Origin of the sequence: Mesorhizobium sp. L48C026A00 (assembly GCF_000502375.1) — a bacterium.
In the GTDB taxonomy this organism is placed as follows: domain Bacteria; phylum Pseudomonadota; class Alphaproteobacteria; order Rhizobiales; family Rhizobiaceae; genus Mesorhizobium; species Mesorhizobium muleiense.
This window is the reverse complement of the sequence record NZ_AYWU01000006.1, coordinates 342,200-399,715: the sequence shown is the minus strand read 5'-3', so window position 1 is coordinate 399,715 and position 57,516 is coordinate 342,200. Positions and strand designations below refer to the sequence as shown.

Below are 57,516 nucleotides of genomic sequence, written 5' to 3'. Positions count from 1 at the left end.
ACGTGCTGGTGCGCCTGATCGACCATGAAGGCGTCGATTGGGCCGATGTGTCGGACGAAACGCTTGAACAGGGCACGGCCCATGCCGTGGAGCATGTCGGCCGCTGCGCTGCGCTCGGCGAGCCGAACTGGGTACCCAGCGCGCAGAGCTTGCTGCCTGCTTCCTCATCCGTCGAGCTCAGGCATTTCGAGGCAGAGGACGAAGCATCCGCCTGGGAATGGCTCGGCGCCACACCGCTGGCCCCACGCTGACGCAGGTCGACCCCGTGCCAGTCCCGGATTCCTGGTCCATGGGAGCAGCTCGACCGGCCTATCTGACGATCGTCAGCCGTTCCGCCGCGCGCGTGATTGCCGTGTAGAGCCAGCGCTGGCGGGTTTCCTTGAACGCCCAGCTTTCGTCGAAAAGCACGATCTCGTTCCACTGAGAGCCTTGCGCCTTGTGCACGGTCAGCGCGTAGCCATAGTCAAAATCGTCGAAGCGTTTTTTCTGCTGCCAGGGAATGTCGGCGTCCGGGTTCTCGAACGCCGCTTTGAGCAGCTTGATCTTGGCGACGCCGCGGTCCGGATCGTCCTCCTCCGGGGAGACCAGCAGATTGATGCCGGGTTTCACCGTCTCGCGCGACGAGGTCATCACCTTCCACAGCGAACCGTTGAGCAGTCCCTTGGCTGGGTCGTTGCGCAGGCAGACGAGCTTGTCGCCGGCCTGTGGATAGTCGGCATTGAACCCCTTCAGCTCGCGCAGCCGCTGATTATAGCGACGCCGCGTCCTGTTGGTGCCGACCAGCACCTGGTCCGCCTTCAGCACCAGTTCCTGGGTGACGTCTTCCTTGCCGATCACCTGCGCCGCGCCATAGTCGCCGCGCATGAACTCGCGGCCCTCGCGCACGTCGAGCGCCAGCCGAATGATCGGGTTGTCGCGCGCCTGCCGGTGGATCTCGGTGAGCAGAATATCCGGTTCATGCTCGGTGAAGAAGCCGCCGCCCGAGATCGGCGGCAACTGGCCGGGATCGCCTAGAACCAGGATCGGCGTGCCGAAACTCAAGAGGTCGCGGCCAAGCTGCTCGTCGACCATCGAACATTCGTCGATGACGACGAGCTTGGCCCGCGAGATCGGGCTTTGCCGGTTGAGCGAAAAGGTCGGCGACATCGACGTCTTGCCGGTCACCTCGTCCGCCACCGATTCCTCCCCCTTCGGCCGATAGATCAGCGAATGGATGGTGCGGGCATTGACCGCGCCCTTGGAACGCAGCACCTGCGCCGCCTTGCCGGTGAAGGCGGCGAACTGCACCTGGCCGTCGACATGCTCGGCGAAATAGCGCGCCAGCGTCGTCTTGCCGGTGCCGGCATAGCCGAACAGCCGGAACAGCTGCGGCTTTCCGGTCTTGAGCCAGGTGGCGACCGCCTTCAGCGCATCGTCCTGTTGAGGAGAGAATTCCATCAGCGCGAGAGACCGGATTCGCGAGGGAAAGACAAGGCGCAACGATCATCGGCGGCGGGCCGCACCGCTTCCGATGGCGCAAGTCAGGCAGAAGACGGAACCTAAAGAGAACGAAGTCGAGCCGCCACGACCTTGTGGTGAAAACCTGACGCTTAGTACCCGATACAGACTTCGGTTTTAGGTGGAAAGCGGAAGCTGGCCGACAGAGCGGCGAAAGTCTGCTTGGTGCTGCCACGAGCTGCCCTTAATCCGAAGGTAACTCGTGACGTTTCATCATGCCCTCTCCGCGATTTTGGGGTAGATTGAAGACCTTAGCGTTCTGGTCGCCACGAACCCGGGAGAGGGCCATGGACATTGGCGCGTGGCTGCGCGATCTGGGGCTGGGACAGTACGAACAGGCGTTCCGCGAGAACGACATCGATGGCGGCGTCCTAGCCGACCTCACCGCCGATGATCTGAGCGGACTTGGCGTCGTCTCGATCGGCCACCGCCGCAAGTTGCTCGCCGCCATCGCCGCCGTGCGCGCGGGCTCGCCTCCAGCCATGTCCCCATCCATCCAGCCACAGAGCACGATCTCCGGGACAGTGGCCCTGCCGTCCCCTGAGGCGGAGCGGCGCCAACTTAGTGTGATGTTCGTCGACCTCGTCGGCTCCACGGCGCTCGCCGCGCACCTGGACCCCGAGGACATGCGCGAGGTGATCGGGACCTACCACCGCCGCATTGCCGAGACGGTTGGTCGCTTCGGCGGCTTCGTCGCGAAGTACATGGGCGATGGAGTCCTGGTCTATTTCGGCTGGCCCCAGGCCGACGAGGCCGATGCCGAGCGCGCAGTACGCGCCGCCTTGGCCACGCTGGAAGCGGTTGGCCAGATTGCGCCCGCCGATGAGCGGTTGTCCGCACGCGTCGGCATCGCCAGTGGCCTCGCCGTCGTGGGCGACCTGCTGGGGGCCGGGGCCGCACAGGAGCAGGCTGTAATCGGCGAGACCCCGAACGTTGCCGCGCGGCTACAATCCCTTGCTGATCCTGGATGCGCAGTGATCGACGCAGAAACACGGCGGCGCATCGGCGGCCTGTTCGAGTGCCGCGAGCTTGGTTCGGTTCACCTCAAAGGGCTAACCGGCCCTGTCCGCACCTGGCAGGTGCTTGGCGAGGCCATGGTTCAGAGCCGCTTCGACGCGATGCATCCGGCCGCCCTCACGCCGCTGGTCGGGCGCGATGACGAGCTCGATCTGCTGCTGCGCCGCTGGCGGCAGGCGAAGGGCGGCGAAGGGCAGGTCGTGCTCATCGCCGGCGAGCCCGGCATCGGCAAGTCCCGCCTGATCGCTGCGCTTGAGGAGCACGTAGCTGGAAAGGTGCATCTCAAACTCAAGTACTTCTGCTCGCCCCATCACCGTGAGAGCGCCCTCCAACCGATCATCGCACGCTGGAAGAACGAGGTAGGCTTCGTGGACGGCGAGCCTGCGGAGGCTCGGCTCGTCAAGCTGGAAACCCTGCTACACCCACTCGCCGCCTCGCATGAGCTGGCGCTCATTGCCGAGATGCTCGGCGTGCCGGGTGGCGAGCGGTACCCGCCACTGGCTCTCAGCCCGGAGCGCAAGAAGGAGCAGACCTTCGGGGCACTGCTTCACATCCTCGATGAACGGGCCCGCCGATCCCCCGTGCTGATGCTGTTCGAGGACGTGCATTGGGCCGATCCAAGCTCGCTGGAGCTGTTGGACAGGTTGATCATGCGCTTGGCCTCGCTGCCAGTGCTGGTGGTCATCTCCTTCCGGCCGGAGTTTGAGGCGCCCTGGGTCGGTCTGGCGGGCGTGACCTTGATGGCGCTGAGCCGTCTCAGTCCGCGTCAAGCCGCGACGCTCGCCTCTCAGGTGGTCGTGGGCCAAGCATTACCGGCCGGAATGCTGGATCGGATCGTGGCGCAGACCGACGGTGTGCCCCTGTTCATCGAGGAATTGACCAAAGCCGTGCTGGAGAGTGCCAGCCAGCCCGATGCTGCTGTCTCGGCGCTTCCGATCCCGAGCACTTTGCAGGCTTCACTGACCGCTCGGCTGGATCGGCTGCCGGCCGCCAAGCAGGTGGCGCAGATCGGCGCGGCACTCGGCCGGGAGTTCAACCATGAGCTGCTGGCTGCCGTGGCGGGACTACCCGAGGCAGCGTTGGCGCAGGGACTGGACGAGCTCGTCAATTCTGGTCTCGCGTTCCGGCGCGGCACGCCGCCCGAGGCGACCTACACGTTCAAGCACGCGCTCGTGCAGGACACCGCCTACGTGAGCCTCCTGCGTGGCACACGCCAGAAGTTGCACGCCCGGATCGCCCAGGTACTGGAAGAGCGCTGGCCGGAGGTGGTCGAAACCCAACCTGAGCTGCTGGCCCATCACTTTACCCAGGCGGAACTGACCGAGCGGGCTGCGGACTACTGGCAGCGGGCCGGGGAACGCACCTTCCGGCGCTCGGCCGTTGCGGAAGCCATCGGCCATCTCACCCGGAGCATTGACCTCGTGCGGACCTTGCCCGAGAGCCGCGCCCGGGCAGAGCGCGAACTTCATCTTCAGAATATGCTTGGTCAGGCGTGCATTGCCCGGTACGGCCACGCAGCACCTGAGACCGCCTCCGCTTTCGCCCGGGCGCAGGAGTTGGTAGAGGCCGTAGGCGACGCATCACAACAGTTTCCTGTGCTGTATGGGTTCTGGGCTGTCCAATTCGTACGCATGGCGCTTCCCGAGCAGCAGAAGCTGGCCAGGCAAATTCTCGCCTTGGCCGAGCTGCACCCAGACCCGGAGCGGCTGTGCTTGGCGCACCGAATGTGCGGCGCGACAGATGAGGTGGGAGGCGAGCTGCTCGCCGCCCGCGAGCACCTCGAGTGTGCCGTTGCGCTGTACGACCCGGAACGGCATGGTTCGACGGCCTTTGTTTTTGGCCAGGACCTTGGCGTGTCCGCGCTCGCCCACCTGACCTGGGTGCTGTGGCTGCTGGGCTACCCGGATCAGGCATCCCGCCGACAAGCCGAGGGATTGGCCGTAGCCCACCGGGTCGGCCATAAGAACACCCTCGGGTTTGCCCTGATGTACAGCGCGCTGGTGGGGGCTTTCGGCCGCGACGACAGCGCGGCCGCGGGGCATGCGGCGGCGTTGCTGGAGCTGGCCCGGGAACACAAGTTGGATCTATGGGCCGCCAGCGCGACGGTGGTCCAGGGCTGGGCCATGGCTCGTCACGGTCAGGAGGCCGCCGGGATAGAAGCGATCCAGCGCGGGCTTGCGGATTGGGGGAAGAGCGGCGCGGCGTGGATGCGTCCGTTCTTCCTGGGCCTGCTGGCCGAGGCTTGTGCCCTCTCGGGGGACATGCAACGGGGGCTCGGTGCACTGGATGAGGCTCTGGCAGTGGTCGAGGGGACAGGGGAGCGTTGGCCGGAGGCCGAACTGTATTGCTTGCGCGGGCAGCTTCTGGCAGCCCTACCGGACGGAAGACCAGATGAGGCGAGCGCCGCATTTGAGCACGCGATCGAAATCGCCCGGCGTCAATCCGCGAAGTCCTGGGAGTTGCGTGCGGCCACCGGTCTTGCCCGGCTGTGGCGCGACCAAGGCAAGCCTGCCGATGCCCACACCCTGCTCGTGCCCGTGAATGAGTGGTTCTCCGAGGGCTTCGAGACCCCCGACCTGAGAGAAGCCAAGGCGTTTCTCGACACCCTGAGGTGACTCAAGTCAGCTCGATGTCACTAGGGGTGGAGGCAAACTGACTAAATGCCCGCATCGGGCTCAAACCTGTTAAGAGGGGTCGAAACCGGAATTTCGGCTCCGGTGCCAAGCGTCATGTGTGGATGCCCCCGTTGATGCAAGGGGATTTTGAACGTCGAAGGCATGTGATCGGGTGCGGTCATGTGTCAGGCCTCGCAGTTGCGGCGTGCTTCACATGCCGCGGGCCGGTATGGAGATGCGCGGACCGGGTGCGGATCAGATTTGCGAGCTCGTGGCTCCATACACTTGACTGCTTTCCCTGGTCCCGATCGTGTCGATCATTTGCCCTTACTGTTCACTGCCCTCCTCACATCCCGACGGACCGGCGAGCGACGGCTCGATCGTCGATCAAGCTGATGCCACCGCCGGATCCCGGTAGTTCTCCCTCTTCGTCAGCATGGCCCATGCCGACCGCGCCATCTTGTTGGCCAGTGCGATGGCAACCAGCATAGGCGGTTTGCGCGCCAGCATGCGCGCCAGCCACGATCCTTCAGGCGGGCCCTTCCGAGCCGCCCATCGGACAACCGCCATCGCCCCGACGATTAGTAGGCGCCGAATGTCACGCTGCCCCATCTTCGAGGTTCGACCCAGCTTCTGTTTTCCACCCGTAGATTTCTGCAGAGGCACGAGCCCAAGCCAGGCGGCGAAGTCGCGGCCACGTCGAAAGGTCTCGAGCGGCGGCGCATACGTCTCGATCGCTATGGCGGTGATGGGTCCGATCCCAGGCATGGTTTGCAAGCGCGCCGTCGTCTCGCTCCGCGTGGCCTCGCGATGGAGGGTCTTCTCGAGCTCGGCGATCTTCTCGCTGTAGATGGCGATCTGCTGGAGGTAGAGACGGCCTACGGCGCGGACTAGCGGCTGGATGAGGCTTTCCGCGTCTGCGANGGCCTCGCGATGGAGGGTCTTCTCGAGCTCGGCGATCTTCTCGCTGTAGATGGCGATCTGCTGGAGGTAGAGACGACCAACGTCGCGGACGATCGGCTGGATGAGGCTTTCCTCGTCTTCGATTGCATCCGCAAGGCGCTTCACGTGGGCCGGGCCCTGTGGGGCGACGACCCCGTGCTCGGCGAGGTGGCCGCGCAGGGCGTTTATCAGCTGCGTGCGCTGGCGCACCAGGAGGTCGCGCGTGCGGAAGATCATCGACCGCGCCTGTTGCTCCTCGGTTTTGACAGCCACGAAGCGCATTGTCGGCCTGGAGGCCGCTTCCGCGATCGCCTCCGCGTCAGCCGCGTCGTTCTTCTGCCGCTTTACAAAGGGCTTCACATAGACCGGCGGCAGGAGCCGGACGGCATGCCCGAGCGTGCCGATCGCACGCCCCCATTCGTGGGCTGTCGCGCACGCCTCCATCGCCACCGTGCACCGGGGTTGTCCGGCGAGAAACGGCAGCAACTGCGAGCGCGACAGCTTCTTGCGAAATACAACCTTCCCGTCACTCGCCGCCCCGTGAATCTGGAAGACGCGCTTTGCGAGATCGATTCCAATGATGGTAACTTGCTCCATGGATGCCCTCTCTGTCTTGGTCGATTCTGGCAATCACCAAACTGGCACATCGCGATGCCGTCGGGAGGGGGCATCCACTCCATCAGATTTCACCACGTGGATGGACTCTAACACTTGATGCCCNCGCCCAACAGCGTCATCAGCACGACTTATGGATGCCCTCTCTGTCTTGGTCGATTCTGGCAATCACCAAACTGGCACATCGCGATGCCGTCGGGAGGGGGCATCCACTCCATCAGATTTTCACCACGTGGATGGAATCTAACACTTGATGCCCACGTTTGACGGCGGCGATGATTTTGTCGGGGTCGGCGGTCCAAGTGAACGGTTTGGGTTGCTGATTGTGTTCTGCGAGGTAGCGGTTGATGGCAGCCCGGAGGTCGACGACAGAGTGGAAGACGCCGCGCTTGAGGCGCCGCTTCGACAGTTTAGCGAAGAAGCCCTCGACCGCGTTGAGCCACGAGCACGAGGTTGGCGTGAAGTGGAAGGTGAAACGCAGATGGCGGTCGAGCCAGGCACGCACCTTAGGATGCTTGTGGGCGGCATAGTTGTCGATGACGACGTGGATGGCCTTGCTGGCCGGCACCTCGGCATCGATGGCGTTGAGGAAGCGGATGAACTCCTGGTGACGATGTCGCTGCATGTTCCTGCCGATGACGGTGCCGTCGAGCACGTTGAGGGCGGCAACAGAGTGGTTGTCGTGGGTCATGGTGCCGAGCCTTCCTTCTTCATGGGCAGGGCGGGCTGCGTACGGTAGAGTGCCTGGATCTGGCTCTTCTCGTCGACAGACAGCACGATGGCGTGGGCTGGCGGGTCGACATAGAGGCCGACGACGTCACGCAGCTTGTCGACGAACTGTGGATCGTTGGACAGCTTGAACTGCCGCCAGCGGTGCGGCTGAAGGCCGTGCGCCTTCCAGATGCGGCGTACCGCGCTGGCGCTGATGCCGGCGGCTTCGGCCATCATATCGGCGGTCCAGTGCGTGGTTTCGCCAAGTGGGTCCTGCAACGTCAGCGCCGCCACGCGCTCCGCCACTTCGGGACTGAGAGGCGGAATGCGCGATGGCCGCGTCTTGTCGCGCAACAGTCCTTCGAAGCCTGCCGCGGCGAAGCGCTCCTGCCAGCGCCACACGCAGGTCTTCGACTTGCCGGTCTGCCGCATGATCTCGACGGTACCGGCGCTGTCGGCACTCAGTAGCATGATCTCGGCGCGCCAGACGTGCTTCTGCGGCGCATTGCGGTCTTTGACGACAGCCATCAGTCGCTAGCGATCGGTCGGCGAAACGGTGAAGGATACTCCTGTGCGCATGCGCCAGACTCGCATGCGCTTTCGCCAAAGGGAATCCAAGCCGGACTCTTATGTTAGGCCGATACCACTAGCCGGTCGGGCCGCCACCACCTTCGGTCGGGCTGGGATCGTTCTCGAGCAGGATCGGCTTGCCATGCGGCGTCGCATGCGCTGCGCGTTCCCAGGCGGCAGCGAGCGCATCGACGTCGCCTTTGTCGGCAACGCCTTTGGCCGACAGCAGATTCTCCAGCGCCGCCAGCCAGTGCTTGTAATAATCGTGGCCATCGCTGGTGGCACCCGGCTTCCTGACCTCGGCGGACAAGGCGTCCGCCCATTCGCTCCAGGAAAACAGGCCGCTGTCGTGCAGCGCGACCGTCATGGCGAAGGCTTCCGCTTGCCATGGCTCGGCGAAAACCGGCGCCTCGACGCCCGCCGGCAGCGTGGCGGTGGCTGACTTCGCCTCACGCCGGCTCAAGATAGCTCTCCCAGGCATCGATCGACACGGTCAGCGTCGGGTCGGCGCCCTCGCCCCAAATCTCGGCGCCGTCAAAAACCACCGTATAGACCCATTGCGGGTTTTCGCCTTGGCCATGTGCATTGGTGTCAGGGAAGACAAAACCAGCGCGCACCGCCTCGACGGCGCCTTGCTTGCCGCGTGCGTAGCGTGGCAACCTTGTGTGGCCGGTCGGATGGAAATTCTTCGTGCGCACCATATCGCCTGCCTTGAACCGGGCCGGCGCGGCGATCGGCCGGTCGCATGGGCCGCCCTTGGCCAACACTGCCGGCACGTTTTCGGCCTTCAGCACCCGCTTTGGCGTCGCGGCAGGGTCGACCGCCTTGCCCGCGGCCAGATCGCGGTCGCTGACAAAACCATGTCGCTTCAGCAAGGTTTCGAGCGCCTTGATCCAGATCTCGTAGTAGCTGGAGCCATAATAGTCGGCGGGATGCAGCAATTCCCGCGCATGCCGGCTCTCGTCGATGGTCCAGGCGCCCATGGCGCCCGCGCACAAGGTCACGCCAAGCGCCCGCCTTTCCCAGGCGGCATGGAAACAGGGCTCGTCCTTTTCGGGTGCGACCGGCCCGAACCCCATCTGCCCGCCGAGATCCTGCGGCCCGTTCATGCCGGCTCCCGCGCCAGTCCGGTGCCGATCATCGCGTCGCGCGTCACCAGATCCGCCAGCCGCTCCTCGCTCCAGCTGTCGGTGCCCTTCGGCCGCATCGGCACGACCAGGTAACGCAGCTCGGCGGTAGAATCCCACACCCGGATCTTTGTCGTTGCCGGCAAGGTCAGCCCGAATTCGCCGAGCACGCCGCGCGGATCGATGACCGCGCGCGAACGATAGGGCGGCGCCTTGTACCAGACCGGCGGCAGGCCGAGCACCGACCACGGGTAGCAGGAGCACAGCGTGCAGACGACGAGGTTGTGCGTGTCCGCCGTGTTGAACACGGCCTGCATGTGCTCGCCCTGCCGGCCGGTGTAGCCGAGCGAGCCGATCGCCGCCGTCGCGTCGCGTTTCAGCAAAACGGCAAAGTCCGGCTCGACCCACGCCTTCGCCACCACCTTGGCGCCGTTGCGCGGACCGATCTTTGTCTCATAGGTGTCGACGATCACGTCGATCGCGGCCGGATCGATCAGCCCTTTCTGGGTGAGGATCGTCTCCAGTGCGCGCACCCGGGCGGCAAAAGGATCAAGCTCGTTGTCGTGATTATGATCGTGGGACATGGCCGTAAATTACGGCTGCAAGCGTTCCACCGCAAGCGCCGCGGTTTGGGCCAGCCCGTCGGCTTCTATTCGGCCGCCGCCTTGTGCGGCTCGCGCTGCAACGCTTCTCCGTTCTCGAACAGCAACGGCTGGTCGACGGCCTCGACAGATCGCGGCTCGTGCCGGCGCTTCGGCCACAGCCCGACAAGCCAGCCCGAAAAATGCTCCATGTAGACATAGATGACCGGCGTGACGAACAGCGTCAGCGCTTGGGAAGCGACGAGGCCGCCGACCACCGCCACGCCGAGCGGCTGGCGCAGTTCGGCGCTGGCGCCGGTGCCGAGCGCGATCGGGATCGTGCCCATCAGTGCCGCCAGCGTCGTCATCATGATCGGCCGGAAGCGCATCAGGCAGGCCTTGTGAATGGACTCGAGCGGCGACATCCCCTCGCGCCTGAGTTCGAGCGCGACGTCGATCATCATGATGCCGTTCTTCTTGACGATGCCGATCAGCATCAGGACACCGATGACCGCGATCACCGACAGGTCCATCCCCGCAAGCCGCAGTGCAACAAGCGCGCCGAGCACCGCCGACGGCAGTCCAGTCAGGATGGTGAGCGGATGGATAAAACTCTCGTAGAGGATGCCGAGGACGATATAGATGGTCAGGATCGCGCCGGCGATCAGCAGGCCCTGGTTCGCAAGCGAATCCTGAAAAGTTTTCGCCGTGCCCGAAAAAGTGGTCGAGATCGTCGCCGGCATGCCGATCTTCTCCTTCAGCGCATCGATGCGGCTCACGCTGTCGCCGAGCGCGACGCCCTGCGGCAGGTTGTAGGAAATGGTCACCGCCGGAAGCTGGCCGAGCTGATTGATGGTCAAGGCGCCGGCGGTCCGATCGACGCGGGCAAAGGCGCCGAGCGGCACCAGGCTGCCGCTGGCCGTCCTTACCTTGATCGCCAGCATCCTTTCTGGCGACCACTCGATCCTCGGGTCGAGCTCCATGATCACCTCGTAGCTGTCGGCCGAACCGAAGATGGTCGAGACCTGCTCGGTGCCGAAACCGCCATAGAGGCTGGAGCGCAACGTATCGGTGTCGACGCCGAGCGTCGCCGCCTTGTCGCGGTCGACCACCAGCGACGCCTGCAGGGCGTTGTTCTGCAAGTCATTGGTAACGTCGGTGAAGGCGCTACGGTCGGCGGCCATCGCGTCGGTGAGCTTCTGCGCCCAGTGGTCCGCCGCGCCGATGTCGAGGCCCTGCACGACGAGTTGATAGGCGCTGGCCGAAGCGCGCGCGCCGAGCCGCAGGTTCTGCACCGGCTGCATGAAGGTCTCGATGCCGGGGACATTGGCCAGCTGCCGCCGCAGATCCGAGAGCACCTTGTCGATATCGGGGCGCTGGTCCTTGTCCTTCAATTGCACATAGAGCCGGCCCTGGTTGAGTGCGTTGTCGCCGCTGCCCACCGACCACCCGACATGCGAGACATAGGGTGAATGGGTAAAGACATCAGCCACTTGCCCCTGCAGCTTCACCATGGCGTCGAACGAGATGTCCTGGCGCGCGGTGGTCGTCACCGAAATCTGGCCGATATCCTCCTGCGGAAAGAAGCCCTTCGGCGAGGTCTGGATCAGCCAGGCCGACAGTGCGGCCGTCCCAATGAAGACGAGAAGAACCAGGAACCTGTGAAGCAGGCAAACTGTCAGCAGCCAGTCATAACCCCGCATGAAGAAATTGTGCCTGTGACCTTCGCCCTGCGCTGCTTCGCGCTCAGCCCTCGAAACCGACAAGAGCCGCGAGCACAGCATCGGCGTCAGCGTCAGCGACACGAACATCGAGGCCAGGATGGCGACCGTCACCACCACCGCGAACTCGTTGAAGATGCGCCCGATCACGCCGCCCATCAAAAGCACGGGGATGAACACAGCGACCAGCGAGATCGAGATCGAAATAATGGTGAAGCCGATTTCGCGCGCACCCTTGAGTGCCGCGTCGAAGGCCGAGAGTCCCTCCTCCTCCATGTGGCGAAAAATGTTCTCCAGCATGACGATCGCGTCGTCGACGACAAGGCCGACCGCCAGCGTCAGCCTCATCAGCGAGATGTTGTCGATGGAAAAGCCGAACAGGAACATGGCGCCGAGCGTGGCGATCAGCGAGATCGGCACCGCCACCGCCGGGATGATCGTCGCCGTTACCCGGCGCAGGAACAGGAAGATCACCATCACCACCAGCGCGATGGTGAGCAGCAGCGTGAACTGCACGTCGTCGACCGCCTCGCGGATCGACGTCGAGCGGTCGTTGAGCAACCGGATGCTGGACGCCGCCGGCATCTGATCCTGGAAGGACGGCAGCATCGCCTTGACCCGGTCGACAACGTCGACGGTGTTGGCATCGGGCTGACGCTGCACCGCCATGATGATCGCGCGGGTGCCGTCGTACCAGCTTGCCGTCGTCGTGGTCTCGACCGAATCGATGACGCGGGTCACCTCGCCGAGCCGCACCGGACGGCCGTTCCTGGTGGCTATGATGATGTTGGAAAATCCCGCCGCGTTGTTCAGTTGGGTATTGGCGGTGATCGTCAGCTGCTGCTTGTCGTCCTGCAGCACGCCGAGCGGCGTGTTGCTGTTGGCCGAGGCGATCGCCGTCTGCAGCTGGTCGATCGAAATGCCTCGTGCGGCGAGTGCCGTCGGATCGATCTGGACGCGCACCGCGTATTTCTGCTGGCCGAAGATCGAGACCTGCGCCACGCCTTCGATCGTCGACAGCGACGGCGAGATCACATTCTCGGCAAAAGCATCGAGATCGGTCAGCGGAACCGTGTCGCTGACCAGCGACATCAGCAGGATCGGCGCATCGGCCGGATTGACCTTGCGGTAGCTCGGCGGGCTGGTCATCTCGGGCGGCAATTGCCGCTGCGTTCGCGCGATCGCCGCCTGCACGTCGGCGGCGGCCGCATCGATATCGCGGTTAAGCACGAACTGGATGGCAATCGAGGTCGAGCCGAGCGCGTTGGTGGTCGAGATCGAATCGATGCCGGCGATGGTGGTGAACTGCTTGATCAGCGGCGTTGCCACCGAGGTGGCCATGGTTTCCGGCGAGGCGCCGGGCAGCGAGGCCGAGACATTGACCACCGGAAACTCGGCGCTCGGCAGAGCGGCCACCGGCAGGAACCTGTAAGCGAACAGCCCGCCCAGCACGAGCGCAAACGACATGAGCAGGGTGGCGACAGGTCTGCGGATGCAGAATTCGGAGATCATGGCCGCGTCCCGCCCGCCTTGCCAGCCTCGGCAACCCTGGGAGGCGCCCGATCAACGGCATCGCCTTCGCGGACCGGCGCGCCGTCCTTCAGCTTTGCCTGGCCCTCGACGACGACATTTTCGCCGCTTTTCAGCCCCTCGCCGATAGCGCTGTTGTCGCCTTCGGTCAGTGCGACCTGCACGGGCCGCACCTCCACCGTGTTGTCGGGCTTGATCACATAGACGAACGGCCCCTTCTGGCTTGGCTGGACCGCAACCGTGGGAACCGACGTCATTTGCGGCATGATGCCGGCATCGAGCACGACATTGACTTACTGGCCCGGCCACAGCGAAAGATCGGGGTTGGGCACGCTGGCCCGCGCTGCAATCGTGCCGGAGGCGGTGTCGACGCTGGAATCGACGAAATCGAGGGTCCCCTTGCCGATCGGTGTCGGGTCGCCGTCCCTGGTCAGCGTGACTGCGCCTTGCCCTGGCGCCGCCAGCGCCTTGTGCAAAAGGGCAAGATCGCTTTCCGGAAGATTGAAGTTCACCCGCAGCGGGTCCATCTGGGTGATGGTCACCAGCGGGGTCGACGTGCTGCTGCCGCTGTTGGTGGTGACGAGATCGCCTATCGCGATGCTGACCGCACCCAGCCTGCCGGAAATCGGCGCCGTGATCGTGGCAAAGTCGAGTTGGACCTCGTCCGCTTCGATCGTTGCTCTGTCGGCATCGACCGTGGCCGCAGCGGACTTCTGCGCGGCGATCACCTGGTCATAGGTCTGCTGCGTGCCGGCCTGCCTGGCGACAAGAGCCTTGGCACGCTCAAGATCGGCCGTCGCACTGGCAAGCAGCGCCTGGTCCTTGGCGAGCGTCGCCTGGTCACGGGCCAGTTGCGCCCTCAGCGCGCGATCGTCCAGCGAGAACAGAAGGTCGCCGGCCTTCACCATCTGCCCGTCCTTGACGGCGATCGATGTGATCTGGCTCGAGATCCGCGCATTCACGCTGACCACGGCGGGCGAGGATACAAAGCCGATAGCGTAGCGCCGGATCGGGAAATCGGCCGTCGAAGCGGTGGCGGCAACCACCGCGGTCGCACGTGCGGCATTCGCGGCGGCCGCCGGTTTGTCAGGCGCCTGACCCGCTGACAGCATCTGCCGGGCCTTGTCCGTTGCCGCGGGCGAAAGATAGAGCCCAGCCGTGACAAGGCAGGCGACCGCAAGCATCGGAAGCACGATCTTTCCACGCATCGTCAAAGACCTTCCCTCCGACACGCCGTGGTTCGGTGGTCATGTCTGGGTATAACTGGCAGCCTCGTGCCGCGGTTTCACCAAATAGATAGAGGGTGCCGAGGGCAAAAAAGGGCCAAAACCCGGGATTACGAAGATTTAATGTGCATTGCACAGTAAAACGGCAGCTACCGCAGCATCGGCCAGAACGTCGCTGCCAGCAGCACGCCCATTGCGATGTTGAACCATTTCAGCCGCACCGGGTCCGACAGAAAACCGCGCAGCGCCGTGCCGAAACCTGCCCACACCGAAACGCTCGGCAGGTTGACGACGGTGAAGGCTATCGAAACCAGCGCCACCGACAGAAACGGATGCTCCGGAACGGCATAGACGGCCATGGCGGTGATCGCCATCACCCACGCCTTGGGATTGACCCACTGGAACGCTGCCGCATCGATGAAGCGCATCGGTCGCGCCTTGGTCTCGCCCTTGCTGCTGAGCGAACGCGACATGGCGATCTTCCAGGCGAGATAGAGCAGATAAACGCCGCCAGCGATCTTCAATGCGGTGTGGAGAACCGGAAACGCAGTCAGCACCGCGCCAAGACCAAAGCCGACGGCAAGCAACAGCACGAGGAAGCCGATGCTGATGCCCAGCATGTGCGGAATGGTTTTGGCAAAACCGAAATTCACGCCGGAGGCCAGAAGCAAGAAGTTGTTCGGACCCGGTGTGATCGAAGTCACGAAGGCATAGACCAGCAGGGCAAGGAACGCATCGAGGGTCATTGGCTTCTCCCAAGCAGGTCAGCAATATTGTCCTTTTACCTCAGACGCACAAAGGCCAGCTTACGGCGGCAGCCGGGCCAGAAGGTCAGGATCAAGCCGACAGAACAAATACAGGCGGTGCCAGAGCACTGGACCCAAAGCGCCGGATGATCACATCCCTTGCGGGCCGCGATTCATCGCCGCCACGCCGGTGCGGCAGATCTCGACCAGCCCGAGCGGCTTCATGATGGCGATGAACTGGTCGATCTTGGAGCCCTTGCCGGTGATCTCGAAAATGAAATGCTCGGTGTTGGCGTCGATGACGCTGGCGCGGAAGGCATCGGCCAGCCTCAGCGCCTCGACGCGGCCCTCGCCGGTGCCGGCCACTTTCACCAGCGCGAGTTCCCGCTCCAGCGGCCGTTCCTGGCCGAGCTCATGCGAGCGCACGGTAAGGTCGACGACACGGTGCACCGGCACGATGCGCTCGAGCTGGTGCTTGATCTGCTCCAGCACATGCGGCGTGCCGCGCGTCACGATGGTGATGCGCGACAGATGCTTCTCGTGCTCGGTTTCGGAAACGGTCAGGCTCTCGATATTGTAGCCGCGTCCGGAAAACAGGCCGATGACCCGGGCAAGCACGCCCGGCTCATTGTCGACCAGCACGGAAAGCGTGTGGATTTCCGGTCTTTCCGTCTCCTTGGCGATGAAGTAGGCGGAACCGGTGGGTTGAAGGTGCTGTGGCATCATCTTGTCCTGTGTCTGGCCGGTCCGTCGCCGGTGTTTGTCAATGTTCGAAGAGAATGTAGGCGCTGGTCAGCGCGGCCGGGAAACCGCCGATCTTGCCGGCCCAGGCCTCACGTTTGGTTTTGATGAAGGCATCGGCATAACTGATGCCAGCATCGAAGAGGTTTCCGTAGAAGCGCGCCATGAGCTGCATCGTCGCTGCGTCGTCGACTCTTTCGACGGTCCACAGCGTGCGCCGCGCGCCGGCCACGGACAGTGCAAGCGGCAAGCCGCGCACAGTCGAGGTGACGCCGATGTCACCGAGGGCGGTATCGCACGCCGACACCACGACGAGCTGCGAGGACCGCAGGTTCCAACTCAGCAGTTCTCGGGCATATACGATGTTATCGCCGTCGCCTTCCTTCGGCTCGTCCGACGGCCTGGCGTCGAGGCCGCGCTGGAAGACGCGCTGCGCCGCCTCAAAGCCGGCGAAACGGTTGAAATGATCGCCGGCCTGCCCGACCGTCTTGAAGAACTGGTCGGCATCGCCATTCAACTCCATCGCGTTGAGCGCCGAGAACAGGCGTTTCTCGGCGATGTCAGCGCGCTTGGCGGTAAGTTGCGAATAGGCAGCGTCGACGCGCGCGTTGAGCGTTTGCTCCGAGCCCGGTCCTGAGCGCCGCGCGATCGCCTCGACATGGAGGTCGAGCAGCTTGTCCTGTTCGTCAGGTCGCCCGGTGCGACCCGCCGCGTCGGCCAGAAGCAGCGCGAATTCGTCCGCACGCCTCTGGTCGAGGTCGCGGATCACACTGTCCGCCCGCCCGATCAGCGTGTCGTAAAGATCCTGCCAGTGCCCGGCATACATATCAGCCTGCGCCAACAGGTAGGCCGCGTAGGCGGCTGCTTTCGGGTCGCGCTTCGCGAAATCCCCGTCGATCAGCGCGAGCGTCTTCTGGCGCGCATCGGCAAAATCCGATTTGCGGATAGCCGTCTCGACCGCCTGGATTTCCGGCAGCCGCGACGTCGCCTGGCCGGACGTTTGCCCGCCGATCGCCGGCGCCTGCTCGGCCAGGACGGCTGTGCCGAGCGTGAGGACGAGCACTCCCGCCAGGCCGAGAGCCACCATCCGTGCGCGCGGCGAACGGATGGCGGCAAAGCCCGGGCGCGCCATTTTGCTCATGCCGCGCTCCAAATCCTTGTCATCGTCAGGCCTACACCAGTTCCCTGCCCTTGGCGTCGATGGCGTTGGCTACCGCCTCGTCGGTCGCCTCGTCCGGCAGCAGCATCTCGTTATGCGCCTTGCCCGACGGGATCATCGGGAAGCAGTTGGCAAGTGTGGCGACCCGACAGTCGAAGATCACCGGCTTCTTCACCGAGATCATTTCCCTGATCGCGTCGTCCAGCTCGTCCGGCTTCTCGCAGCGGATGCCATGGCCGCCATAGGCTTCGGCAAGCTTGACGAAATCCGGCATCGCCTCGGTGTAGGAATGCGACAGCCGGTTGCCGTGCAGAAGCTGCTGCCACTGCCGCACCATGCCCATATATTGGTTGTTGAGGATGAAGATCTTGATCGGCGCCTCGTGCTGCACCGCGGCGCTCATCTCCTGCATCGTCATCTGCACCGAGGCGTCGCCGGCAATGTCGATGACCAGCGCATCCGGGTGCGCAATCTGCACGCCGAGCGCCGCCGGCAGGCCGTAGCCCATCGTGCCGAGCCCGCCGGAGGTCATCCAGCGGTTCGGTTTCTCGAAATGATAGTGCTGCGCCGCCCACATCTGGTGCTGGCCGACCTCGGTGGTGATGTAGGTGTCCATGTCCTTGGTCAGCGCATAGAGCCGCTGCACGGCATATTGCGGCATGATGACGTCGTGGTTCATCTTGTAGGCGAGCGAATCCCGCGCCCGCCATTTCGCGATCTGCTCCCACCAAGGGTGCAGCGCCTTCTTGTCGGCCCTGGCGGTGGCCCGCCACAGCCGCACCAGATCCTCCAGAACCCGGCCGACATCGCCGATAATGGGCACATCGGTGTGGACGTTCTTGTTGATCGAAGACGGATCGATGTCGATATGGATTTTTTTCGAGTTCGGCGAGAACGCGGTGAGCCGGCCGGTGATGCGGTCGTCGAAGCGCGCGCCGATGCAGACCATGACGTCGCAATCATGCATCGCCATGTTGGCTTCATAGGTGCCGTGCATGCCGAGCATGCCCATCCAGTTCCTGCCCGATGCCGGATAGGCGCCAAGGCCCATCAGCGTCGAGGTTATCGGGAAGCCGGTCAGGTCGACCAGTTCGCGCAGCAAATGGCTGGCTTCCGGGCCGGAATTGATGACACCGCCGCCGGTATAGAGGATCGGCCTTTTCGCGGCGGCCATCAGCTCGACCGCCGCCTTGATCTTTTCCAGGTCACCCTGGACCTTAGGCTGATAGCTGGTGCGCGGCGCCGTCTGCGGCGGCACATAGATGCCCTTGGCGAACTGCACGTCCTTCGGGATATCGACAACGACCGGGCCGGGGCGACCTGTCGTCGCGACGTGAAAGGCCTCATGGATAATCGCCGCGAGATCGTTGACGTCCTTCACCAGCCAATTGTGCTTCGTGCAGGGCCGCGTGATGCCGATCGTGTCGCACTCCTGGAACGCATCCGAGCCGATCAGCGAGGTCGGCACCTGACCGGTCAGGCAGACCAGCGGGATCGAATCCATCAACGCATCCTGCAGCGGCGTGACCGCGTTGGTGGCGCCCGGCCCCGATGTCACCAGCATGACGCCAGCCTTGCCGGTCGAGCGCGCATAGCCCTCCGCCGCATGACCGGCGCCCTGCTCGTGACGGACGAGGATGTGCTCGACCTCGTCCTGTTGGAAGATTTCATCATAGATCGGGAGAACCGCGCCGCCCGGATAGCCGAAAACATGCTTGACGCCATTGTCCTTCAGCGCCTGCACCACCATTTCGGCACCGGTCATTTCGCGCCGTTCGTTCTGTCCACTGCTCATCGGTCTGGTCCCGTATTGTCCGCCATCGGGCGATTGCTGGTCGTTTAGTCGTGTTTCGGGCAATAAAAAAGGCCCCCGAGGGAGCCTGTATCTGCGCATGGGGGGTTTTCGCCCGGCGGTTACACCGCCTTGCCCACACGCTTTCCTACTACGAGAATGAGTGCCGTTTTCATGGTGGCGGACAATAGAATTGGTTTTGCGCCGCTGTCAACGGCGAATATAAAAGACGCCAGACGGTTCGGGCCAGGCAGCCCGGTTGCCACCCATCGCGTTGAACCACCGTTCCGCATGATCACCGGCAGGATCAGTGTCCGCGATGATCCAGATAAGCCATTGAAACCGCGCCAAACTATTTGACGACGTGACGCAGCGCACAGTTTGCCGCGATACTCCGGTCAACGGGCCTGGGAGGGTCCGGCAAGCCGCGATGACGACCAGCACTTCACGGGAGGAATTTGATGCTCGACAAGGCCCCAGCCAAGAAACTATCCGACGTGCTCGACCAATTCAGCGCAGCGCTCGCCGCCGGCGACATCGACGGAGCGGTCGGGTGCTTTCAGGAAGACTGCTACTGGCGCGACCTGGTGACCTTCACCTGGAACATCAAGACCATGGAAGGTCGCGACCAGGTGCGCGAAATGCTGATGAGCCAGTTGGCGAAGATAAAGCCATCGAACTGGGCGCTTGCGAAAGGCGAAGACGCCACGGAGAGCGACGGGCTGCTCGAAGGCTGGATCAGTTTCGAAACGGAGGTTGCGCGCGGCTTCGGCCATATCAGGCTGAGGAACGGCAAGATCTGGACGCTGCTCACCACCATGGTCGAGTTGAAGGGCCATGAGGAACCCGCCGGCTTCGCCCGGCCGATGGGTGCCAAGCACGGTCACGGCAAAAACCGGCCGACCTGGAAGGAGGAGCGCGAGAAGGAAGCGACCGAACTCGGCTTTGTCAATCAGCCCAACACGCTGATCATCGGCGGCGGCCAGGGCGGCATCGCGCTCGGTGCCCGGCTGAGGCAGCTCGGCGTGCCGACCATTATCGTCGAGAAGAACGAGCGTGCCGGCGATTCATGGCGCAAGCGTTACAAGTCGCTCTGCCTGCACGATCCGGTCTGGTATGACCATCTGCCCTATATCGACTTTCCTCGGAACTGGCCGGTCTTCTCGCCCAAGGACAAGATCGGCGACTGGCTGGAAATGTACACCAAGGTCATGGAGCTGAACTATTGGTCCTCCACGCAGGCCAAGAGCGCCACCTATGACGATCAGAAGAAGGAATGGACGGTCGTCGTCCGTCGCGACGGCAAGGACATCACGCTGAAGCCGAAGCAGCTGGTGCTGGCCACCGGCATGTCGGGCCGGCCCAACATCCCGCAGTTCAAAGGCATGGAGAATTTCAAGGGCGATCAGCACCATTCCTCGAAACATCCCGGTCCAGACAGCTACGCTGGCAAGAAAGTCGTCGTCATCGGGTCGAACAATTCCGCGCATGATATCTGCGCCGCACTCTGGGAAGCCGGCGTCGACGTCACCATGGTGCAGCGATCGACCACGCACATCGTCAGATCCGACACGCTGATGGATATCGGGCTCGGAGCCCTCTATTCGGAGCAGGCCGTGCAAAACGGCATGACCACGGCCAAGGCCGATCTCATCTTCGCCTCGCTGCCCTACAAGATCCTGCACGAATTCCAGATCCCGCTCTACGAGAAGATGAAGGAGCGTGATGCCGCCTTCTACGAGGGCCTGGAAAGAGCTGGCTTCATGCTCGACTGGGGCGACGACGGTTCGGGCCTGTTCATGAAATATCTCAGGCGCGGTTCCGGCTACTATATCGATATCGGCGCCTCCCAGCTGATCATCGACGGCGCCATCAAGCTGAAGAGCGGCGTCGACGTGACCGAGATCAAGGAACATTCGGTCCTGCTCAGCGACGGCACCGAGCTGCCGGCCGATGTCGTCGTCTATGCCACCGGCTACGGCTCGATGAACGGCTGGGCGGCAGAGCTGATCTCGAAAGAGGTCGCCGACAAAGTCGGGAAATGCTGGGGGCTCGGCTCGAACACCACCAAGGATGCCGGTCCCTGGGAGGGCGAGCAGCGCAACATGTGGAAGCCGACGCAACAGGAAGCGCTCTGGTTCCACGGCGGCAATCTGCACCAGTCACGCCACTATTCGCAGTTCCTGTCGCTGCAGTTGAAAGCGCGGCACGAGGGCATCGCGACGCCGGTCTACGGGCTGCAGCAGGTCCATCACACAGGATAGACGATCGAGGCTGTCGCCGGGACTCGCCGCCGGTCGGTTCAATTTTCGCGACCGGCTTAATCGTCCCTACACCATCCGACCTCACCCCCCCTTAACCGCGTCGGCGTAAGGTCGATCGCCTTGGGGAAAATGGAAAAGGGAAATGGGGAACAGCCTGTCCATGTTCGTCGACCGCGACGCCTCCGTTGGAGAGCCGACATTGCAGGAGCGCCGCAAGGCGGAGCAGAGCGACAAGCGCGTTCTGGGCAATGTCGTCCAGTGCGACGGCGCGCGCGCCACCATCAGCGCCCATGCCGCCGATATCCTAGGCACGGTCACCGGCCATTGGAGCGTCGGCAAGATGATCTCCATCAACCTTGGCAACACGCGAACCGTCGGGCTGGTCTACGCGGTCGGCAAGTCGGATCGCGCCTGGCACGATGAGGGCCAGAACCCGATCGAGGTCAGTATCGAGCTCATCGGCGAGGTGCGCGACGGCGCCGAGCCTGGCGCCAAACCGGTTTTCGACCGCGGTATCACCACCTATCCACATATCGGCGCCATTGCCCACCGCATCCGCAGCCGCGACCTGCAGGCGGTCTATGACCTGGCCGGGCGTCACTCGATCACCATCGGCACGCTGTCACAGGATGAGGAGATCGACGCCAACATCGCTATCGACGACACGCTGGCGCGCCATTTCGCCATTGTCGGCACCACCGGCGTCGGCAAATCCACCGCCGTCTCGCTGCTTTTGCGCAAGTCGATCGCCGCTCGACCCGACCTGCGCGTTCTCATCCTCGATCCGCACAACGAGTTCGCCGCGTCCTTGCCAGAGCACTGCGTCAGGGTCGATTCGGCGACGCTGGACCTGCCCTTCTGGATGTTCAAGCTCGAGGAGTTTGCCGAAGTGCTGTTTCGCGGTCGAGAGATCGTGCCGGAAGAGGTGGACGCCTTGCGCGATCTTATTCCCGCGGCCAAAAACCTTTATCGCAACCCGAATTCGGGCACGTATCTCAGGCGCGGCAGCGATGCGCTGACCGCGGACACGCCGGTGCCCTATCGCATTGTCGATCTCATCAAGCAGATCGACGAGCGCATGGGACTGCTGGAAAGCAAGAACGACCGCCCCACCCTCAAATCGCTGAAGACGCGCATCGAATCGGCAGCCTCCGATCCGCGCTACCGCTTCATGTTCAACTCGCGGCTGATCGAGGACACCATCCACGAGACGATCGGCAACATCTTCCGCGTGCCGCATCACGGCCGCCCGGTGACCTGCTTCGAGATGGCAGGCATGCCTTCGGAAGTGGTCAATTCCGTCTGCTCGGTGCTGGCGCGTCTGGCCTTCGACCTGGCGCTGTGGAGCGAAGGCCGGCTGCGGCTGCTTTTGCTGTGCGAGGAAGCGCACCGCTACATGCCGGCCGATCCGCGCCTTGGTTTCGCGCCGACCCGGCACGCGCTGTCGCGCATCGCCAAGGAAGGCCGCAAATATGGTTGTTATCTCGGCATCGTCACACAGCGCCCGGGCGAACTCGACCCCACCATCCTGTCGCAGTGCTCGACCTTTTTTGCGATGCGGCTCGCCAACGAGCAGGACCAGGCGATCATCCGCTCGGCGATCGCCGATTCCTCGGCCTCGACACTGGCATTCCTGTCTTCGATGGGCCAGCGCGAAGCCATCGCCTTTGGTGAAGGCGTGGCGACGACCATGCGAATGAAATTCGAAAAACTGTCCGAGGGCCTGATCCCGGGCACGGCCAAGCGCGAGGAAGCCTTGCCGTCCAAGCTTGGCAATGATGTCGATCTGGTGGCGATCGTCGAAAGGCTTCGCAACGTGCCAAAACCGCAGCAGGCGATGGCCTTCGCCGAAGTCGTGGATTCGAGCCGGCAGGCCGGCGATCCCGACTATCGCAAGCCGCCCGCCCCGACTGTCGCACGCGCCCAGCCGGACGACGATTTCGACATGCGTTATGGCCTGAAACCCGCAACCTTCGGCCTGCGCTCGCAGAACGATTGAGCCGGGCGGCTTTAGCCTGTGAGGCTAAGGCGCTTCCAAAGTTAAAACTATGTCACCCTAGGAAACCAGGGCAAATCCCGGAAGGGAATTCATCAGGCCGGATCGAATGACGTGGCTTTCGAGAACCCGGCGCGGAGTGGACATTTGAGTCCATGAGCACGGGAAGTCGAGAAAGCTGCGTCAGTCGGCCGGCCTCATGAATTCTTCTCCGGGATTTCAGGCGCAGACGCGGTTGCGGCCTTGCCTCTTGGCTTCGTAGAGTTGGCGGTCGGCGCGGCGATAGAACTCTTCGGCGGTTTCCTTGCGGTCCCAGATGGCAAGGCCGACGCTGGTGGTGATCTTCAGCCGGACATTGCCCGATAGTATCGACATGTTGGCGATCGCCTTGCGGATGCGCTCGGCGAACCTGGACAGCAGTTCGGCATCCATGTTGGGCGTGACCACCGCGAACTCCTCACCACCCAGGCGCGCCACCACGTCGTGATAGCGTGTCATGTCCTTGAGACAACTGGCGACCGCCCGCAACACCTGGTCACCGACATCATGGCCGTGGGTGTCGTTGACCTGCTTGAAATGGTCGAGATCAAGGATCATCAGCCCGACCGGCTTGTCGATGCGACGGAATTCCTCGAGATATTCCTTCAGTGCATCGTCGAAATAACGCCGGTTCTGCATGCCGGTCAGGCCGTCGGTCAGCGCCGCATGCTCCAGCGTTTCCGAACGGGCGCTGAGCGAAACCGTCATGGCGCGCAGCTTGCCTTCTTCCGTCGCCTGCTTGCGGATCAGCGGGTAGATGAAGAAAATCCCGAAGAACAGGGCAGTCGCCAAAAGGACGCCGGTCCCAAACAACAGCTTGTTGAGATAAGTGGTCTTCTCAATCGCGGCAGGCGTAGTGATCTCCGCCGCGAGCGCCTGCAGAAGCCCATAGGCGTGAAGCGTCACCAGGCCGGCGGCCAGGATTACGAAGATGAAGACGAAAAAGGCTGATTCCGCCTTGTGAAAACGCATCTGCTCCCCGTTGCAAAACCCTAAAGACGTTATGGCATCGACGGCCTTACGGAGGGTTAATTAGGACAACTTCAACGGGAGGTCTTCCCTTAAAGTCAACTTTTCAGGTTGCACTCGAAAAGGTATCCAAGATCGTGGATTCCACACGATCACCAGGGCGCAATCTCAGCCATTCCGGACCCAACTGATGCCTGAACCAGGTCGCCTGGCGCTTGGCATACTGTCGCGTCGCGATCTTCGCGCGCTCGATCGCTTCGGGAAAACTCAGCTCGCCGGCCATTGCGGCCTGGAGTTCGCGAACGCCGATGGCTTTCATCGCAGGCAAGTCGGGATCGAGGCCAAGATCGGTGATCTGCGTGACCTCGTCGAGGGCGCCCTTCTCCAGCATGCGGTCGAACCGCGCCTCGATCCGCTCCACCAGCTCCGCTCGGTCCGGCTCGATCACAAGGAAGCGCGTGCTGGCTCTGTCGATCAGTGGACGGCCGCGCGCCGCCTGCCATTCCAGGATGGAACGGCCCGATGCGTCGAGCACCTCCAGCGCCCGCACGATGCGCTGGCCGTCGGTCGGCTTCAGCATCATGCCGGCTGCAGAATCCCTGCGCAGCAGGATACGGTGCAGCTTGGCTGCGCCCTGCTCCTGGAGTTCGTAGCGCCAGCGATCACGGATCGACTGCGGAATGTCGGGCATTTCCGAAATGCCCTCCGCAAGCGCCCGGAAATAAAGCCCGGTGCCGCCGACGAAAATCACCGGCCGTTCGAAGAACGTGCCGACCGGACGTTCGACGAACGCGCCGTCGTCGATGAGATTCATCACGTCGCGCAGCCAGGCGCCAGTGGAATAGACGGTGGAGGGATGGACATGTCCGTAGAGGAAATGCGGGACGCGAGCGAGTTCGGCAGCAGTCGGCCGCGCCGTCAGCACGTCGAGCACCGAATAGACCTGCATCGAATCGGTGTTGACGATGACGCCGCCGTTGCGCTCGGCGAGGGCGAGCGCAAGGGCGGACTTGCCGCTGGCGGTCGGCCCGGCTATCAGGATCGCGTTCTTAACGCGGCCCTCGCCCGCCTGCCCGCCGGAATTTTTTATGCCGCTGATCGCCACGCTTGTATCCCATCCCGCCGGTCGCGCATTGTCGCCGGCGCTTGCGAATATGGCGTCGCGGTCGGTCGGCGCAAGCACTGTTCGCTGGCTGGCCGAAGGCATCGCTTGTGAAATCGCCCTGCCCGAGACGGCCGAAGCCGCTGAAACGACCGCCAGCCTGCGCGCCGTGCTTGCACCCGAACCGGTTGACGTGATCGTTCAGCGGCCCGAGGGCAGGCGAAAGAAAATCCTTATCGCCGATATGGATTCGACTGTCATCGACCAGGAGTGCATCGACGAACTCGCCGACGAGATCGGCGTCAAGGATTACGTCGCCGCCATCACGGCGCGATCGATGAATGGCGAGATCGCTTTCGAGCCGGCCTTGCGCGAGCGGGTGGCGCTGCTGAAAGGCCTCGATACTGCCGTGGTCGACCGCATCATCGCCAATCGCCTGACGCTGGCTTCCGGTGGCCGCGCGCTTGTCCAGACCATGCGGGCCAACGGCGCTTGGACTGCACTCGTGTCGGGTGGCTTCAACGTCTTCACCTCACGCATCGGCGGCATGCTCGGCTTTCAGGAGAATCGCGCCAACCGCCTGATCGAGCAGGATGGCCGCTTCACCGGGCTGGTCGCCGAGCCGATCCTGGGGCGCGCCGCCAAGGCCGATGCGCTGCTCGAGATTTCGGCGCGCCTCGGGCTGACGACCGCCGACGCCATTGCTGTCGGCGATGGCGCCAACGACCTCGACATGATCCGCCTTGCCGGCACCGGTGTCGCGCTTCATGCCAAGCATGTCGTGGCGGCGGAGGCAAAATTCCGCATCGACCATGGCGACCTGACCGCGCTTCTCTATCTGCAGGGCTACCGGCGGGAGGAGTTTGTGGAGTGACGCCAATCCGCACCGAGCGCCTGATCCTGCGCAACTGGGAGGATCGCGACCGCGACCTCTTCTACCGCATCAACTCCGACGAGCGCGTCATGGAGTTCTTTCCGTTTCGCCGCGACCGCGCGCAGGCCGACGCCAAGATGGACGAGTTCCGCGCCTGGATTGCCGAGGATGGCTACGGTTTCGCTGCCGCCGAGATAATTGAAACGCGCCAATGGATCGGCTTCGTCGGCCTCCTCGACACCGATCATTTGCCGTTCCTGCCGGCCGGCACCGTCGAGATCGGCTGGCGGCTGGCGCCCGAATTCTGGGGCCATGGCTATGTCACCGAGGCAGCCGAAGCCTGGCTCGCCTATGGCTTCGAAACGCTTGGCCTCAAGGAAATCGTTTCTTTCGCCGTCAGGGATAACAGCCGGTCCACTGCCGTCATGGAACGCCTGGGCATGACCGCCGACCCGACCAGCGATTTCGACCACCCCGGCATTCCGGACAGCCACGCCAGGCTCAAGCGGCATGTGTTCTACAGGCTGACAGCCAAGGATTGGCAGAAAAATCGGCGCTGATCAGTGCCGACCCTGATCAGCGCTTGTCAAACGGAAGCTCGTCGCCGGGCTGCGGCGCTTTTGCGCCGACCCGATCGAGCACTTTCGCGAAATCGTCGCCCGATGCATCACCAGCCCGTCGGCGCAGGAAATCAGCCGCTGTCTCCATGGCTCCAACCTTTTGCGACACGGCCGACGCGATCCACTGGTTCAGCGACACACCATCAGCACGCGCCTCCGGGACTCAGTCCATCCGGATCGTCACAAACCGCAATTCGCCGCTCTTCGACGCCAGCATCAGCAGCGCATTCTTGCGTCCCTGCTCCTTCAACGCAGCAATCCGGTCCATGACATCCTTGGGCGTGGCGACCGATTCCTGCGCGATCTCGGTGATCACCTCGCCGGCCTGGATGCCGCGTTCGGCAGCGGCTGAATCCTTGGCGACTTCAGTGATGACGACGCCGGAGACTTCGGCGGCAATACCGAATTTCGTCCGCGTCTCGTCGTTGAGGTCGCCAACGGTCATGCCGAGCACGGACGCCGTCGAAACGGCAGGCGCCTCGTCGCCGGTGTCCTTGTCGGTATTGCCGTTCTCGCCGCTGGCAAGCTTTTCGCCATCTTCGAGCCGGCCAAGCGTCACCTTCACGGTCTGCTCGACGCCCTTGCGCACGATGACCACGTCGACAGCCTTGCCGACCGTGCTCTCCGCGACGACGCGTGGCAGGTCGCGCATTTCATTGACGTCCCTGCCGTCGAACTTGATGATGACGTCGCCCGCCAGGATGGTGCCGTTGTCGACAGGCCCGCCCTTGATGACGCCGGCGACCAGCGCGCCCTTGGCGGTCGCCATGCCGAGGCTCTCGGCAATGTCGTCCGTCACCGGCTGGATGCGCACACCGAGCCAGCCGCGCCGCGTCTCGCCGAACTGACGGAGCTGGTCGACGACTCCCAACGCCAGCTGCGAGGGGATGGAAAAGCCGATGCCGATCGAGCCGCCGGACGGCGATATGATCGCCGTGTTGATGCCGATCACCTCGCCGGCGCTGTTGAACAGCGGCCCGCCGGAATTGCCGCGGTTGATCGCGGCATCGGTCTGGATGAAATCGTCATAGGGGCCGGAATTGATGTCGCGGTTGCGGGCCGAGACGATGCCGACCGTCACGGTGCCGCCGAGGCCGAACGGATTGCCGATCGCCATCACCCAGTCACCGACGCGCATCTTGCTGGAATCGCCGAATTTCACCGCCGTCAGCTTGTGCCCTTTCGGATCGACCTTCAGCACCGCCACGTCGGTCTTGGTGTCGGTGCCGACCAGCGTCGCCTTCAGCGTCACGCCGTCGGAGAAATTCACCTCGATGTCGTCGGCATCGGCGATTACGTGGTTATTCGTCACCACGATGCCCTGCTCGGCGTCGACCACGAAGCCTGAGCCCAGCGACTGCACCTTTTGCGAGGGGTTGCCCTGTTCGCCGGGACGGTTCTTGAAGAAATCGTCGAAGAAGTCCTGGAAGGGCGAGCCCTCTGGAAGCTGCGGCATCGGCACCGCGCCGGGGCCTTCCGTGCCCTTGACCCTCTGCGAGGTCGATATATTGACCACGGCGCCGAGCAGGCCCTGCGCCAGATCGGCGACCGAAGCCGGGCCGTCGTCGGCGGCCGCGGGCGCCACCAGCGACGGGACGGTAGCGACGCCGATAAGAAGTGCTGCAGCACCCGCGGTGAATGTCCGCCTCGCCGCGCGCAAAAAGCTGTTGGATGTCATCGAGAAGTCTCCCGGTGTCTCTGAGAAGAAAAGCGCTCGCCGAAAACGCTGCGTCGAGCCATGTTGGCAAGAAATACGGCACGTTTGCGGCTATGGCTATCGGCGGAGGATAAATCCTCCGTTATCCCGAAATCATCGTCATCCACCCCGCACCAGCCAGACCAGGCCGACACCAACGGCGATTGCAATCAGCCCGGCGACCCGCAGCGTATTTTCCGGCATCGACAGAACTTCGCCGGCAAGTTTCTTGGCGAGGCCGGGAAAGCCGCCATAGACCAGGCCCTCGACACTACAGCGCCGTGCGTCCTTTGGACGCGCAAAGGACGCTGTACCACTTTGATTTGGCGCATGATCCTTTCCGAAAATCGATTCCGATTTTCGGGTCATGCGCGAGAACCAGGCCTATTGCCGCCAGAAAGTCCTGCACCGGCCGTTACTGACCGGTGCCTGGCTGGGCTGTCGGTGCAGCGGGTGCACGGGGCACAGCTGCTGGCCCAGGCGCTGCCGGTGCAGCCGGCGCTGCCGGCGTGTCCGCGCCGGCGGGATTGCGGAAGAAACGGAAGAAGTCCGAATTCGGCGACAGCACCATCGTCGTCCCGGTACTGTTCAGCGCCGTGCCGTAGGCATTCATCGACCGGTAAAAGTCGAAGAAGGCTGGATCGCGCTGGTAGGCGTTCGCGAAGGTGGCGCTGCGTTGAGCTTCACCTTCACCGCGCAGGATTTCAGACTCTCTCCGTGCCTCGGCGACGATCTCCACCACTTCGCGGTCGGCGCGCGCCCTGATGCGCTGCGCCGCCTCGTTGCCGCGCGCCCGCAGCCGCTCGGCTTCGGCCAGACGCTCAGCCTTCATGCGGTCATATGTCTGTTGCGAGACTTCCGCCGTCAAATCGGTCCGGCGAATGCGGACATCCTCGATCTGCAGGCCGAGCGACGTGGCGTCGGGCCTCAGCTGATCGCGCACTTCGCGCATCATCACGGCTCGCTCTTCCGAGAGCGCCGCCTCGAAGTCGCGCAGACCGTAGACACGGCGCAAGGCGGCGTCGAGACGCGTCCTCAAGCGTGCCTCGGCCAGCTCGATCTGGCCGGACACCGCGGAGCGAAACACGCGCGGATCCGAGATCCGATAGGCGATGAAGGCGTCGACCTCATAAAACTTGCCGCCCGAAACCTGGACGCGGATGTTGTCGAGGTCGAAGCGCAGCACCCTGTTTTCGATCAACTGCACGCTGTCGGCATCGAAGAAGGCGAACGGCGCCTTGAAATAGATGCCCGGCTGGCTCTTGACGTCGACGATCTCGCCGAACCTGAGCACCAGTGCCTGCTGGCGCGCATTGACAACGAAGACCGACGAATAGAGCAGGAACAGGACGACCGCGGCGATGACGGCGATGATGGGAAGACGGTTGGCCATCACTGGTTTCCTCCCAGCACCGGCGCCGGCGCCTTCTGCTGCAATGCCGGCAGCGGCAGATAGGGAACGACCCCTGGTCCGCTGCCTTGCTCGATAATGACCTTGCTGGAATCCTTCAGAACCCTCTCCATCGTTTCCAGATAAAGCCGCTGGCGAGTCACATCCGGCGCCTTGGCGTATTCGTCATAGACCGAGATGAAGCGCTGCGCCTCGCCTTCGGCCTCCTGCACGACCCGGTTCTTGTAGCCGGCCGCCTCCTCGCGGATCTGTGCGGCCTCGCCGCGCGCCTGGCCGAGCTTCTGGTTGGAGTACTGGTTGGCCTGCTCGACGAACTTGTCCTCGTCCTGTTCGGCGCGCTGCACCTCGTCAAAGGCGTCGGCCACTTCGCGCGGCGGTGCGGCATCCTCGATCGAAATCGCGTTGACGTTCAGGCCGGCCTTGTAGCCGTCCAGCGTCGTCTGGATGATTTCGCGCACGGACGCTGCAATGCCCTCGCGATCGTCGCGGAAGATGTCCTGCGCCGGCCGCCGGCCGACCGCTTCGCGCATGGCGCTTTCGGCGACCTGGCGCAGCATGCCGTCGGGATCGGACACGTCGAACAGATAGGCCCTCGGATCGGAGACCTGATAGGCCACCGAGAACTGGACGTTGACGATGTTCTGGTCGCCCGAAAGCATCAGCCCTGAACCGTTGCCGGAGGCCGTGCCGCCGCCGATGTTGACGAGTTGTTCGGCAATGACGGCCGTCTCGACCGTCTCGATGGGCCACCAATGGAAATGCAGGCCAGGCTGGGAGAACTCTGCCTTTGGCACGCCGAATCTGAGTTCGACCGCAACCTCGTCGGGCTGCACGGTATAGACCGCCTTGAACGCCCACAGCGCTAAAAGCGCCGCCGCGATCAATCCGAACACGGCTGGGCTGGCGCCAGCGCCACCCGGCAAAGCACGCCGCAACCTGTCCTGGCCGCGCCGGATGATATCTTCGAGATCGGGAGGCGAGCCCTGCGGACCACTAGGCCCCTTTGGTCCCTGCCCCCAGGGTCCTGGATTGTTGCCGCCGCCCCATGGGCCGCCGCCTCCGCCGCTTTTGTCATTCCAGGGCATAAATGTCCTTTCGCTCCCTCACGCGCCGGCCTGACGACGCAAAATCCGGTGTTGTTCTTCTATAGGGATGCGACGGCCCGCTTTCAACGCGATCGGTCGTCGTCACCGTCCGTTTTGGACCGTCGCGACCCTTTACCGTCTTTCAATGCACGTCGCGGCGTCGCTCGTAAACCGAATAGCGTGTCGCATGACTATCCTTTTCACCGGCCGGAACGTCCTGCGACCGGCCGATGCGCCACAAATCCGGGTCGATCGGCGGGAAATGCGCGTCGCCGTCGACCGCGGCAAGGACATGGGTGACATGCAGGCGGTCGGCCAGCGGCAGCGCCTGGGCATAGATCTCGCCGCCGCCGATGACGCAGATTTCGTCGGCGCCGGCCATGCAGCGCCCGCGCACCTTCGCCAGGCGGATCGCCTCGTCGAGCGAATGCACGACTTCGACGCCCTCGGCGCGCCAGGCCTTGTCGCGGGTCACCACGATATTGAGCCTGCCCGGCAGAGGCCGGCCGATGCCTTCATAGGTCTTGCGACCCATGATGACAGGTTTGCCCATCGTGTCGGCCTTGAACCGCTTGAGATCGCTGGAAAGCCGCCACGGCAAACCGCCATCGCGCCCGATCACACCGTTTTCGGCGATGGCGACATAGATCGCGACGTCCATCAGCCGCCGCTCCCGCCCGAAGGTGCCAGCAGCAATATGTCGATGTCGTGCTCAGGGTAGAAATTCTCTGCCTTCATCTCGAAACGCGTCGGCCCGACTTTCCTGACGTTTTCGCCACAGAACGAGACCAGGTTCTTCGGATCGCCCTTGTCGACGGTCAGCTTGAACTTGCCGATCGAGCCAGTCGCCCAGTTGCCGCCAGTGGTCAGGACATAGGCGATGCGGTTTTCGAAATATCTCGGCGTGCCGTCGGGAGTGCCCTTCGCCGCCTTGCGAATCGCATTCTCGAACGTGCCGTCCATGCAGTAACGGGTCTTGTAGGCGGCGTATTGGCCCTGGAACTGGCCGTCATAGAAGAAGCTGACCGAGGAGGTGCCGCCGACGCTGGGCTTGTAGCGATGGGCGACGCGGACTGCCTTGTTGGCTGGAAAGGTCGAGCGCCACCAATAAGTCGAGCGCAATTGCCAGAACGGCACATAGACGGTTTTCATGCCAGACCCGTCGTCGGCGGTGTCCTCGATGATGAGGCCGCGGTCGACCCAGTCGTCGGCAACCGCTTGCGGCAGCTTCGCCAATGCCGCCCTGGCCGCATCGCCGAACGGGTAGAACGGCACGTTCTGCGACTCGAGATCGGCACTGATGTCGATGCCGAGCGCAAATGCCTTCTGCTCGAGCTGCGGCTTTGCCGCCACGCCGTCTATGGTCACCTCGAAGCCGAGGAAATTATCGCTCTGGCCGTCGGGAATTGCCGGCATCTCGTTCGGATCGCCTTCGATGTCAGGCATCGGAAAGGCGACGATCGCATCGACATCCTTGTCGGTGTTGTTGCGGAAGACATAGTCGACCGTCACCTTTTCCGGCGAGATGTAGAGGTCCTCGCTTTCCATGGCGACCGCGTCGCTGCGCGACAGGATCAGGCCGCCCGTCCCCAATTCGGCGATCGAATCATTGGCGAACACGGGCGTGGCCGAAAGCGCCAGCGCGGCGGTCAGGACATAACGGAACATGGAAGCTCCCTGGGCGAGATGCCGCTATGACTCTATCGCATCGGCCCGAAAATCGGAATCGATTTTCGGTAAGCACGATGCGAGGATTCAAGGTGCTAGAGCGTACTTTGCGCGTCCAAGTGGACGCGCGTCGCTCTAGACGTTTCAATGTGGAGTTTCAAAGCCCTTCCGCGCTTGCCCACATGCCATGCCGACCTGCCGAGCCAGTCTGGACAGCGACGTTCCGATCGGGCAGGAGATCGCCCATGCGCAAGCTTCTCGTCATCGGCATCGGCGCCGGCAATCCCGACCACATGACCGTGCAGGCGGTCGACGGCTTGAACCGCGCCGACGTGCTGTTCATTCCCGACAAGGGCGCAAAAAAGAACGATCTCGCAGAACTGCGCCGCCAGATCTGCGATCGATTCGTCACCAATCCAAACTCGCGCCGGGTCGAATTCGACGTGCCGGTGCGGGCCGAGCCAGCGCCCTCCTATCGCTCGGCCGTCAATGACTGGCACGAGGCGATCGCCGCGATCTATGAAAGCCTGATCCGCGACGAGCTTTCGCAAGATGGCTGCGGTGCGTTCCTGATCTGGGGCGATCCCTCGCTCTACGACAGCGCGCTGCGCATCCTGGAGCGGGTGCGCATGAGAGGCAATGTCGCGTTCGAGCTCGAGGTGATCCCCGGCATCACTGCCGTCCAGGCGCTCGCCGCCAGCCACAAGATGGCGCTGAACCGCATCGGCGATGCGGTTCAGATCACCACCGGCCGCCGGCTCACCGAGGAAGGTTTGCCCGACAATGCCGGCAGCACCGTCGTCATGCTGGACGGCAAATGCGCCTTCAACACGCTGGACGACAACGACCTCCTTATCCACTGGGGCGCTTATCTCGGCACGCCCGACGAGATCCTCATTTCCGGCCGCCTTGGCGACGTCGGCGACGAGATCGTCAGGACCCGCGACGAGGCGCGTCGGAAAAAAGGCTGGATCATGGACACTTATCTGCTGCGCAAGCCCGGCGAGCCGGAGGAGTAGGCTCCGCCGATACAGGTTCCACCGACCTCACCCGGCATCGATCTCCGCCTGTAATGCTTCCAGATGCGCCGCCGCCGCGGAAGCCGCAGCCCGTTCGATCGCGCGAAAGCGGCTGACCACCGCAAGCCCCGCCGGCGTCAACTGCGCGCCGCCGCCCTTTTTGCCACCGGTCTGCGCCGCGACCAGCGGCTTGCCGAACACCCGGTTCATGTCCTCGACCAGATCCCAGGCGTGTTTGTAGGACATTTCCATGCCGCGCGCCGCCGCCGAGATCGAGCCGAAGGCGGCGATCTGCTCCAGAAGCTCGATCTTACCCGGCCCGATGCGCCCTTCTGGATCGAGGTTTATCCGCAAGCTCAGCGACGGCATTCTCTCCTCCGCAGTCCCGCCATCCATCCTAGAAGCTCTCCGGCGCTACCGCTATTCCAAAATGATATAGCGACGATCATCCGCGGGTCATCCATCCGCCTCGACTGGCAGGCCGGCGCTCATGTTCGCCGGGTCGAAGCTAACCGTCTTGACCACCGCGTAGACCTCTCGACCAAGCCGGAGTTTCAGCGTCTGTCGCGATTGCTCGGTGATCCGGGCAAGCACGGTTGCGCCATGGCAGTCGATGCCGATCTCGACTGCGGGACCCTCGCCCGGCGCCATCGTTACGATCGTGCCCTGCAAGATGTTGAGCGCGCTGAGACCCGTCGGCTGTTCGGTGGCGATCATCACATCGCGGGCACGGATGCGAATGCGCATCGGCGCACCGACCGGCACCGCCAGAAGCGGCACGCGGATCTCGCCCGCCACCGAGCCGAGCACGGTCATGCCAAAGACATTGTCGTGGCGCAGCACCGCGGTATCCAGCACCGCGCCGCCCTCGCCGCGCTCCTCCGCCGGCAACAGGTCGAGCCGCTGCATGATCGCCCCGGTCGGGCCGCAAGCAGCGACTTTGCCTTGCGCCAGCACAACGACGTCGCTTGCCAGCCGCGCGACCTCTGAAATCGAATGGCTGACATAGACGATCGGGATTTTCGTCTCGTCGCGCAGCCGCTCGATATAAGGCAGGATTTCTGCCTTGCGGGCCTCGTCGAGCGAAGCCAGCGGCTCGTCCATCAGCAACAGTTTCGGGCTGGCGAGCAGCGCCCGGCCGATCGCCACGCGCTGTTTCTCGCCGCCGGAAAGCTTTGCCGGCCGCCGGTCCAGCAAAGCACCGATGCCGAGAAGGTCGACCACCGCATTGATGTCCGCATAGCGTTCGGCCGTCGGCGTGAACCAGCGGCCGTAGCGCAGATTGCTGGCCACGCTCATATGCGGAAACAGCCGCGCGTCCTGGAACACCATGCCGATGCGGCGCTTGTGCTTCGGCACGAACCGACCCGCATCCGTATCGACCAGCACGCGGCCGTCGGCCTCGATCAGCCCCTTGTCCGGCCGGATCAGGCCCGCAATCATGTTGATCAGCGTCGTCTTGCCGGAGCCCGAGGGCCCAAACAGCGCGGTCAGCCGCCCGGCGCTCTCGAAGCGGGCGTCGACCTCGAAGTCGCCAAGCCGATGGCTGATGTCGACCACAACCGTCATTCGACATCCATCCGCCTGCCGACGCGCCGCGCCAGCACCTCCGATGCGACAAGTGCTGCCATCGAGATGATGATCGAGATCAGCGTCAGCCTGAGCGCACCGGCATCGCCGCCCGGCACCTGCGTAAACGTGTAGATCGCCGACGGCAGCGTCTGCGTCTGGTTGGGGATGTTGGAAACGAAAGTGATCGTTGCGCCGAATTCGCCCATCGCCTTGGCGAAAGACAGGATCGCGCCGGTAATCAGGCCGGGCAGGATCAGCGGCAGCGTGATCGTCCCGAATACCCACAACGGATTGGCGCCAAGTGTCCCGGCCGCCGCCTCGATTCTGCGGTCGACCGCCTCGATCGACAGCCGGATCGCCCGCACCATCAGGGGAAAGCCCATGACAGCGCAGGCCAATGCGGCACCTGTCCAGCGAAAGGAGAAGACAATGCCGAAATGCTCGGCCAGAAACGCCCCGACCGGGCCGCGCCTGCCGAAGGAGAGCAGCAGCAGATAGCCGATAACCACCGGCGGCAGGATCAACGGCAGATGCACCAGCCCGTTGAGCAGCGTCTTGCCCCAGAATTGGCCACGGGCAAGCACAAGCGCGATCAATATGCCGGGCGGCAGGCTGGCGACCATCGCCACTGTCGCCACCTTGATCGACAGCCGGACCGCGTTCCATTCGTCGGGAGTGAGGTCCAGCAACCAATCCATCTTTTGGCGTGCCTCAGTTGCTCGGCGTGAGGACCGTAAAACCTTGCGCCTTGAAGAGCTCGCCTGCCTTGGCGGATTGCAGGCACTTTAGGAATGCCGACGCATGCTTGTCCTTCGAATCCGCGATCTGGGCAACCGGGTAGACGATCGGCGGGTGCGAATCCTGTGGGAAGGTGCCGATCACTTTGACGCCGGGCTCGGCATGCGCGTCGGTGGCGTAGACGAGGCCGAGCGCTGCCTCACCTGTGGAGACCAGCTTGAGCGCGGCACGCACGTTCTCGGCCTGCGCCAACTTGTCTTCGATCGAGGACCAGACGCCGAGCGATACAAGCGCCGCCTTGCCATATTTGCCGGCCGGCACCGCCTGGAAATCGCCCATGGCAAGCCTGCCGTCACCGATCAGCCCGGCAAGATCAAAACCCTTTTCGATCCTGGTTTCGACCGTCGAATCCTTCGGCGCCACCAGCACGATCTGGTTGCCGAGCAATTTCACCTCGGAACCCGGCTTGGTCAGCTTCTTGTCGGACAGATAGTTCATCCAGTCGCGATCGGCCGAGATGAAGACGTCGGCCGGCGCGCCGCCCTCGATCTGCTTGGCCAATGCGGAGCTTGCCGCATAGGAAATGGTCGCCGCCTCGCCGACATCGGCGGCGCAGGCGGTGTTCACTGCATCCAGTGCGTTCTTCATGCTTGCGGCGGCAAAGACGATCAGCCTGTCATCGGCATGGGCAACCGGCATGGCGGCGATCAATATCGCAAGACTGCCAATGGCGGCCGCCTTCAATCCGAAACCCTTGCGCACCAGCATGAAACTCTCCCGGAGCTTGAAATCCGATCGGCGCGACCCTGCCAGTCGATATATCCGCCTGAATATAACAAGGGAAGGCTTTTTGCCTGACTTAGCCCAATAGCCCGCCGACGGCACTGCATGACACCGCCACCGCTCGCGGGCGGACGACACAGCACCGGCGAGCAATTTGAGACAAAGCAAAAAGCCCGATGTTGCGGCTCACACCGCGATGGGCGCCTTGATCGTCGCATCGGCGAGGTAGTTTTCCAGCCGGAAATCTTCGAAGCGGAAGGCAAAAAAGTCCTTCACCTCCGGATTGATCCATAGCGTCGGCAGCGCCTTGGGCGTGCGCTGCAACTGTTCGCGCGCCTGCTCGAAATGGTTTGCATAAAGATGCGCATCGCCCAGCGTATGGACGAAATCGCCGGGCTTCAGCCCCGTGACCTGCGCCACCATCATGGTGAGCAGCGCATAGGAAGCGATGTTGAACGGCACGCCGAGAAAGATATCGGCGGAACGCTGGTAGAGCTGGCAGGAGAGCCTGCCTTCCGAGACATAGAACTGGAACAGGCAATGACAGGGTGGCAGCGCCATGGCTTCCACTTCGGCCGGGTTCCACGCCGAAACGATCAGCCGTCGGGAATTAGGATTCTTGCGTATCTCCTTCAAGAGATTGGCAATCTGGTCGATGGCGCCGCCATGGCCGTCCGGCCAGGAGCGCCATTGCTTGCCGTAGACCGGGCCGAGGTCGCCATTCTCGTCGGCCCATTCGTCCCAGATCGAGACGCCGTGGTCGTTGAGATATTTGATATTGGTGTCGCCGGCCAGGAACCACAGAAGTTCATGCACGATCGACTTCAGGTGAAGCTTCTTGGTGGTGGTGACCGGAAAGCCGCGCGCGAGGTCGAAGCGCATCTGGTAGCCGAACACCGAGCGCGTTCCGGTGCCGGTGCGGTCACCGCGATCGGCGCCGTTTTCCAGCACGTGCTTCAAGAGGTCGAGATATTGGCGCATCGGCGATTCGGGGCTCGATTCGGGTTAGGCAATCATAACCGACTGGCTGCCGGCCGAATATGTCAAAACGGCACCAGAGTCGCTTTCTCTTACCGCTCGTTTGCGCCGCCCCTCATTGCCCTGCCGGGCAATTCTCCCCGTATAGTGACGGGGAGAAAGAGCTGCCCGCGTCAGCATCCGCAAATTGACATGCGATCCTCAGAGGCTGGCGAGCTTGCCCAGCTCCTTGGCAACCAGGTAATAAAAGGTCACCCGGCTCTTGGTGTTATCGGCCTCCATCGCCTTGCAGGTCTTTTCGATGGCGGCGTCCGCCTTGCTGCCGTCGTCGACGCCAAGCTTTTTGGCAACCCAGCTGGCCTTGACGCGACCAAGTTCGTCGGGATCCGTGCAGGAGACCAGCGAGGAATCACGATTCCTGAGCGCAATGCCCAAATGCTTCACGATCTTGGCGACCGCGTCGGCATCCGCCGCGGCGTCGTACTTCTTCACGTCTGCGAGATAATCGGCCATCAAATTTTCCCCTCGTCGGCGCCACGAGATCCAGTCGATGAGGGTTGTGGCGCGCTGCCGCAAAATGTGCGCTAGTCGGTAACTCCTCACCGCCGCAAAGCTTCGGTTGAGAGCGTTGACAAGTCAAGCCTTTGGCGATGCTGTTTGAGACAGCGGACAAAGCATCATTGAGGCCTTTCATTTTTTACGATCGGTCCCTATATCTGTTTCGTCGGCTCGACCGACTATGGCGATAAACAGGCGATGAAATAAGCCGTTCGGACCCGGGGGCGGTACCCGGCGCCTCCACCAAAAACCGCTCTGCGAAGAGCGGCTTTTGCTGGGGGCGAAATAGGATCGACGAAGGTGTAAAGATCGTACTTTTGCCCGGCATTGTACCACCGTTATCGGGCTGAACTTATAGTTGCCAACGACAACTATGCGGAAGCACGTCTCGCCGCGTAAGCGGTGCGACAGCTTCAAATCAAGCCCTAGTGGTTCGCACTTCTAGGCGGGGTTCGGAGGTACCTGGCAACAGAAACCTCCACTTCTCCTGCTTCGATTCCAACTTTCCCTCCGATCCCCATCTCACCTCGATACTGTGACGGCAGCAGGCTTGCTGGCCGCGCGGCCGCGCCCAGACGCGAAAAAGGCCGGGACTGACCCGGGCTTTTTCATTGCTCTCACTGGAAAGCATCTATTCTGCCGGCGCTTCGACAACCTGCCGTCCGCGGCCGAGCGTCACCTTGGCCAGCGTGAACGAGATCACCGCGCAAAGCATGATGCCGGCCACCCTAGGCAGCGGCGTGCCGTCGAAGAACACCCCGGCGATGCCCATGGCGACCGCGCCGATGGCGAAGTGCAGGGTGCCCATCAGTGCCGAGGCCGTGCCGGCGATCGCGCCATGCTCCTCCATGGCCAGCACCGAAGTCGCAGGGATCACCAGGCCGAGGAACCCGTAGCCGACGAACAGCAGCGCCGCCATGACGTCGAGCCGATCGACGCCGGACGCCATCACCGCGAACAGCACCACCATCGTCGTCGCATAGCCGACCACCGCGACCCGCACCACCGGCCTCAGCCCGAACCTTTCGGACAGCGTTCCCGTCAATTGCGACATGCCGATGAAGGCGACCGCGTTGATCGAGAAGAACACGCTGTAGACCGACGGCGACAGCCCGTAGTGTTCTATCAGGATGAAGGAGGAGCTCGACAGATAGACGAAGAAGCTCGCCAGCCCGAAGCCGCCGATGGCCGCCAGGCCAAGGAAGTTGCGGTCGCCGATCAGGAAGCGATAGGCCGACAGCGCGGTGCCGAACGAACTGCCTGCACGCGCCTCGACCGGCCGCGTCTCCTTCAGCGAGGTCGCCAGCAGGATGGTGGCGAGCACCGCCCCACCGGTCACCGTCCAGAACACGGCACGCCAGCCGAAATTCTCGATAATGACGCTGCCGGTCAGCGGCGCCAGGATCGGCGACACCGAAAACACCAGCATCAGGAGCGACATCAGCTTGGCAGCTTCGGTGCCGGTGTGCAGGTCACGCACGATGGCGCGCGGCACCGCCATGCCTGCACTGGCGCCGAGCCCTTGCAGGAAACGGAAGGCGATCAGCCATTCGACCGAGGGCGCCAGCGCCGAGCCGATGCCGCCGACCATGAACAGGGCGAGGCCGCCATAGAGCGGCAGCTTGCGCCCGACCATGTCGGAGATCGGTCCGACGACGATCTGGCCAAAACCCATGGACAGAAAGAAGATCAGCAAGCTCATCTGCACGGCTGCGGTGCTGGCCTGCAGATCTGCGCCGATCGAAGGCAGCGCCGGAAGATACATGTCGATGGCGAACGGACCGATGGCCGACAACAGGCCGAGCACAACCGCGATGCGGAGGAATTGGGGATTCATGATAGCGGGCTTCTTTCAATCTGGTTTGCCGACCCGGCGTGTAATCCTGGGACGTCCCATCCCGTGGAATTCCTGCAGGGGGAATTCCTCTAAATCTAAGTCCATAAATTTAGACACTCTTGTCTAATTCGTCAATCACCTATATATAGTTTTCATGAAGCACGACGTTTCTCCTGACAGCATCCCGCCACGCGGCCATGAGGCAAAGCGCGCCTCGATCATGGACGCTGCCGGCGAGGTGTTCTGCCGCGAAAGCTTCGCCGGCGCCAATATCGACATGATTGCCGCCGAGGCCGGCGTGTCGCGCCAGACGATCTACAATCACCATGGCGACAAGGAGAAACTCTTCGTCGCCATCGTCCGCGACCTCACCGAGCGCTGCAATGCCGGCATCTTCGCCACCATTTCAACCTTTCCCGACCAGCCGAAGGATCTCGAGGCCGATCTGATCGCCTTCGCCGTGCGCATGACCCGCAACTGTATCTGCAGCCGCGACGGAAAGTTCCTGCGCAAGCTGATCCAGACCGAGGGCGAGCGCTATCCCGAGCTGTTTGCCGAATGGCGCGAACTGGGACCGGGCAGGACATGGCCGGCGATCGCCGCCCGTTTCGCCCGCCTCGCCCATGCCGGTTTCCTCGACATCGAGGACCCCGATGTCGCGGCGCGCCAGTTCCAGGCCCTCGCCAATGCCGAATTGCAGACGACCTTCATGCTCGGCGGCACGCCGACCGATGATGAAGTGCTGCAATCCGCGACACATGGCGTGCGCACCTTCCTGCGCGCCTTCGCCAAGCGGCAGCCGGCGGCCGATGCGCAAAAGCACAGCGCGCTCGCTGGCGCCTAAGCGATAAAATCTGAGGCATGCCCTCTCGCATCTGTGCTGCCGGCATCTATATCCGGTTTACGCCGCGCTCAAGCTTGATTACAGCTATGCGGACGATTCAACGGAACCCGACAGCGACATGGCCGACGACCACATTCGCTACGACATTCTGGCCCAGGAGGCACTGCGCGGCGTCATGCGCAAGGTCCTGGCCGAAGTCGCGCGCACCGGCCTCCCCGGCAACCATCATTTCTTCATCACTTTCCTGACCGGCGCCCCCGGCGTGCGCGTGTCTTCCCGCTTGCGGGAGCGCTATCCCGAACAGATGACCATCGTCATCCAGTTCCAGTATTGGGACCTGAAGGTGACCGACACCGGCTTCGAGGTCGGGCTGTCTTTCTCCGACGTGCCGGAAAAGCTGGAAATCCCGTTCTCGGCCGTGCGCGGCTTTTACGACCCGTCCGTCAATTTCGAGCTCGAATTCGACGTGAAGACGGAAACCTCGGCAGAAGGGGAATTGACCGGCAAGCCCGCTTCCGAACCGCTGGCGGTCGTCGCCGAGAAAAAGCCCGAGAAGAAGAAGACCGCTGAGGCCGAAAAGAAGCCGGCCGCAGCCGACGCCGCCGCCAAGGGCGCCGAAGTGGTATCGCTCGACGCCTTCCGCAAGAAGTGATCCGACGGGCCGCGCGACATGGCCGACATCGTCAACCTCCGCCAGGCCCGCAAGCAGAAGGCACGAGCCGAGCAGGAGCGCCTGGCCGAACAGAACCGGGCGCTGTACGGCCGCTCCAAGGCCGACCGGGAGCGTGACCGTTCGATCGCCGACAAGGCAGAAAGGTTTGTCGCCGGCCATCGCCGCGAAACCTCGGGCGATGCGGATTGCCCTGAAGTCAGACCGAAAAATGCGGCGGGGTTTTCGGACAAGTCCGATGCCTGAAGTGAAATGAGTCAGGTCCGGTGAGCCCGGTCGAGAAACGCTCGGTGACCATTCGCGGCCATCGCACCAGCTATTCGCTCGAAAAGCCGTTTTTCGACGATCTCGTCGCCATCGCCGCCGCACGCAAACTGACTCTCGCCGCCCTCGTCGCCGAAATCGACGAGGCCCGGCCGCGCGATGCCAACCTGTCCTCGGCGCTCAGGCTCTACGTCCTGGATTGGGCGAAGCGAGGGATGAAACCGGTCTAGCCCGGATGGATAGCTAGGGGCTATCCGCCGCCGAGCGACTTCAGCAGATTGTCGATCGACGAGGGTTCAAGCGTGGGTTTTGGCGCGGATCCTGATGGCGGCGGGTTGTCATTGGTCGGCGGCTGACGCGCCCGCTCGATTTTCTGCGCCTGCTCGGCGGCGGCCCTGCGCTCGGCGTCGAGCCTTGCCTTTTGTTCCGCAGCGATCCGCCTCGCCTCTTCCGCCCGCCTCGCCTCTTCCGCTTTCCGACGTCGCTGTTCCTCGGCCTTCGCCGCCTCGTCCGCCGCTTTTTGCGCCGCCTTGGCTCTCGCTTCGGCATCCGCCTTAGCCTTGGCCTCGGCTTCAGCCTTCGCCTGCGCCTCGGCTTCGGCTTTAGCCTCGGCTTCAGCCCTCGCCTGCGCATCCGCCTTGGCCTTCGCCTCCGCTTCGGCTTTAGCCTTTGCCTCGGCTTCGGCTTTCGCCCTGGCATCTGCCTCGGCTTTCAGCCGCGCCGCCTCCTGCTGCTTGCGCAATTCTTCGGCTGCCCTGTCGCGCTCGGCTTGCAGGGCCGCGTAGTAACGCACCTCGCGCCGCAACCGCTGCTTTTCAAGCAGCGCTGCCTGCATCGCCTCGACCCGCTGCTGCTCCTTTTCCAGCGCGCGCTGGGTCAGGAACTGCGCCAGCGGCTCACTGTCGAACCGCCGCTTCGCGGCGCCGAACGGCCCGTCAACGCTGAAATTCACGGTCGGATCGGAGCCGACCAGCGCTTCGTCGCCCGGCTGATAAGTGATCGAACCAATGGCAGCGACCATGCTGGCCTTCAGGTCCGCCATGATGTCGGCCGACAGCGTCGCCGCCGGATTTTCAAGATTGACCGGCGGCGCCCTCAGCGTGCCACCAGCGATTGTGAAGGCGATGTCGGCATCCCCAGCCGGAAAACTGCCGTCCGCGGCGATCTGCGGCGCGAAGCCGGCGGTCTTGGCCGCGTCGATATCGCGCCCAATGGCGTCGGCCTTGGCGATGAAGGCGCCAAAGGCGGCGGGATTGACGCCGGCAATGGTCAAGCCTTTCAGCGCCGCCGTGCCGGAACCGGACAACGCCGCAACCATCGCATCGACCGATTTGCCACTGGTCGAGAGCGCCGCCGAGAAATCGCCGGCTCCGCTGATGCCAGTCTCTGGCAGCACGGTGGCCAGATCGGCGCCGGCAAGTTTCAGCTGGCCGGAGAAAAACCCGGTGCCGTCATTGTTCTTCAGCTCGAACAGTCCGGAAAGCGCGCCGCCGGCGAACTTTGCCTTGAGGTCCGAAACGCGGATGCCTTCGTGGTCGAGCTTCAGCGAAAGCGCCGCGTCATAGGCCGTGGCCAACGGGCCGGCGACCAGCGACGCCGTGGTCAACTCGAGTTCGGCGGTGAACGGCAGGATGGGTTTCTGGCTGAATGGGGCGGCCGGCCAAGCCTTGCCGGAGCCCAGAAAGGCCTGGTCGCCAAACACTGCCACCGCCATCGGGTCGAGATCCAGATCATCGAGCGCCAGCGCGCCGGCAAGATGCGGCAGCCCGTCGGCGACGCCGACATTGAGGTCGCCGGAAACCGCAGCCTCGTTGATGGCGCCGCTGAGGCTGGACAGCACCAGACGGCCGTTGCCGAAGTCGGCGTCGGCCGCAAGCCAAGTCGACATGCCTGTCCCCAGGCCCGGCAGTCCGACGCCTGTCGTCATCAGCCACGGCTCGATATCGGCGGCTTCCAGGCTGATCTTGCCCTTGGCGGTGGCGCCTTGTGGCGCGCTGGCGATCGTCCCGTCGAAACCGGCTTTGAAATCGTCGCCGGTCAGGTTGAAGCTCGTCGCCATGCCGCCGCCAAGCGTGCCTTTCGCCGAAACATCAGTAGTCGCCTCGCCAAGCATGCCGAGCGGCAGCGCCGGCAGGCCGTAAAGCGCCAGAAGCGCGGTGGCGTCGGTATTCCTGGCGTTGAAGGTCAACGACACCGGCGCCTCGAGAAGCCGATCGGCCAGTCCTTTGCCGGACAGCGATGCTGAAAACGCCGAGCCGCCTGCCCTGCCTTGCGCGCTGACCGCCAGTCCCGTCGTGCCGTCGCCATTGGCGGCGGCACTTGTCACCAGATCGATGCGCGCATTCTGCAACAGCTCGGGATATGCGGCGACACGCCCCGCCAGCCCTTTCAGCACGGCATTGTCGGGATAGTGCTTCGCCGCGACATCGACCAACGGCTTGAGATCGACGGCGACCACCGAGGCATCGAGCTTGCCGGTCGGGCTCGCTGGGAAATCCTTGATCCGGCCGGTGGCGCTGATCGAGGCGCCGGCAAGTCCGCCGACCGAGAGCCGGTCGATTTCAAGCAGCCCGTCGCGCAGCCTGAGCGCCGTATCGACCGTATCGGCGGTCAGTCCGCCGGCGCTGACCGGCCCGGCCTTGATCTGGAAATCGAGGTCGCGGTCGGAAAATCGGTTGGCGCCCTTGTCGCTGATGAAGATCGAGGCGAAGGCGGCGAGCCCGTCGACGTCGAGCTCGCCGCCGTCGAGCCGCATCAGCACCGACGGCCTGGCGTCTTCGCCCTGGCTGGAATCGATGCGGCCGGAAAATTTCGCCTTGCCGAGAACGAGTTCGAGGTCGCTGAAGGCCTGGCGGTTCCCGGACAGGTCGACCTTGGCCTTGAAGCCGGCGGCCGGAAGCCGGCGGATCGCCTCGTCGACATCCTTCGACAGCCAGGCGGCGAAGCCGGAAGGCTGCCCCACGGCCAGAAGCAGCGAACCGCTGAAGCCGAACTGATCCTCGAGACTGAGCATGCCGTTTGCTTCCAGCCTGGCGCGGCCCGGGAGCGTCGCGCCCAGCGACTTCACCGACCAGCCGGCATCGGCCGGCTCGGCCGAAAGGCGCACGTCACGAACCGTCGTGTCGCCGGCCACCACCGCCGGCAGCTTCACCTCGACGGTGCCCGGTATGGTCGGCTTGGGCAGGGCGAGCAGCGCCTGCTCCAACGCCGCGACGCGCTCGGACAGCGTCAGTCCGGTCGCGGCGCCGACGGCTTCATCGAACTGCACCTGAGCGCCATCGGCCTCGATTGAAAAGCGAGGGTTCGGCCCAAGGTCGACGGCAGCCTTGCCGTCGGCGGTGTAGGGATTGTCGAGTGGCCCGGTCTCGAAGCGGAATTCGTCGACGCCAAGCTTCCGGTGGTCTAGCGAGAACTTGCCGTTCAATCTGAACCCCGGTTCCGGCTTGCCGGCGCTGGCCTTCTCACCGTCGGTGCCGTCAAGCTGCGGCAAACGCTTGTCGCCATTCCTGTCAGAGCTTGTGACCCTAAACTGGCCCGAATAGATCGCGGCCCCATCGACAATGCCGGCATTGCCATCCGCTTCGATGACCAGCGGATAGGCGTCTGGATCGGCCTTGAGCCTGAGCCGCAACTGTCCGTCGCCACTGGCCTTGCCGGTGGAGACGACGACCGTGCTGCGCAGGCCGTCGAGCCGCAGCGAACCATCCATCCGCCAGGGTCCGGCCAGCGATCTGGCAGAGATTGTCGAATTGATCTCGGAAAGACGATGGCTGCGGCCGCCGGCGGCATGGCGCAGCGCGATCTCTCCGTCGGTCACCGTCAGCTTCTCGATCGAGATCTGGCTGGGATCGTAGGGCGAGGACGGGCGTATCGCCCAGTCGACCGTGCCGTCGGCGGCAATGTCGATCGTCGCCTTCGGCCGCACCAGCCGCATGTCGAAGATCAGCACCTCGCCGCTCAGGAAGGGCGCCAGTTCGGCATCCATCGAAAAGGTCTCGACGGTCATTGCCGGCCGGCCGCCGGGGCCGCCGGCGACAGTGACATTCGAGAAGGTCACCGAGGGAAACGGCAGCAATTTCGCCGTTGCATCGCCCTGAACGGTGACCTTGCGGCCCAGAATGGCGCTCGCCTCGCGCTCGAAATCGGCCCGGTAGCCCGTCCAGTCGATAAAATACGGCACCACCAGCGCCGCACACAGCACCAGCACGAAAAAGCCACCGAAGAACACGAACAAACGTGCGAGCATCAACCCCCAAGCAGTCGATTGAAAATCAGCCGCACTCTACCCGCATCAGCGTGTCGATAAAGAGGCAAATCGATCGCCCCAAGAGCAAAAGACTTTAGTCGGTCGGCAGTATCTTCCCAGGGTTCATTATGTTCTGCGGATCAAGCGCCTGCTTGATCGTGCGCATGATGTCGACGCTGTGGCCGAGTTCATGGCGCAGGAAGCCGATCTTGCCTTGTCCGATGCCGTGCTCGCCGGTGCAGGTTCCATCCATGCCGATCGCCCGCATGTTCAGCCGCGCGACAAACTCTTCCGTCTGCTTGATTTCCTTCGGATCGTCCGCGTCCATCAGCACCAGCACATGGAAATTGCCGTCACCGGCATGGCCGACGATCGGCGCGATCAGCCCCATCTCGGCGATGTCGGCTTCGGTTTGCGTGACGCATTCGGCAAAGCGCGAGATCGGCACGCAGACGTCGGTCGACAGCCCCTTGGCGCCCGGCCGCAGCGTCAGCGACGACCAATAGGCGTCGTGCCTGGCCTTCCACAGCTTCGTCCGCTCCTCGGCGACACTGGTCCACAGGAATGGTCCGCCGCCATATTCTTCGGCGATCGTGCCGAAGGTTTCGGCCTGCTCGGCAACGCCGGCATCACTGCCATGGAATTCGACGAACAGGCACGGGCTTTCGGGATAGTCGAGTTTCGAATAGCTCTTCATCGCCCGCATCTGCAGCGCATTGACCAGTTCGATGCGCGCCACCGGAATGCCCATCTGGATTGTCGCGATCACCGCATTGCAGGCCGCCTCGACGCTGGGAAACGGACAGACGCCGCCGGAAATCGCCTGCGGAATGCCCTGCAGCTTAAGCGTCAGCTGGGTGATGATGCCGAGCGTGCCTTCGGAGCCGATCAGGAGCCGCGTCAGATCGTAGCCGGCCGAGCTCTTTTTTGCGCGCTTGCCGGTCGTCACCGTTTCGCCGTCGGCCATCACCGCCGTTAGCGACAATACATTCTCGCGCATCGTGCCGTAACGCACGGCATTGGTGCCCGACGCCCGCGTCGCCGCCATGCCGCCGAGCGATGCATTGGCGCCCGGATCGATCGGAAAGAACAGGCCGGTGTCGCGCAGGTGCCGGTTGAGATCCTCGCGCGTCACACCGGGCTCAACCGTGCAATCGAGATCCTGCGGGTTGACCGCGAGGATGCGGTTCATCCGCGACGTATCGACAGAGATCCCGCCGCCCGGCGCGTTGGTGTGGCCCTCCAGCGAGGAGCCGACGCCGAAGGCGATCACCGGCACGCGGTGCGCAGCGCAGGCCGACACGATCTCCTGCACCTCCGCCGTCGTCTGCGGGAATGCCACGCCGTCCGGCGCCTGGGTTGGAATGTAGGTGGTGGTATGCGCGTGCTGGGCGCGGATCGCCTGCCCGGTCTGGAACCGCTCGCCGAGCCGCTGCTTCAGGATGCCGAGCACCGCGGCGATGCCTTCTTCGTTGCGCTCGACCGGATTGAGGTCGCTCAGAGCCATCTATTCCTCCGCGAATGGACCAGCGTCCACCCTTGCTATGGACTTATGGATGCCTATCGCATCGGCCCGAAAATCGAAATCGATTTTCGGAAAGCACGATGCGAAGATTCAATGTGCTAGAGCGTACTTTGTGCGTCCAATTGGACGCACGTCGCTCTAGTCTCACCAACCACGTCCTGTCCAGCCAGAAGGAAGTTTCGATGTCCATCCCTGCCCCCTTCGCCTCTGCTCCCATGGCCATCGAAAAAGACTGGATCGACTATAACGGCCATCTCAACATGGCTTATTACAACGTGCTGTTCGACCGCTGTTCCGACGAAGCGTTCGAAATAATGGGGATGGGGCCGGACTATGCGAAGCAGCGCCGGCTGACCATCTACACGGCGGAAGTCCATGTCTGCTATGTCAGGGAGCTGCATCTCGACCACAAGGTCGATGTCTCGTTCCAGCTGCTCGACCATGACGACAAGCGGCTGCGAGCCTACCAGGAAATCCGCCATGTCGACGGCTGGCTCGCTGCCACGTCCGAATCATTGTCGCTGCATGTCGACATGTCCGGACCGAAGGTGGCGCCCTTCCCGGCCGATGTCCTGGCCAAGGTCGAAGTCATGCGCGCCGCCCATGCGGCGCTGCCGATGCCTGAGCGCGCCGGCCGTTCGATCGGTATTCGTCGCAGGACGCTTGAACCGCAGTCAGACCGCCGTTAACCTTACCAGGGTTTTAACGTGAACAAGCCGAATTGAGGCGTTGAACGACTCAGCGCGGCGTTCGAGAACCGTCCGCATTGCGATACGGGCGGCGGGGCTGAAGCGGTTCGGGGAACGTGCATGAAAACCGATATCAAGGTCGAGGCGGACAGGCTGGCGGCCGACCCACGCATCAGCGACTATGATTTCTGGCGATCGCTGAAGAACCTCAACTACGAAATTTTTACCATCGCCAACAACAACGAGCCGATCCCTTTCGCCATGATCCGCTGGCGCGCCATCCTGAAGCAAGCGCGGATAAAGCGCGGCCACGCCTGACCGGTGCGGAAAGAAATACTTTCCGGTTGCCCCGCCCCGCTTGCCTTCCAACGTCGGTCGTTGGCGAAAGCCGAAGCGAAGTCCGCTCTCCCCCTTGCGGTGGAGATCGGCAGCTTTGCCAATGGCCTTGCTGACAAATGCTCACTCGCCCTTCAGCATCACGGCGGCTGCTTCACTGCCGCCAGCGGCGAACGCGCCACCACCGGCGACGACTGGATGATTGCGGTGTTGGTCATCGCAAACGGAATGATGCGGTCGATCACCCGTTCGAGTTCGGCCACCGAACCGACATGCGCCAGCGCGATGAAACAGTCCTCGCCGGTCACCCGATCGCACTGGGCGATTTCCGGCAAGTCGCGGATGATCTCGGCGACCGCAGCCAACTGCCCGGGCACCGGCCTGATCCGCAGCCATGCCGACAGCTTCATGCCGAGCGCGGCCGGGTTGATCCGAACAGTGTAGGCCTCGATCACGCCGCTCTCGTGCAGCCGCTTGATGCGTTCGGCCACGCTCGGCGCCGACAGGCCGACCGAGCGCGCCAGTTCAGCGGTGCTGGTGCGCGCATCCTTTTCCAGCAGGCGCAGGATTTTCAGATCCGCCGCATCCAGATCAACATTTTCGTTTCGAAGGCGTTTCAGGAAAACTCCTTTGTTTAGGAGAACAAATTATCTCTTTGGCTGGCCGTTACCCATATAAACAGGTAAATTGCCTGCGATAATGCTCATATGGACGATCAAGCGCAAGCCCCAGCTGCTATCCCTGCCCTCGCCGGCCCTGTCTTTGGCAGGCTGGCGACATCGCTGCCGCCGCATGTCTGGTTCGGTGTCAGCGCTGTGTTTCATTATCTCGGGCCGGCTTTCGCCGTGCTGCTCTTCCCGCATGTCGGCGTGCTCGGCATGGCCTGGCTGCGCATCGTCACGGCCGCCCTTGTCTTCGCGCCGCTAACCCGGCCGTGGACGGCCTTCGCCCGCGCCGACAGGCCGACATTGCTGCTGCTTCTCGGTTTTGGCGCCTGCCTCGGCGTGATGAATTGCTCCTTCTACCTGGCACTCGACCGCTTGCCGATCTCGCTGGTCGCGGCGATCGAATTCGTCGGCACCATCGGCGTTGCGCTGGTCGGCGTCAGAAGCCCGCGCAACCTCGCAGCGCTTGCCGTCGCCGTCACCGGCACCTTGCTGCTGATCGACGTCAAATGGTCAAGCGACCCGATTGGCCTGTTCTGGGCCTTCCTCAACGGCGCGCTGTTCGTCGGCTACATCGTGCTTGGCCATCGCGTTTCCCGCGCCGGCGCTGGCGAGGGCATCGCCGGCCTGGGCGCTGCCATGGCGGTCGCCTTCCTCATCGTGCTGCCGATCGGCTTCACCGATGCGCTGCCGGCTTTCTCGGCGCCGCCACTGCTCATCGCCGCCATCGGCGTCGGCATCTGCTCCTCGGTCATCCCCTATATCTGCGACCAGCTTGCCATGTCGCGGCTGCCGCGACCGAGCTTCGCGCTGATGCTGTCGTTGCTGCCGGTCACCGCCACGCTGATCGGCGTCATTGTGCTCCGCCAGATACCCAGCCCAACCGATTGCATCGGCATCGCGCTGGTGGTGGCCGGCGTCGCTTTTCACAAACCGGCAAATGCCTGATCAGGCAAGCTTCTCCTTGAGAAAGGCGATCGTCCGGCCCCAGGCGAGGTCCGCCGCGTTCTTGTCGTAGCGAGCCGCCGACGTGTTATTGTTGAAGGCATGATTGGCGCCTTCATAGACATGGATCGTGTACTCGACTTCGGCTGCATCGAGCTCCTTCCTGAAGGCGTCGATACCGGCATTGATGCGGGTGTCGAGCCCGGCATAATGCAGCAGCAGCGCCGCCTTGATCTTCGGCACATCCTCGGCCTTCGGCTGCATGCCGTAATAGGCGACAGCGGCAGCCAGATCCGGCGCATTGGCAGCCAGTGTGTTCACCGTGGCGCCGCCCCAGCAGAAGCCGACCGCGCCGACCTTGCCGTTGCCATCCTCGCTGCCCCTAAGGAAAGCGACCGTTGCGACCGCATTGGCAGTGGTTTGCGCCGGATCGAGCTTGGAAAACTGCTCGCGCGCCTTGTCTTCGTCGGCCGGCGTGCCGCCGAGCGGCGACAGGAAATCCGGGGCGAGCGCCACGAAGCCTTCCAGCGCCACGCGCCGCGCCACATCGCGTATATGCGGGTTGAGCCCCCTGTTCTCATGCACGACGATGACGGTGCCGAGCTTGCCGGACTGGCCAGCCGGCTTGACCAGATAGCCTTTCATCTCGCCACCGCTGCCGGGATAGCTGATGTCCTCGCCCGTCACGCGTGAATCGTCCTCGGCAACTATCGCCGCCCGGGCTGAATTCGCCGCCAGCAGCGGCGCGATTGCGGCGGCCGCCGCACCTGATCCGGCAAGCCTGGTCAATTGTTCCATGAAGCGCCGCCGGTCGAGCGTCAGATGCGTGTATTCGTCATACGCGTCGATCATAGCCTGGGTAATGGCGGGTCTGTTGACGGCGGGGTTGGCAGGGCTCGGTTTTGTCATGGCGCTCTCCTCGGCTTCGGGAACATGTCCGCCGCGCAAGATAGGGTAGAAGCCCGCACGGTCCAGTCACGGATCGGTGAGGCGCTGCTGACGCGAGCGCAGGTCCGCCAGACCGGCGGCTGGTCCAGGATGACACCGTTCGACTGGTGCGCTGTCCCACTTGCTCCGACCCGCCGTGCCTGTCGAGCAGGCCGGCGCTATGGCTGGCGTGCCATAGGATTTGCAACTCCCCCGGCTGGACAGAGAACAAAACGGAGACACTTCTGGCCTTTCGCTGCCGAATCACTACATTCGGGGGAGATGTCCGGCTTTTCGGAAGATATGCCTTTTTTTGATGAACCGAACGCGCGGCCCGTGGCCCCGTCGGGCATTGCTGCGCGCGCCATGGCTGCCCGCAGCGGCCATGCCAATGCGCCCGATTATCTGAACGGGCTCAACCCCGAGCAGCGGCTGGCGGTGGAAACCACCGAGGGTCCGGTGCTGGTGCTGGCCGGCGCCGGCACAGGCAAGACGCGCGTGCTGACCACCCGCATCGCTCACATCCTCGCCACCGGCAAGGCCTTCCCGTCGCAGATCCTCGCCGTCACCTTCACCAACAAGGCGGCGCGCGAGATGAAGCAGCGCATCGGCCTGCTGATCGGCGAAGGCAATGTCGAGGGCATGCCGTGGCTCGGCACCTTCCACTCGATTGGAGTGAAGCTGCTGCGCCGCCACGCCGAACTTGCCGGGCTCAGATCCGACTTCACCATTCTCGACACCGACGACGTCGTGCGCCTGATCAAGCAGCTCATCCAGGCCGAAGGACTGGACGACAAACGCTGGCCGGCCAAGCAGTTCGCCCAGATGATCGACGGCTGGAAGAACAAGGGGCTTGGCCCCGCCGAGATTGCCGAGGGCGACGCCCGCGCCTTCGCCAACGGCAAGGGGCGCGAACTCTACAAGGCTTATCAGGAGCGGCTGAAGACGCTGAACGCCTGCGACTTCGGCGATCTCCTGTGCCACCCGATCCGTATCTTCCGCGCCAATCCGGACGTGCTGAAGGAATATCACAAGCGCTTCCGCTACATCCTCGTCGACGAGTACCAGGACACCAACACCGCCCAATACATGTGGCTGCGGCTGCTGGCGCAGCGGCCGGATGCCGGACGAGCTTCAACATCAACAGGTTTGCAAACGGCCGAAGGCCGCAAGCCCGACCGGGCGTCCGAGCCCTTGCGAGGCCCCTCCCGCGACGCCGAAGGCGCGCAAAAAAGGGGGGTCGGGCCCGCGCCGGCAGGCGCGGAACAGCCCGTGAGCGAAAATAAAGTCAACATTTGCTGCGTCGGCGACGACGACCAGTCGATCTATGGCTGGCGCGGGGCCGAAGTCGACAACATCCTGCGCTTCGACAAGGATTTCCCCGGCGCCACGATCATCCGGCTGGAACGCAACTACCGCTCCACCGCGCACATCCTCGGCACCGCCTCCCACCTCATCGCCCACAATGAAAGCCGCTTCGGCAAGACGCTGTTCACCGAAAAGATCGCCGAGGACGACGAGAAGGTGCATGTCCATGCCGCCTGGGATTCCGAGGAAGAGGCCCGCGCCGTTGGCGAAACCATCGAGGCCTACCAGCGGCAGAAGCACAATCTCAACGATATGGCCATTCTTGTCCGCGCGTCCTTCCAGATGCGCGAGTTCGAGGACCGCTTCGTCACCCTTGGCCTCAACTACCGCGTCATCGGCGGCCCGCGCTTTTACGAGCGCCTCGAAATCCGCGACGCCCTCGCCTTCTTCCGCGTCGTCGCGCAAGGCGCAGACGACCTCGCCTTCGAGCGCATTGTCAACGTGCCGAAGCGCGGGCTGGGCGAAGCCACCATCCGCCAGATCCACGACACCGCCAGGGCGCTGCGCATCCCGATGCTGGAGGCTGCAGAAAAACTCGCTGAGAGCGACGAGCTGAAGCCAAAGCCGCGCGCAGCGCTGCGCGAAGTCGCCGCCAATTTCGAGCGCTGGCAGAAGGCGCTGGAGACCACGCCGCACACCGAGCTGGCCGAGACCATCCTGGAGGAGAGCGGCTACACCGACATGTGGAAGAACGACCGCTCGGTAGAAGCGCCCGGCCGGCTGGAAAACCTCAAGGAACTGATCCGCTCCATGGAGGAGTACGAATCGCTGCGCTCCTTCCTCGAACATGTAGCGCTGGTGATGGACGCCGAGCAGAACGCCGAGCTCGACGCCGTCAACATCATGACGCTGCATTCGGCCAAGGGCCTCGAATTCGAGACGGTTTTTCTGCCCGGCTGGGAGGAAGGACTGTTCCCGCATCAGCGCGCGCTCGACGAGGGCGGCCGCTCCGGGCTGGAGGAAGAGCGGCGGCTGGCCTATGTCGGGCTGACCCGCGCCAAGAAGAACCTGCATTTGTGGTTCGTCTCCAACCGCCGCATCCACGGCCTGTGGCAATCGACGATCCCGTCGCGCTTCCTCGATGAATTGCCGGAAGCCCATGTCGAGGTCGCCGAGAGCGGCAACTCCTATGGCGGCTACGGCAATGCCTATGGCGGCGGCTCCTTCGCCTCCGGACGGGGCGGCCAGGCGGCAGGACGGCAGAATCCTTACGGCGCTTCGCGCTTCGACAATGTCGGCGCAGAAAAATCCGGCGCCTTCTCCAGCGCCTATGCAACGCCGGGCTGGCAGCGCGCGCAGCAGAACCGCACCGAGGCGACCGACCGCAACTGGGGCTCGCGCTCCGGCCACCAGGTCGAGCGCATCGGCTATGGCGAGACCGACAGTGGCTATGGCGCCGGCCGCACCTCGATCAAGGGCCGCACCATCGACGGCGAGCTGGTCGCCAAATCCGTCGCCGACACGCCATCCCCCTTCAATGTCGGCGACCGCGTCTTCCACCAGAAATTCGGCAACGGCAACATTTCGGCCATCGACGGCAACAAGCTGACCATCGACTTCGACAAGGCCGGCCAGAAACGCGTGCTGGACGGGTTTGTTACCGGGGTTTGAGCGTCCCTCTCACCGATACCGCGCCTGGTTCCATTTGTGGCCGAGCAGCGACAGGATGATGATCAGCCCGTTGAAGAACTGGACATAGAAGCCGCTCAGGCCTGCCGCGACGACGCCGGTCTGGATGAATGACACGGTGACGGCGCCGATGGCGCCGCCGACCACGGTGCCGACGCCGCCCCAGGTCGGCGTGCCGCCAACGAACACCGATGCCAGCACCGGCAGCAAATAGCCGTCGCCAGCCGTCGGCCACCAGGTGAAGTTGATCATCACCGAGAAGGTGCCGGCGATCGCCGCCCCGATGCCGACGAAGACGAATACTTTCACCCGCACGCGCTTGACGTCGATGCCCATCTGCTGGGCGCTGTCGGGATTGTCGCCGACCACCTTCACCTGCGCGCCGAAGCGATGCCTGTTGTAGAGCAGCGCCGACAGCACGACGAAGCCGATGGCCCAGAAGATCTGCACCGGGATGCCGTAGATCTGGCTGGAGAAGATCTTGTAGGCCCAGCTGTCGGCAAGGCTGGTCAGCGCCGTCGACCTGCCTTCGTTGATGATCTGGATCAGGCCGCGCAGCAGGAAATTCATGCCGAGCGTGGCGATCAGCGACGACAGCCCGCCATAGACGACCAGCGACCCGACCAGGAAGCCGAGCAACGTGCCCGTTGCAATAGCGGCGGCGATGCCGAGAAACGGGTCGTAGCCGGCCTGCACGACCAGCGCGAAGACCCATGAGGCAAAACCCATCGTCGCCGGAAACGACAGGTCGATCTCGCCGCAGGTGACGACGAAGACCAGCGGCACCACCACGAACAGTGCAACCGGCAGCGTGGTGAGCACGGAACTGTAGAGATACCAGGTGGTGAAGACGGTCGGGTTGGCGATCATGAACACCGTCATCATCACCACGAACACGGCAAGCGTGCCGAGTGCGGCGCGGTTGTCGAGGATGAAGCCGCGCATCCAGTGATCGGATGGGTGTTTCCACTCTTTCCGGGCATTGCCGGGACGGGAGATGCCTGCGGACGGCTCGTGCCGATCGGGCTCCATCGTCTTGCTCATCGTGCTCTCTGCTCCGGGTCGCCGGCGTCGTGCAGTCCCGGCAATCCGCCCGGATGCGCGACGTCTTCCATGAAGTTGATGAGGTCTTCGGCCGACTTGACCTGCCTGCGGTCGGCGGTGAGCGCGACCTTGCCGCGGTCCAGCACGACGAAACGATCGGCAATATCGAAGACGTGGTGGATGTTGTGGCCGATGAACAGGATCGACCGTCCGCTCGCCCGCACCTGGCGCACGAAATGGAAGACCTTGGCGGTCTCGGTCAGCGACAGCGCCGTCGTCGGCTCGTCGAGGATGATCAGGTCGGCCTGCTTGTAGATTGCCCGCGCGATCGCCACGCCCTGGCGTTCGCCGCCGGAAAGCTGGCCGACGATCGATTGCGGCGTGAACACTTTCGAGGTGAAGCCGATCTCGCGCATCAGCCGGCTCGCCTCCTCGATTTCCTTGTTGACCTTCAGCCAGCCGAGAAAGCCGGTGAGTTCGCGGCCCATGAAGATGTTGCGCACGATCGTCTGCTGCACGGCCAGCGCCCGGTCCTGGAATACCGTCTCGATGCCGGCGTCGCGCGAGCGCGCGGCGCTCCAGCCGGTCACCGGCTGGCCGCGGATGAGGATCTCGCCGCTGGTCGGTTTGACCACGCCGGAGAGGATCTTGATCAGCGTCGACTTGCCGGCGCCGTTGTCGCCGATCAGGCCGACCACCTCGCCGCGGTCGACGCTGAGATTGACCCCACCCAGCGCATAGACCTGACCGTAGGACTTGCTGATGTCGCGCAGCTCTATAAGGCGTTCTGCCATGGCGATCCTCACTTGGTTCCGGCTGCGGTCGGAAGACCGGCAGCCGTGTCAAAAGGTCAGCGCAGCGCCTGCTTGGCGAGTTCGGCGACGATCTCGTAATTGTCAGGCGTGACGAAGCCGGCGCCGGTGTCGACATTCATTGGCGCCAGGCCCAGCACCACCTGCTGGCAGAGGCTGAGGATCGGCAGATAACCCTGCAGGAACGGCTGCTGGTCGGCCGTCAGCTGGACCCAGCCGCCCTTGAAGCCCTCGACGATCTGCGGGCTGGTGTCGAAGCCGAAATTGAAGATATCGCCAGCCTTCCTGCCCGCCGCCTGCATGTAGGTCGGGACGTTGCCCAGCATCTGTCCGCCGGGATAGCCAACCGCCTTGACATCGGGATTGTTGAGGAGTGCTGCGGTAATCACCGGAATGGCCAGATTAGGGTCGGAAGCCCATTCGCCGCTCGGCGGCGAGGAGAGCTGGATGACCTCGACGCCCGCCTCTTTCAGGGCGGCGACCGTGCCGCGCTCGCGCGCGCCGCGGCTCTCGTTCTCGAACGGGCCGATCATGATCGCCTTGTCGCCGGCCTTGAGCCCGGCCAGCTTGAACGCCTCGGCGCCGAGCGCGCGGCCCTGCTCTTCCTGCTGGGCGCCGACATAGCCGCCGCCGAACGCTCCCGTGACCTTCGGCACCGGCACGTTCTGGTACATCATCCTGATACCGTCCTTGTGCGCCTGTTCGGCCAGCGGCATGATCGAAGCATCGCCCGGGTGGCCCATCATGGCGATGCCGCCGGGCTTGACCGCGACGGCCTCGCGCAATTGCTGCACCATCTTCTCGACATCCCACTGGGAGAAGATGTAGTCGACCTTCGGCCCAAGATCGGCCTCGGCCTGCTTGGCGCCATTGTAGACGATGGTGCCGAAGGCGTCGCCCTCGGCGCCGCCGACGAAGAAGCGGATGTGGACGTCCTTGCACCACTGGGCCTCGAGCGCCTGGGCAGGCAAGGTGGAGATTGCGGCGGCGAGCGCCGTGGCGGCCGCCATGACGGTCGAGCGCAGAACTGTCCTTCTCATCGTGATGCTCATGCACGTTCCTCCCTTTGTTCCCTCGCAAGCCGAGGGGTCTTCGACGAATGCTTCGGCTTCTCGCCGCAATGCTTCGCTGGCCGGCTCCCTGTTTGATGCATGTCGTTGTCGCAAAACCGCTGCACACCCTTGGGTCAGGCCCGAGGGCATGCTTTTGCGCGACATGCATTAGCCTCACGCCGGGTTCGGCAGATACGTCGCACCTCCCCGGCATTGCTTGAGGTAGTCCAGCGCCCGAACTTGCCCTGTAATCTCAAGGTCGCCGCGATAGACCGGGTCGTGCCAGCCTTCGATGTCGATGGCGCCCCTGTATCCGGCCAGCCGCAATTCGCTGATCACCCGCGTCCAGTCGCTGTCGCCGAAGCCAGGCGTGCGCATTTGCACGAACGGCAGCCGGCCGAACACGCCATGCTCGCGGATCACGTCCCAGCGCACCGTCGCGTCCTTGCCGTGGACATGAAAAATGCGCGGCGCCCATTTGCGGATCTGCGGGATTGGATCGATCAGGTAGACGAGCTGGTGGCAGGGCTCCCATTCCAGGCCGAGATTGTCGTCTGGCAATTCGTTGAACATCAGCTCCCAGGCGTCCGGATTGTGGGCGATGTTCCAGTCTCCATCAGCCCAGTTGCCGTCCATCGCGCAATTCTCGAAGGCGATGCGCACGCCCTTGTCGGCGGCGCGCCGGGCCAGTGGTCCCCAGA

General features: G+C 63.6%; 49 protein-coding genes, 1 other RNA gene and 2 pseudogenes (2 of these 52 only partly in view). 16 read left to right on the top strand and 36 right to left on the bottom strand.

Annotated elements, in window-relative coordinates:
- Positions 1–251, top strand: partial view of an STAS/SEC14 domain-containing protein gene (locus X738_RS55860; protein WP_023798813.1) — the 3' portion only. Its footprint begins 154 nt before the window's first position; only the last 251 of its 405 coding nucleotides appear in the window; the start codon falls outside the window, past its left edge; its stop codon occupies positions 249–251.
- 58 nt (positions 252–309) lie between these two features.
- On the opposite strand, the gene X738_RS55855 is transcribed toward X738_RS55860, so the two are convergent.
- Positions 310–1,437 carry an ATP-dependent DNA helicase gene (locus tag X738_RS55855; RefSeq protein ID WP_023798812.1) on the bottom strand — a complete coding sequence of 376 codons (1,128 nt, stop codon included), beginning with the start codon at positions 1,435–1,437 and terminating at the stop codon, positions 310–312.
- A gap of 347 nt (positions 1,438–1,784) precedes the next feature.
- On the opposite strand from X738_RS55855, the gene X738_RS55850 reads away from it, so the two are divergent.
- The gene (locus X738_RS55850; RefSeq protein WP_023798811.1) at positions 1,785–5,129 is read left to right on the top strand and encodes an adenylate/guanylate cyclase domain-containing protein; all 3,345 of its coding nucleotides are present in this window, start codon (positions 1,785–1,787) and stop codon (positions 5,127–5,129) included.
- A 387-nt stretch (positions 5,130–5,516) separates the two neighbouring features.
- On the opposite strand, the gene X738_RS82530 is transcribed toward X738_RS55850, so the two are convergent.
- From X738_RS82530 to X738_RS55795, 11 genes and pseudogenes are all read right to left on the bottom strand, one after another.
- Positions 5,517–6,668, bottom strand: coding sequence for an IS110 family transposase (locus tag X738_RS82530; protein WP_023798810.1), 1,152 nt, complete (start codon positions 6,666–6,668; stop codon positions 5,517–5,519).
- Between the two features lie 235 nt (positions 6,669–6,903).
- Positions 6,904–7,925: pseudogene (locus tag X738_RS55840) on the bottom strand (IS630 family transposase).
- Positions 7,926–8,043: 118 nt separating this feature from the next.
- Positions 8,044–8,430 carry a nitrile hydratase accessory protein gene (locus tag X738_RS55835; RefSeq protein ID WP_023798809.1) on the bottom strand — a complete coding sequence of 129 codons (387 nt, stop codon included), beginning with the start codon at positions 8,428–8,430 and terminating at the stop codon, positions 8,044–8,046.
- The gene (nthB, locus tag X738_RS55830) at positions 8,417–9,076 is read right to left on the bottom strand and encodes a nitrile hydratase subunit beta (protein ID WP_023798808.1); all 660 of its coding nucleotides are present in this window, start codon (positions 9,074–9,076) and stop codon (positions 8,417–8,419) included. The genes X738_RS55835 and nthB overlap by 14 nt, the downstream gene beginning before the upstream one ends.
- A complete protein-coding gene (gene nthA / locus X738_RS55825) occupies positions 9,073–9,678 on the bottom strand; it encodes a nitrile hydratase subunit alpha (protein ID WP_023798807.1) in 606 nt (201 codons plus the stop codon). Before nthA ends, nthB begins: the two co-directional genes overlap by 4 nt.
- Before the next feature lie 65 nt (positions 9,679–9,743).
- Entirely contained in the window at positions 9,744–12,908 is a 3,165-nt protein-coding gene (locus X738_RS55820; RefSeq protein ID WP_023798806.1) for an efflux RND transporter permease subunit, read from the bottom strand.
- Positions 12,905–14,134: pseudogene (locus tag X738_RS55815) on the bottom strand (efflux RND transporter periplasmic adaptor subunit). The gene X738_RS55820 and the pseudogene X738_RS55815 overlap by 4 nt, the downstream one beginning before the upstream one ends.
- Before the next feature lie 167 nt (positions 14,135–14,301).
- A complete protein-coding gene (locus tag X738_RS55810; protein ID WP_023798805.1) occupies positions 14,302–14,898 on the bottom strand; it encodes a LysE family translocator in 597 nt (198 codons plus the stop codon).
- 150 nt (positions 14,899–15,048) lie between these two features.
- Positions 15,049–15,621 carry an acetolactate synthase small subunit gene (gene ilvN / locus X738_RS55805; protein WP_023798804.1) on the bottom strand — a complete coding sequence of 191 codons (573 nt, stop codon included), beginning with the start codon at positions 15,619–15,621 and terminating at the stop codon, positions 15,049–15,051.
- A gap of 40 nt (positions 15,622–15,661) precedes the next feature.
- Positions 15,662–16,780 (bottom strand): CHAT domain-containing protein, encoded by a 1,119-nt coding sequence (locus tag X738_RS80805; RefSeq protein WP_023798803.1) that lies wholly within the window; start codon positions 16,778–16,780, stop codon positions 15,662–15,664.
- Between the two features lie 31 nt (positions 16,781–16,811).
- Positions 16,812–18,593 carry an acetolactate synthase 3 large subunit gene (locus tag X738_RS55795; RefSeq protein WP_084833687.1) on the bottom strand — a complete coding sequence of 594 codons (1,782 nt, stop codon included), beginning with the start codon at positions 18,591–18,593 and terminating at the stop codon, positions 16,812–16,814.
- A gap of 458 nt (positions 18,594–19,051) precedes the next feature.
- Here X738_RS55795 and X738_RS55790 point away from each other — a divergent pair, with 458 nt between their 5' ends.
- Positions 19,052–20,854, top strand: coding sequence for an NAD(P)/FAD-dependent oxidoreductase (locus tag X738_RS55790; RefSeq protein WP_023798801.1), 1,803 nt, complete (start codon positions 19,052–19,054; stop codon positions 20,852–20,854).
- A 160-nt stretch (positions 20,855–21,014) separates the two neighbouring features.
- On the top strand, positions 21,015–22,853 hold the full coding sequence (locus X738_RS55785) for an ATP-binding protein (RefSeq protein WP_023798800.1): 1,839 nt from the start codon (positions 21,015–21,017) through the stop codon (positions 22,851–22,853).
- 216 nt (positions 22,854–23,069) lie between these two features.
- On the opposite strand, the gene X738_RS55780 is transcribed toward X738_RS55785, so the two are convergent.
- Both X738_RS55780 and miaA read right to left on the bottom strand, forming a co-directional pair.
- A complete protein-coding gene (locus X738_RS55780; RefSeq protein ID WP_023798799.1) occupies positions 23,070–23,861 on the bottom strand; it encodes a GGDEF domain-containing protein in 792 nt (263 codons plus the stop codon).
- 103 nt (positions 23,862–23,964) lie between these two features.
- Entirely contained in the window at positions 23,965–24,957 is a 993-nt protein-coding gene (gene miaA, locus X738_RS55775; protein ID WP_023798798.1) for a tRNA (adenosine(37)-N6)-dimethylallyltransferase MiaA, read from the bottom strand.
- Here miaA and serB point away from each other — a divergent pair.
- Complete coding sequence (gene serB, locus X738_RS55770) at positions 24,947–25,834, top strand: phosphoserine phosphatase SerB (protein WP_023798965.1); 888 nt, start codon at positions 24,947–24,949, stop codon at positions 25,832–25,834. The two genes, miaA and serB, sit on opposite strands and share 11 nt — an antisense overlap.
- Positions 25,831–26,394: a GNAT family N-acetyltransferase gene (locus tag X738_RS55765; RefSeq protein WP_023798797.1), complete on the top strand. Its 564-nt coding sequence runs from the start codon at positions 25,831–25,833 to the stop codon at positions 26,392–26,394. The genes serB and X738_RS55765 overlap by 4 nt, the downstream gene beginning before the upstream one ends.
- Positions 26,395–26,410: 16 nt before the next feature.
- On the opposite strand, the gene X738_RS88345 is transcribed toward X738_RS55765, so the two are convergent.
- The 7 genes from X738_RS88345 to X738_RS55735 all read right to left on the bottom strand — a co-directional run bounded on the left by X738_RS88345 (position 26,411) and on the right by X738_RS55735 (position 32,314).
- Positions 26,411–26,542 carry a hypothetical protein gene (locus X738_RS88345; RefSeq protein ID WP_280807523.1) on the bottom strand — a complete coding sequence of 44 codons (132 nt, stop codon included), beginning with the start codon at positions 26,540–26,542 and terminating at the stop codon, positions 26,411–26,413.
- 75 nt (positions 26,543–26,617) lie between these two features.
- Positions 26,618–28,132 (bottom strand): DegQ family serine endoprotease, encoded by a 1,515-nt coding sequence (locus X738_RS55755; RefSeq protein WP_023798795.1) that lies wholly within the window; start codon positions 28,130–28,132, stop codon positions 26,618–26,620.
- A gap of 138 nt (positions 28,133–28,270) precedes the next feature.
- Positions 28,271–28,411: a DUF2065 domain-containing protein gene (locus tag X738_RS86940; RefSeq protein WP_236473681.1), complete on the bottom strand. Its 141-nt coding sequence runs from the start codon at positions 28,409–28,411 to the stop codon at positions 28,271–28,273.
- A gap of 154 nt (positions 28,412–28,565) precedes the next feature.
- Complete coding sequence (gene hflC / locus X738_RS55750) at positions 28,566–29,543, bottom strand: protease modulator HflC (protein WP_023798793.1); 978 nt, start codon at positions 29,541–29,543, stop codon at positions 28,566–28,568.
- Complete coding sequence (gene hflK, locus X738_RS55745; protein WP_023798792.1) at positions 29,543–30,646, bottom strand: FtsH protease activity modulator HflK; 1,104 nt, start codon at positions 30,644–30,646, stop codon at positions 29,543–29,545. Before hflK ends, hflC begins: the two co-directional genes overlap by 1 nt.
- A 142-nt stretch (positions 30,647–30,788) precedes the next feature.
- Positions 30,789–31,307, bottom strand: coding sequence for a dihydrofolate reductase (locus X738_RS55740; protein WP_023798791.1), 519 nt, complete (start codon positions 31,305–31,307; stop codon positions 30,789–30,791).
- Complete coding sequence (locus X738_RS55735; protein ID WP_023798790.1) at positions 31,307–32,314, bottom strand: DUF4424 domain-containing protein; 1,008 nt, start codon at positions 32,312–32,314, stop codon at positions 31,307–31,309. The genes X738_RS55740 and X738_RS55735 overlap by 1 nt, the downstream gene beginning before the upstream one ends.
- Before the next feature lie 245 nt (positions 32,315–32,559).
- Here X738_RS55735 and cobF point away from each other — a divergent pair, with 245 nt between their 5' ends.
- On the top strand, positions 32,560–33,333 hold the full coding sequence (gene cobF, locus X738_RS55730; RefSeq protein ID WP_023798789.1) for a precorrin-6A synthase (deacetylating): 774 nt from the start codon (positions 32,560–32,562) through the stop codon (positions 33,331–33,333).
- Between the two features lie 27 nt (positions 33,334–33,360).
- On the opposite strand, the gene X738_RS55725 is transcribed toward cobF, so the two are convergent.
- From X738_RS55725 to X738_RS55700, 6 genes are all read right to left on the bottom strand, one after another.
- A complete protein-coding gene (locus tag X738_RS55725; protein ID WP_023798788.1) occupies positions 33,361–33,702 on the bottom strand; it encodes a winged helix-turn-helix domain-containing protein in 342 nt (113 codons plus the stop codon).
- A gap of 87 nt (positions 33,703–33,789) precedes the next feature.
- Positions 33,790–34,902, bottom strand: a complete 1,113-nt coding sequence (gene modC / locus X738_RS55720) for a molybdenum ABC transporter ATP-binding protein (RefSeq protein ID WP_023798787.1) — start codon at positions 34,900–34,902, stop codon at positions 33,790–33,792.
- Positions 34,899–35,603: a molybdate ABC transporter permease subunit gene (gene modB / locus X738_RS55715; protein WP_023798786.1), complete on the bottom strand. Its 705-nt coding sequence runs from the start codon at positions 35,601–35,603 to the stop codon at positions 34,899–34,901. Before modB ends, modC begins: the two co-directional genes overlap by 4 nt.
- Positions 35,604–35,616: 13 nt before the next feature.
- Positions 35,617–36,411 (bottom strand): molybdate ABC transporter substrate-binding protein, encoded by a 795-nt coding sequence (gene modA / locus X738_RS55710; protein ID WP_031254753.1) that lies wholly within the window; start codon positions 36,409–36,411, stop codon positions 35,617–35,619.
- 201 nt (positions 36,412–36,612) lie between these two features.
- A complete protein-coding gene (locus X738_RS55705; protein WP_023798784.1) occupies positions 36,613–37,407 on the bottom strand; it encodes a thymidylate synthase in 795 nt (264 codons plus the stop codon).
- A gap of 198 nt (positions 37,408–37,605) precedes the next feature.
- Positions 37,606–37,917 (bottom strand): DUF2853 family protein, encoded by a 312-nt coding sequence (locus X738_RS55700; RefSeq protein WP_023798783.1) that lies wholly within the window; start codon positions 37,915–37,917, stop codon positions 37,606–37,608.
- Between the two features lie 171 nt (positions 37,918–38,088).
- On the opposite strand from X738_RS55700, the gene ssrA reads away from it, so the two are divergent.
- Positions 38,089–38,445: a transfer-messenger RNA gene (gene ssrA, locus X738_RS81740) on the top strand.
- 148 nt (positions 38,446–38,593) lie between these two features.
- Here the strand turns inward: ssrA and X738_RS55695 are convergent.
- Entirely contained in the window at positions 38,594–39,799 is a 1,206-nt protein-coding gene (locus X738_RS55695; RefSeq protein ID WP_023798782.1) for a multidrug effflux MFS transporter, read from the bottom strand.
- Between the two features lie 154 nt (positions 39,800–39,953).
- On the opposite strand from X738_RS55695, the gene X738_RS55690 reads away from it, so the two are divergent.
- The 4 genes from X738_RS55690 (at position 39,954) to X738_RS55675 (ending at position 41,807) form a co-directional block, all read left to right on the top strand.
- A complete protein-coding gene (locus X738_RS55690) occupies positions 39,954–40,643 on the top strand; it encodes a TetR/AcrR family transcriptional regulator (protein ID WP_023798781.1) in 690 nt (229 codons plus the stop codon).
- 118 nt (positions 40,644–40,761) lie between these two features.
- Positions 40,762–41,295, top strand: a complete 534-nt coding sequence (locus X738_RS55685) for an SspB family protein (protein WP_023798780.1) — start codon at positions 40,762–40,764, stop codon at positions 41,293–41,295.
- 18 nt (positions 41,296–41,313) lie between these two features.
- On the top strand, positions 41,314–41,559 hold the full coding sequence (locus tag X738_RS55680) for a DUF4169 family protein (RefSeq protein WP_023798779.1): 246 nt from the start codon (positions 41,314–41,316) through the stop codon (positions 41,557–41,559).
- Between the two features lie 20 nt (positions 41,560–41,579).
- Positions 41,580–41,807 carry a ribbon-helix-helix domain-containing protein gene (locus X738_RS55675; protein WP_023798778.1) on the top strand — a complete coding sequence of 76 codons (228 nt, stop codon included), beginning with the start codon at positions 41,580–41,582 and terminating at the stop codon, positions 41,805–41,807.
- A 20-nt stretch (positions 41,808–41,827) separates the two neighbouring features.
- Here X738_RS55675 and X738_RS55670 read toward each other — a convergent pair whose 3' ends face one another.
- Together X738_RS55670 and X738_RS55665 are read right to left on the bottom strand one after the other, a co-directional pair.
- Positions 41,828–45,823 carry an AsmA family protein gene (locus tag X738_RS55670; RefSeq protein ID WP_023798777.1) on the bottom strand — a complete coding sequence of 1,332 codons (3,996 nt, stop codon included), beginning with the start codon at positions 45,821–45,823 and terminating at the stop codon, positions 41,828–41,830.
- A gap of 94 nt (positions 45,824–45,917) precedes the next feature.
- Positions 45,918–47,330, bottom strand: a complete 1,413-nt coding sequence (locus X738_RS55665; RefSeq protein ID WP_023798776.1) for an FAD-binding oxidoreductase — start codon at positions 47,328–47,330, stop codon at positions 45,918–45,920.
- A 200-nt stretch (positions 47,331–47,530) separates the two neighbouring features.
- On the opposite strand from X738_RS55665, the gene X738_RS55660 reads away from it, so the two are divergent.
- Together X738_RS55660 and X738_RS55655 are read left to right on the top strand one after the other, a co-directional pair.
- Positions 47,531–48,037, top strand: a complete 507-nt coding sequence (locus tag X738_RS55660) for a thioesterase family protein (RefSeq protein ID WP_023798775.1) — start codon at positions 47,531–47,533, stop codon at positions 48,035–48,037.
- A 120-nt stretch (positions 48,038–48,157) separates the two neighbouring features.
- Positions 48,158–48,355, top strand: a complete 198-nt coding sequence (locus X738_RS55655) for a hypothetical protein (RefSeq protein ID WP_023798774.1) — start codon at positions 48,158–48,160, stop codon at positions 48,353–48,355.
- A gap of 158 nt (positions 48,356–48,513) precedes the next feature.
- Here the strand turns inward: X738_RS55655 and X738_RS55650 are convergent, their stop codons facing one another.
- Positions 48,514–48,993 (bottom strand): Lrp/AsnC family transcriptional regulator, encoded by a 480-nt coding sequence (locus tag X738_RS55650; protein ID WP_023798773.1) that lies wholly within the window; start codon positions 48,991–48,993, stop codon positions 48,514–48,516.
- A gap of 87 nt (positions 48,994–49,080) precedes the next feature.
- On the opposite strand from X738_RS55650, the gene X738_RS55645 reads away from it, so the two are divergent.
- Positions 49,081–49,986, top strand: a complete 906-nt coding sequence (locus X738_RS55645; RefSeq protein WP_023798772.1) for an EamA family transporter — start codon at positions 49,081–49,083, stop codon at positions 49,984–49,986.
- Here X738_RS55645 and X738_RS55640 read toward each other — a convergent pair whose 3' ends face one another.
- A complete protein-coding gene (locus tag X738_RS55640) occupies positions 49,987–50,892 on the bottom strand; it encodes a dienelactone hydrolase family protein (protein WP_023798771.1) in 906 nt (301 codons plus the stop codon).
- A gap of 300 nt (positions 50,893–51,192) precedes the next feature.
- Between X738_RS55640 and X738_RS55635 the strand changes: the two genes are divergently transcribed.
- Complete coding sequence (locus X738_RS55635; RefSeq protein ID WP_023798770.1) at positions 51,193–53,889, top strand: ATP-dependent helicase; 2,697 nt, start codon at positions 51,193–51,195, stop codon at positions 53,887–53,889.
- Between the two features lie 9 nt (positions 53,890–53,898).
- Here the strand turns inward: X738_RS55635 and X738_RS55630 are convergent, their stop codons facing one another.
- The 4 genes from X738_RS55630 to X738_RS55615 form a co-directional block, all read right to left on the bottom strand.
- A complete protein-coding gene (locus tag X738_RS55630) occupies positions 53,899–54,951 on the bottom strand; it encodes an ABC transporter permease (protein WP_023798769.1) in 1,053 nt (350 codons plus the stop codon).
- Positions 54,948–55,745: an ATP-binding cassette domain-containing protein gene (locus X738_RS55625; protein WP_023798768.1), complete on the bottom strand. Its 798-nt coding sequence runs from the start codon at positions 55,743–55,745 to the stop codon at positions 54,948–54,950. The genes X738_RS55630 and X738_RS55625 overlap by 4 nt, the downstream gene beginning before the upstream one ends.
- Before the next feature lie 56 nt (positions 55,746–55,801).
- Positions 55,802–56,815 carry a substrate-binding domain-containing protein gene (locus X738_RS55620; protein ID WP_023798767.1) on the bottom strand — a complete coding sequence of 338 codons (1,014 nt, stop codon included), beginning with the start codon at positions 56,813–56,815 and terminating at the stop codon, positions 55,802–55,804.
- 174 nt (positions 56,816–56,989) lie between these two features.
- Positions 56,990–57,516 carry the 3' portion of a sugar phosphate isomerase/epimerase family protein gene (locus X738_RS55615; protein WP_023798766.1) on the bottom strand. The gene runs 379 nt beyond the window's last position, so only the last 527 of its 906 coding nucleotides appear in the window; its start codon lies beyond the right edge, outside the window; it ends in the stop codon at positions 56,990–56,992.

What these genes read in the sequence shown, in the direction of transcription:
- X738_RS55855 (WP_023798812.1), bottom strand. Translation starts at nt 1,437, where the DNA reads ATGGAATTCTCTCCTCAACAGGACGATGCGCTGAAGGCGGTCGCCACC.
- X738_RS55850 (WP_023798811.1), top strand. Translation starts at nt 1,785, where the DNA reads ATGGACATTGGCGCGTGGCTGCGCGATCTGGGGCTGGGACAGTACGAA.
- nthB (WP_023798808.1), bottom strand. Translation starts at nt 9,076, where the DNA reads ATGAACGGGCCGCAGGATCTCGGCGGGCAGATGGGGTTCGGGCCGGTC.
- nthA (WP_023798807.1), bottom strand. Translation starts at nt 9,678, where the DNA reads ATGTCCCACGATCATAATCACGACAACGAGCTTGATCCTTTTGCCGCC.
- X738_RS55820 (WP_023798806.1), bottom strand. Translation starts at nt 12,908, where the DNA reads ATGATCTCCGAATTCTGCATCCGCAGACCTGTCGCCACCCTGCTCATG.
- X738_RS55810 (WP_023798805.1), bottom strand. Translation starts at nt 14,898, where the DNA reads ATGACCCTCGATGCGTTCCTTGCCCTGCTGGTCTATGCCTTCGTGACT.
- ilvN (WP_023798804.1), bottom strand. Translation starts at nt 15,621, where the DNA reads ATGCCACAGCACCTTCAACCCACCGGTTCCGCCTACTTCATCGCCAAG.
- X738_RS80805 (WP_023798803.1), bottom strand. Translation starts at nt 16,780, where the DNA reads ATGAGCAAAATGGCGCGCCCGGGCTTTGCCGCCATCCGTTCGCCGCGC.
- X738_RS55795 (WP_084833687.1), bottom strand. Translation starts at nt 18,593, where the DNA reads ATGAGCAGTGGACAGAACGAACGGCGCGAAATGACCGGTGCCGAAATG.
- X738_RS55790 (WP_023798801.1), top strand. Translation starts at nt 19,052, where the DNA reads ATGCTCGACAAGGCCCCAGCCAAGAAACTATCCGACGTGCTCGACCAA.
- X738_RS55785 (WP_023798800.1), top strand. Translation starts at nt 21,015, where the DNA reads ATGTTCGTCGACCGCGACGCCTCCGTTGGAGAGCCGACATTGCAGGAG.
- X738_RS55780 (WP_023798799.1), bottom strand. Translation starts at nt 23,861, where the DNA reads ATGCGTTTTCACAAGGCGGAATCAGCCTTTTTCGTCTTCATCTTCGTA.
- serB (WP_023798965.1), top strand. Translation starts at nt 24,947, where the DNA reads ATGCCGCTGATCGCCACGCTTGTATCCCATCCCGCCGGTCGCGCATTG.
- X738_RS88345 (WP_280807523.1), bottom strand. Translation starts at nt 26,542, where the DNA reads ATGGAGACAGCGGCTGATTTCCTGCGCCGACGGGCTGGTGATGCATCG.
- X738_RS55755 (WP_023798795.1), bottom strand. Translation starts at nt 28,132, where the DNA reads ATGACATCCAACAGCTTTTTGCGCGCGGCGAGGCGGACATTCACCGCG.
- hflC (WP_023798793.1), bottom strand. Translation starts at nt 29,543, where the DNA reads ATGGCCAACCGTCTTCCCATCATCGCCGTCATCGCCGCGGTCGTCCTG.
- hflK (WP_023798792.1), bottom strand. Translation starts at nt 30,646, where the DNA reads ATGCCCTGGAATGACAAAAGCGGCGGAGGCGGCGGCCCATGGGGCGGC.
- X738_RS55740 (WP_023798791.1), bottom strand. Translation starts at nt 31,307, where the DNA reads ATGGACGTCGCGATCTATGTCGCCATCGCCGAAAACGGTGTGATCGGG.
- X738_RS55735 (WP_023798790.1), bottom strand. Translation starts at nt 32,314, where the DNA reads ATGTTCCGTTATGTCCTGACCGCCGCGCTGGCGCTTTCGGCCACGCCC.
- cobF (WP_023798789.1), top strand. Translation starts at nt 32,560, where the DNA reads ATGCGCAAGCTTCTCGTCATCGGCATCGGCGCCGGCAATCCCGACCAC.
- X738_RS55725 (WP_023798788.1), bottom strand. Translation starts at nt 33,702, where the DNA reads ATGCCGTCGCTGAGCTTGCGGATAAACCTCGATCCAGAAGGGCGCATC.
- modC (WP_023798787.1), bottom strand. Translation starts at nt 34,902, where the DNA reads ATGACGGTTGTGGTCGACATCAGCCATCGGCTTGGCGACTTCGAGGTC.
- modB (WP_023798786.1), bottom strand. Translation starts at nt 35,603, where the DNA reads ATGGATTGGTTGCTGGACCTCACTCCCGACGAATGGAACGCGGTCCGG.
- modA (WP_031254753.1), bottom strand. Translation starts at nt 36,411, where the DNA reads ATGCTGGTGCGCAAGGGTTTCGGATTGAAGGCGGCCGCCATTGGCAGT.
- X738_RS55705 (WP_023798784.1), bottom strand. Translation starts at nt 37,407, where the DNA reads ATGCGCCAATATCTCGACCTCTTGAAGCACGTGCTGGAAAACGGCGCC.
- X738_RS55700 (WP_023798783.1), bottom strand. Translation starts at nt 37,917, where the DNA reads ATGGCCGATTATCTCGCAGACGTGAAGAAGTACGACGCCGCGGCGGAT.
- X738_RS55695 (WP_023798782.1), bottom strand. Translation starts at nt 39,799, where the DNA reads ATGAATCCCCAATTCCTCCGCATCGCGGTTGTGCTCGGCCTGTTGTCG.
- X738_RS55690 (WP_023798781.1), top strand. Translation starts at nt 39,954, where the DNA reads ATGAAGCACGACGTTTCTCCTGACAGCATCCCGCCACGCGGCCATGAG.
- X738_RS55685 (WP_023798780.1), top strand. Translation starts at nt 40,762, where the DNA reads ATGGCCGACGACCACATTCGCTACGACATTCTGGCCCAGGAGGCACTG.
- X738_RS55680 (WP_023798779.1), top strand. Translation starts at nt 41,314, where the DNA reads ATGGCCGACATCGTCAACCTCCGCCAGGCCCGCAAGCAGAAGGCACGA.
- X738_RS55670 (WP_023798777.1), bottom strand. Translation starts at nt 45,823, where the DNA reads ATGCTCGCACGTTTGTTCGTGTTCTTCGGTGGCTTTTTCGTGCTGGTG.
- X738_RS55665 (WP_023798776.1), bottom strand. Translation starts at nt 47,330, where the DNA reads ATGGCTCTGAGCGACCTCAATCCGGTCGAGCGCAACGAAGAAGGCATC.
- X738_RS55660 (WP_023798775.1), top strand. Translation starts at nt 47,531, where the DNA reads ATGTCCATCCCTGCCCCCTTCGCCTCTGCTCCCATGGCCATCGAAAAA.
- X738_RS55655 (WP_023798774.1), top strand. Translation starts at nt 48,158, where the DNA reads ATGAAAACCGATATCAAGGTCGAGGCGGACAGGCTGGCGGCCGACCCA.
- X738_RS55645 (WP_023798772.1), top strand. Translation starts at nt 49,081, where the DNA reads ATGGACGATCAAGCGCAAGCCCCAGCTGCTATCCCTGCCCTCGCCGGC.
- X738_RS55640 (WP_023798771.1), bottom strand. Translation starts at nt 50,892, where the DNA reads ATGACAAAACCGAGCCCTGCCAACCCCGCCGTCAACAGACCCGCCATT.
- X738_RS55635 (WP_023798770.1), top strand. Translation starts at nt 51,193, where the DNA reads ATGTCCGGCTTTTCGGAAGATATGCCTTTTTTTGATGAACCGAACGCG.
- X738_RS55630 (WP_023798769.1), bottom strand. Translation starts at nt 54,951, where the DNA reads ATGAGCAAGACGATGGAGCCCGATCGGCACGAGCCGTCCGCAGGCATC.
- X738_RS55625 (WP_023798768.1), bottom strand. Translation starts at nt 55,745, where the DNA reads ATGGCAGAACGCCTTATAGAGCTGCGCGACATCAGCAAGTCCTACGGT.
- X738_RS55620 (WP_023798767.1), bottom strand. Translation starts at nt 56,815, where the DNA reads ATGAGCATCACGATGAGAAGGACAGTTCTGCGCTCGACCGTCATGGCG.